Source organism: Ramlibacter rhizophilus, from assembly GCF_004681965.1.
Lineage (GTDB): Bacteria > Pseudomonadota > Gammaproteobacteria > Burkholderiales > Burkholderiaceae_C > Ramlibacter > Ramlibacter rhizophilus.
Genome location: NZ_SMLL01000003.1, coordinates 328,095 through 384,132 on the forward strand (window position 1 = coordinate 328,095; position 56,038 = coordinate 384,132).

Annotated in this window: 53 protein-coding genes (2 of these 53 only partly in view); 28 read left to right on the forward strand and 25 right to left on the reverse strand. The window is 70.0% G+C overall.

Annotated elements, in window-relative coordinates; genetic code table 11:
* The 4 genes from EZ242_RS08060 to EZ242_RS08075 form a co-directional block, all read right to left on the reverse strand.
* Positions 1-260: the 5' portion of a YeeE/YedE family protein gene (locus EZ242_RS08060; RefSeq protein ID WP_135284624.1), read on the reverse strand. Its footprint begins 175 nt before the window's first position; the window shows 260 of its 435 coding nt (coding positions 1-260); its start codon is at positions 258-260; its stop codon lies off the left edge, out of view.
* 3 nt (positions 261-263) lie between these two features.
* Positions 264-605 (reverse strand): ArsR/SmtB family transcription factor, encoded by a 342-nt coding sequence (locus EZ242_RS08065; protein WP_135284625.1) that lies wholly within the window; start codon positions 603-605, stop codon positions 264-266.
* A 363-nt stretch (positions 606-968) separates the two neighbouring features.
* Positions 969-2,636: an FAD-dependent oxidoreductase gene (locus EZ242_RS08070; protein WP_135284626.1), complete on the reverse strand. Its 1,668-nt coding sequence runs from the start codon at positions 2,634-2,636 to the stop codon at positions 969-971.
* A gap of 9 nt (positions 2,637-2,645) precedes the next feature.
* Positions 2,646-3,644 (reverse strand): Bug family tripartite tricarboxylate transporter substrate binding protein, encoded by a 999-nt coding sequence (locus EZ242_RS08075; RefSeq protein ID WP_135284627.1) that lies wholly within the window; start codon positions 3,642-3,644, stop codon positions 2,646-2,648.
* Positions 3,645-3,786: 142 nt separating this feature from the next.
* On the opposite strand from EZ242_RS08075, the gene EZ242_RS08080 reads away from it, so the two are divergent.
* From EZ242_RS08080 to EZ242_RS08100, 5 genes are all read left to right on the forward strand, one after another.
* Complete coding sequence (locus tag EZ242_RS08080; RefSeq protein ID WP_135284628.1) at positions 3,787-4,722, forward strand: LysR family transcriptional regulator; 936 nt, start codon at positions 3,787-3,789, stop codon at positions 4,720-4,722.
* 48 nt (positions 4,723-4,770) lie between these two features.
* Positions 4,771-5,430, forward strand: coding sequence for a response regulator (locus EZ242_RS08085; protein WP_135284629.1), 660 nt, complete (start codon positions 4,771-4,773; stop codon positions 5,428-5,430).
* Positions 5,427-6,734 (forward strand): ATP-binding protein, encoded by a 1,308-nt coding sequence (locus tag EZ242_RS08090; RefSeq protein WP_135284630.1) that lies wholly within the window; start codon positions 5,427-5,429, stop codon positions 6,732-6,734. The genes EZ242_RS08085 and EZ242_RS08090 overlap by 4 nt, the downstream gene beginning before the upstream one ends.
* 77 nt (positions 6,735-6,811) lie before the next feature.
* Positions 6,812-8,227 carry a Do family serine endopeptidase gene (locus tag EZ242_RS08095; protein ID WP_135284631.1) on the forward strand — a complete coding sequence of 472 codons (1,416 nt, stop codon included), beginning with the start codon at positions 6,812-6,814 and terminating at the stop codon, positions 8,225-8,227.
* 239 nt (positions 8,228-8,466) lie between these two features.
* Positions 8,467-9,456, forward strand: coding sequence for a mechanosensitive ion channel family protein (locus EZ242_RS08100; protein WP_135284632.1), 990 nt, complete (start codon positions 8,467-8,469; stop codon positions 9,454-9,456).
* Positions 9,457-9,755: 299 nt separating this feature from the next.
* Here EZ242_RS08100 and EZ242_RS08105 read toward each other — a convergent pair whose 3' ends face one another.
* The 5 genes from EZ242_RS08105 to EZ242_RS08125 form a co-directional block, all read right to left on the reverse strand.
* Complete coding sequence (locus EZ242_RS08105) at positions 9,756-10,940, reverse strand: MFS transporter (RefSeq protein WP_240787023.1); 1,185 nt, start codon at positions 10,938-10,940, stop codon at positions 9,756-9,758.
* 80 nt (positions 10,941-11,020) lie between these two features.
* The gene (locus EZ242_RS08110; RefSeq protein WP_135284633.1) at positions 11,021-11,497 is read right to left on the reverse strand and encodes a hypothetical protein; all 477 of its coding nucleotides are present in this window, start codon (positions 11,495-11,497) and stop codon (positions 11,021-11,023) included.
* 211 nt (positions 11,498-11,708) lie between these two features.
* A complete protein-coding gene (locus EZ242_RS08115) occupies positions 11,709-12,062 on the reverse strand; it encodes a hypothetical protein (RefSeq protein ID WP_135284634.1) in 354 nt (117 codons plus the stop codon).
* Between the two features lie 86 nt (positions 12,063-12,148).
* Positions 12,149-12,367, reverse strand: coding sequence for a KGG domain-containing protein (locus EZ242_RS08120; protein ID WP_135284635.1), 219 nt, complete (start codon positions 12,365-12,367; stop codon positions 12,149-12,151).
* 106 nt (positions 12,368-12,473) lie between these two features.
* Positions 12,474-13,814 (reverse strand): sigma-54-dependent transcriptional regulator, encoded by a 1,341-nt coding sequence (locus tag EZ242_RS08125; RefSeq protein ID WP_135284636.1) that lies wholly within the window; start codon positions 13,812-13,814, stop codon positions 12,474-12,476.
* Between the two features lie 299 nt (positions 13,815-14,113).
* On the opposite strand from EZ242_RS08125, the gene rpoN reads away from it, so the two are divergent.
* The gene (rpoN, locus tag EZ242_RS08130) at positions 14,114-15,526 is read left to right on the forward strand and encodes an RNA polymerase factor sigma-54 (protein ID WP_135284637.1); all 1,413 of its coding nucleotides are present in this window, start codon (positions 14,114-14,116) and stop codon (positions 15,524-15,526) included.
* 98 nt (positions 15,527-15,624) lie between these two features.
* Positions 15,625-17,040: a sensor histidine kinase gene (locus EZ242_RS08135; RefSeq protein WP_135284638.1), complete on the forward strand. Its 1,416-nt coding sequence runs from the start codon at positions 15,625-15,627 to the stop codon at positions 17,038-17,040.
* On the opposite strand, the gene EZ242_RS08140 is transcribed toward EZ242_RS08135, so the two are convergent.
* The 7 genes from EZ242_RS08140 to pcp all read right to left on the reverse strand — a co-directional run bounded on the left by EZ242_RS08140 (position 17,019) and on the right by pcp (position 22,942).
* Entirely contained in the window at positions 17,019-17,612 is a 594-nt protein-coding gene (locus EZ242_RS08140) for a response regulator transcription factor (RefSeq protein ID WP_135284639.1), read from the reverse strand. The genes EZ242_RS08135 and EZ242_RS08140 overlap by 22 nt on opposite strands.
* Positions 17,613-17,705: 93 nt before the next feature.
* On the reverse strand, positions 17,706-19,001 hold the full coding sequence (locus EZ242_RS08145; RefSeq protein WP_135284640.1) for a tryptophan--tRNA ligase: 1,296 nt from the start codon (positions 18,999-19,001) through the stop codon (positions 17,706-17,708).
* Between the two features lie 10 nt (positions 19,002-19,011).
* On the reverse strand, positions 19,012-19,677 hold the full coding sequence (locus EZ242_RS08150; RefSeq protein ID WP_135284641.1) for a site-2 protease family protein: 666 nt from the start codon (positions 19,675-19,677) through the stop codon (positions 19,012-19,014).
* Between the two features lie 166 nt (positions 19,678-19,843).
* Positions 19,844-20,482: an L-threonylcarbamoyladenylate synthase gene (locus EZ242_RS08155; protein ID WP_135284642.1), complete on the reverse strand. Its 639-nt coding sequence runs from the start codon at positions 20,480-20,482 to the stop codon at positions 19,844-19,846.
* Between the two features lie 9 nt (positions 20,483-20,491).
* Positions 20,492-21,406 (reverse strand): DMT family transporter, encoded by a 915-nt coding sequence (locus EZ242_RS08160; RefSeq protein WP_135284643.1) that lies wholly within the window; start codon positions 21,404-21,406, stop codon positions 20,492-20,494.
* The gene (locus EZ242_RS08165; RefSeq protein ID WP_135284644.1) at positions 21,403-22,257 is read right to left on the reverse strand and encodes a 3',5'-nucleoside bisphosphate phosphatase; all 855 of its coding nucleotides are present in this window, start codon (positions 22,255-22,257) and stop codon (positions 21,403-21,405) included. The genes EZ242_RS08160 and EZ242_RS08165 overlap by 4 nt, the downstream gene beginning before the upstream one ends.
* 19 nt (positions 22,258-22,276) lie before the next feature.
* Positions 22,277-22,942: a pyroglutamyl-peptidase I gene (pcp, locus tag EZ242_RS08170; protein WP_135284645.1), complete on the reverse strand. Its 666-nt coding sequence runs from the start codon at positions 22,940-22,942 to the stop codon at positions 22,277-22,279.
* A 211-nt stretch (positions 22,943-23,153) separates the two neighbouring features.
* Between pcp and EZ242_RS08175 the strand changes: the two genes are divergently transcribed.
* Positions 23,154-24,575: a DEAD/DEAH box helicase gene (locus EZ242_RS08175; protein WP_135284646.1), complete on the forward strand. Its 1,422-nt coding sequence runs from the start codon at positions 23,154-23,156 to the stop codon at positions 24,573-24,575.
* A gap of 272 nt (positions 24,576-24,847) precedes the next feature.
* Here the strand turns inward: EZ242_RS08175 and EZ242_RS08180 are convergent, their stop codons facing one another.
* The gene (locus tag EZ242_RS08180; RefSeq protein WP_135284647.1) at positions 24,848-25,681 is read right to left on the reverse strand and encodes a symmetrical bis(5'-nucleosyl)-tetraphosphatase; all 834 of its coding nucleotides are present in this window, start codon (positions 25,679-25,681) and stop codon (positions 24,848-24,850) included.
* Between the two features lie 23 nt (positions 25,682-25,704).
* On the opposite strand from EZ242_RS08180, the gene EZ242_RS08185 reads away from it, so the two are divergent.
* Positions 25,705-26,988, forward strand: coding sequence for a hemolysin family protein (locus tag EZ242_RS08185; protein WP_135284648.1), 1,284 nt, complete (start codon positions 25,705-25,707; stop codon positions 26,986-26,988).
* 37 nt (positions 26,989-27,025) lie between these two features.
* Positions 27,026-27,781: a SapC family protein gene (locus EZ242_RS08190; RefSeq protein WP_135284649.1), complete on the forward strand. Its 756-nt coding sequence runs from the start codon at positions 27,026-27,028 to the stop codon at positions 27,779-27,781.
* Between the two features lie 81 nt (positions 27,782-27,862).
* Here the strand turns inward: EZ242_RS08190 and EZ242_RS08195 are convergent, their stop codons facing one another.
* Positions 27,863-28,246 carry a hypothetical protein gene (locus EZ242_RS08195; RefSeq protein ID WP_135284650.1) on the reverse strand — a complete coding sequence of 128 codons (384 nt, stop codon included), beginning with the start codon at positions 28,244-28,246 and terminating at the stop codon, positions 27,863-27,865.
* A 97-nt stretch (positions 28,247-28,343) separates the two neighbouring features.
* Positions 28,344-29,432, reverse strand: a complete 1,089-nt coding sequence (locus EZ242_RS08200) for a glycoside hydrolase family 5 protein (RefSeq protein WP_167784693.1) — start codon at positions 29,430-29,432, stop codon at positions 28,344-28,346.
* 187 nt (positions 29,433-29,619) lie between these two features.
* Between EZ242_RS08200 and EZ242_RS08205 the strand changes: the two genes are divergently transcribed.
* The 6 genes from EZ242_RS08205 (at position 29,620) to EZ242_RS08230 (ending at position 36,684) form a co-directional block, all read left to right on the forward strand.
* Positions 29,620-31,566 carry an AMP-dependent synthetase/ligase gene (locus tag EZ242_RS08205; RefSeq protein WP_135284652.1) on the forward strand — a complete coding sequence of 649 codons (1,947 nt, stop codon included), beginning with the start codon at positions 29,620-29,622 and terminating at the stop codon, positions 31,564-31,566.
* 56 nt (positions 31,567-31,622) lie between these two features.
* On the forward strand, positions 31,623-32,405 hold the full coding sequence (locus EZ242_RS08210; RefSeq protein WP_135284990.1) for an ABC transporter ATP-binding protein: 783 nt from the start codon (positions 31,623-31,625) through the stop codon (positions 32,403-32,405).
* Positions 32,406-32,418: 13 nt separating this feature from the next.
* A complete protein-coding gene (locus EZ242_RS08215) occupies positions 32,419-33,348 on the forward strand; it encodes a branched-chain amino acid ABC transporter permease (protein WP_135284653.1) in 930 nt (309 codons plus the stop codon).
* 1 nt (position 33,349) lies between these two features.
* Positions 33,350-34,426: a branched-chain amino acid ABC transporter permease gene (locus EZ242_RS08220; protein ID WP_135284654.1), complete on the forward strand. Its 1,077-nt coding sequence runs from the start codon at positions 33,350-33,352 to the stop codon at positions 34,424-34,426.
* Positions 34,427-34,463: 37 nt separating this feature from the next.
* On the forward strand, positions 34,464-35,795 hold the full coding sequence (locus tag EZ242_RS08225) for an ABC transporter substrate-binding protein (protein ID WP_135284655.1): 1,332 nt from the start codon (positions 34,464-34,466) through the stop codon (positions 35,793-35,795).
* A 73-nt stretch (positions 35,796-35,868) separates the two neighbouring features.
* Positions 35,869-36,684, forward strand: coding sequence for an ABC transporter ATP-binding protein (locus tag EZ242_RS08230; RefSeq protein ID WP_135284991.1), 816 nt, complete (start codon positions 35,869-35,871; stop codon positions 36,682-36,684).
* Between the two features lie 690 nt (positions 36,685-37,374).
* On the opposite strand, the gene EZ242_RS08235 is transcribed toward EZ242_RS08230, so the two are convergent.
* Entirely contained in the window at positions 37,375-38,022 is a 648-nt protein-coding gene (locus EZ242_RS08235; protein WP_135284656.1) for a Crp/Fnr family transcriptional regulator, read from the reverse strand.
* Between the two features lie 280 nt (positions 38,023-38,302).
* Between EZ242_RS08235 and EZ242_RS08240 the strand changes: the two genes are divergently transcribed.
* Positions 38,303-39,505 (forward strand): phenylacetate--CoA ligase family protein, encoded by a 1,203-nt coding sequence (locus tag EZ242_RS08240; protein WP_240787038.1) that lies wholly within the window; start codon positions 38,303-38,305, stop codon positions 39,503-39,505.
* A gap of 181 nt (positions 39,506-39,686) precedes the next feature.
* Entirely contained in the window at positions 39,687-39,836 is a 150-nt protein-coding gene (locus EZ242_RS21980; RefSeq protein WP_167784694.1) for a hypothetical protein, read from the forward strand.
* A gap of 61 nt (positions 39,837-39,897) precedes the next feature.
* Here the strand turns inward: EZ242_RS21980 and EZ242_RS08245 are convergent, their stop codons facing one another.
* The 3 genes from EZ242_RS08245 to EZ242_RS08255 all read right to left on the reverse strand — a co-directional run bounded on the left by EZ242_RS08245 (position 39,898) and on the right by EZ242_RS08255 (position 41,862).
* Positions 39,898-40,164, reverse strand: coding sequence for a GlsB/YeaQ/YmgE family stress response membrane protein (locus EZ242_RS08245; protein ID WP_420821240.1), 267 nt, complete (start codon positions 40,162-40,164; stop codon positions 39,898-39,900).
* A 176-nt stretch (positions 40,165-40,340) separates the two neighbouring features.
* A complete protein-coding gene (locus EZ242_RS08250) occupies positions 40,341-41,027 on the reverse strand; it encodes a hypothetical protein (protein WP_135284658.1) in 687 nt (228 codons plus the stop codon).
* 97 nt (positions 41,028-41,124) lie between these two features.
* Positions 41,125-41,862 carry a hypothetical protein gene (locus EZ242_RS08255; RefSeq protein WP_135284659.1) on the reverse strand — a complete coding sequence of 246 codons (738 nt, stop codon included), beginning with the start codon at positions 41,860-41,862 and terminating at the stop codon, positions 41,125-41,127.
* A gap of 222 nt (positions 41,863-42,084) precedes the next feature.
* On the opposite strand from EZ242_RS08255, the gene EZ242_RS08260 reads away from it, so the two are divergent.
* Positions 42,085-42,306 (forward strand): DUF3606 domain-containing protein, encoded by a 222-nt coding sequence (locus tag EZ242_RS08260; protein WP_135284660.1) that lies wholly within the window; start codon positions 42,085-42,087, stop codon positions 42,304-42,306.
* Positions 42,307-42,321: 15 nt separating this feature from the next.
* Here EZ242_RS08260 and xdhB read toward each other — a convergent pair whose 3' ends face one another.
* Both xdhB and xdhA read right to left on the reverse strand, forming a co-directional pair.
* Positions 42,322-44,817, reverse strand: a complete 2,496-nt coding sequence (xdhB, locus tag EZ242_RS08265) for a xanthine dehydrogenase molybdopterin binding subunit (protein WP_135284661.1) — start codon at positions 44,815-44,817, stop codon at positions 42,322-42,324.
* Positions 44,814-46,277, reverse strand: a complete 1,464-nt coding sequence (gene xdhA, locus EZ242_RS08270; protein ID WP_135284662.1) for a xanthine dehydrogenase small subunit — start codon at positions 46,275-46,277, stop codon at positions 44,814-44,816. The genes xdhB and xdhA overlap by 4 nt, the downstream gene beginning before the upstream one ends.
* A 99-nt stretch (positions 46,278-46,376) precedes the next feature.
* On the opposite strand from xdhA, the gene EZ242_RS08275 reads away from it, so the two are divergent.
* The 9 genes from EZ242_RS08275 to EZ242_RS08315 form a co-directional block, all read left to right on the forward strand.
* Positions 46,377-47,312, forward strand: coding sequence for a LysR family transcriptional regulator (locus EZ242_RS08275; RefSeq protein ID WP_135284663.1), 936 nt, complete (start codon positions 46,377-46,379; stop codon positions 47,310-47,312).
* Positions 47,309-48,847: an ABC transporter ATP-binding protein gene (locus EZ242_RS08280; RefSeq protein ID WP_135284664.1), complete on the forward strand. Its 1,539-nt coding sequence runs from the start codon at positions 47,309-47,311 to the stop codon at positions 48,845-48,847. Before EZ242_RS08275 ends, EZ242_RS08280 begins: the two co-directional genes overlap by 4 nt.
* Positions 48,840-49,913 (forward strand): ABC transporter permease, encoded by a 1,074-nt coding sequence (locus EZ242_RS08285; protein ID WP_135284665.1) that lies wholly within the window; start codon positions 48,840-48,842, stop codon positions 49,911-49,913. Before EZ242_RS08280 ends, EZ242_RS08285 begins: the two co-directional genes overlap by 8 nt.
* On the forward strand, positions 49,913-50,833 hold the full coding sequence (locus EZ242_RS08290) for an ABC transporter permease (protein WP_135284666.1): 921 nt from the start codon (positions 49,913-49,915) through the stop codon (positions 50,831-50,833). Before EZ242_RS08285 ends, EZ242_RS08290 begins: the two co-directional genes overlap by 1 nt.
* Before the next feature lie 41 nt (positions 50,834-50,874).
* Entirely contained in the window at positions 50,875-52,050 is a 1,176-nt protein-coding gene (locus EZ242_RS08295; RefSeq protein ID WP_135284667.1) for a BMP family ABC transporter substrate-binding protein, read from the forward strand.
* Positions 52,051-52,191: 141 nt separating this feature from the next.
* Positions 52,192-52,659 (forward strand): type III secretion system chaperone, encoded by a 468-nt coding sequence (locus EZ242_RS08300; protein WP_135284668.1) that lies wholly within the window; start codon positions 52,192-52,194, stop codon positions 52,657-52,659.
* A gap of 21 nt (positions 52,660-52,680) precedes the next feature.
* A complete protein-coding gene (locus EZ242_RS08305) occupies positions 52,681-54,690 on the forward strand; it encodes a hypothetical protein (protein WP_135284669.1) in 2,010 nt (669 codons plus the stop codon).
* 48 nt (positions 54,691-54,738) lie between these two features.
* A complete protein-coding gene (locus tag EZ242_RS08310; protein ID WP_135284670.1) occupies positions 54,739-55,806 on the forward strand; it encodes an adenosine deaminase in 1,068 nt (355 codons plus the stop codon).
* Between the two features lie 105 nt (positions 55,807-55,911).
* On the forward strand, positions 55,912-56,038 hold the 5' end (the start) of the coding sequence (locus tag EZ242_RS08315; RefSeq protein ID WP_135284671.1) for a BMP family ABC transporter substrate-binding protein. Its footprint extends 947 nt past the window's final position; only the first 127 of its 1,074 coding nucleotides appear in the window; the start codon lies at positions 55,912-55,914; the stop codon falls past the right edge of the window.

Below are 56,038 nucleotides of genomic sequence, written 5' to 3' on the forward strand. Positions count from 1 at the left end.
AGCGTGCCGACACCGGCGTCGATCTGCGGCAGCGGCACGGTGGCGGCCAGGGCATAGACCAGCGGCGCACCCAGCAGGCCGGCCAGGAAGGCGATGCGCCAGCCGCGGTCGCCGGGCAGCGGCCGCAGCAGCCCGCCCAGCACGCCGCTGATGCCGGCGATGCGCCCGTTCAGCAGCACGAACATGGCGGCCGACAGGCCGATGAGGACGCCGCCGAATGCGGCCGACCAGGGGGTGAATGCGTTCCAGTCGATGGTCATGGCTTACTCCTTGGGACAGTAGAGGCGATGCAGGAGGGCGACGATCTCCAGCAGTGCGCCGTCGGCGATGGCGTAGAAGATGTTCTTGCCCTCGCGCCGGGTGGCCACCACGCCCTCGGCCCGCAGCACGGCGAGCTGCTGCGACAGGGTGGGCTGGCGGATGCCCAGCGTGGCCTCCAGTTCGCTCACGCACATCTCGCCTTGCGAGAGCTGGCACAGCAGCAGCAGGCGGTCCTGGTTGGCGAGCAGCTTGAGCTTGCTCACCGCCTCGCCAGCACCTGCCGCGAGCGCGGCAGGATCGATGGCCAGGTGGCTTGGGTGGGCGTGGGGTTCATGGCGTGCCATGGGCGATATTATATTTGAGGATAATCTATCCATCAATAGACTGATTGCCGCATGAGCTCCAACTCCGCCCTTCGAGAGAGCCACGCTGATCACCCGCCCGGAGGACGTGAGGAGGGCGGCCGTGGAGCCCGCGAGGGCTCGACGGGCACGGCCTGTCAACGAGCAGCGAATCCACGGACTCCGTCGAGTCCCGCCGTTCGGGCTGAGCTTGTCGAAGCCCATCGCGCGAGGCTCACCACGCGAGCCCTTCGACAGGCTCAGGGCGAACGGATGTGTGTGATCGGGGATGTCGTTCACCGCGGCTGCGGCCGCGGCGAATAAACGCTCAGCCCGAACGGATCCGGCTGGCTGCGCCCGAACGGGTCAGGCCGCCATCTTCAAGGCCGCGCGCGCCGCGCCCCGCAACACCTCCACCAGCCCCGCCGGATCCGCCGGCAGGCTGTCGCCGCGCCAGGCGACGTGCTGGTCGGCGCGCACCAGGACCAGGGCATGGCGGTAGGCGGCGGGCAGGTCCTCGCCGGCCACGTCCAGGACCTTCAGCGGCACGCGCCTGGCCTGCGCCGCGCGTTCGAGCGCTGACACATCGACGCCCGGATCGCGCCGCAGCAGGGTGTAGCCCGGGCCGAGCGCGTCGTACACCGAGCGCCCCTTGGCCAGCCAGAAGTGCGGGGCACGGCAGCCGGGGACGGTGGATTCGGTGAAGTCGCCCATGGTGTAGGCCGGCGGCGCCTCGCCATCGGGCACGAGGATGGGCGAGCCCTCGTAGTAGTAGCCGAAGTTCAGGCCGCCGCAACAGAACTGCTGCACGTTCAGCGCATAGGCCTCCTGGCCGATCTCCGCGCGCAGGGCTTCGCCCTCGGGGCCGGGCGCTTCCAGGTTTAGCGGGACGGCGCGGCGCGCCTTGATCATCTTCTGCGCATGTTCCATCGCGAAGTGCGACACCTGCTGGGTGATCGGCTGGCGCTCGGCCTCGTAGGCATCGAGCATGGCTTCGTCGCCCCAGCCCTGCACCTGCGCGGCCAGGAGCCAGGACAGGTTGACCGCGTCGGCGATGCCGGCATTCATGCCGTAGCCGGCGTACGGAACCCACAGGTGCGCCGCATCGCCGGCGATGAAGACACGCCGGTCGCGGAAGCGGTCGGCCACCAGCCGGCGCCCGACCCAGTCCTCGCGGCTGATCACCTCGTACTCGAAGTCGCCTGCGACGCCCAGGATCTGGCGGATCGCCCAGTCGCGATCGACCGAGTCGAAGTCGCTTTCCTCGGCGTTGAGGTGGTTGTGCACCAGCCAGGTCTCGCGGCCGTCGATGGCGAACATGGTGCCGCAGCGGCGCGGGTTGACCGAGTAGTAGCTCCAGGCCGGCTCACCCGGGATCATGGCGCGCAGCTTCGGCGCGCGGATGTAGGTGGACTGCACCCGCTGGATCACGGGCGTGCCTTCGAGCCTGGCGCCGATCGCCTTGCGCACCGCCGAGCTGCCGCCGTCGCAGCCGGCCAGGAACCGGCAGCGCAGGTCGCGCTCGCTGCCGGTCTCCAGGTCGAGCAGCGTGGCGGTGACGCCATCGGCGTCCTGGGTGAAACCGGTGACCTGCGTGCGATTGAGCACGCGCACGCCCGGCTGCGCCGCGGCGTGGTGCAGCAGGATCGGCTCCAGGTACAGCTGGTTGATGCGGTGCGGCGGCTCCGGCGTCGGCCACCAGGTATCGGGGCCGCCGGTGGCGGTGTAGCGGTCGCGCCGGCAGGGGATGGGGATGCGCGTGAGCTCGGTGCCGCAGACGCTGGTACGGAACGCCACGTCGTTCGGGTACTCGGGCGGCAGGCCGGACTCGCGCAGCCGGGGCCCCACGCCGAGCCGGCGGAACACCTCCATGCTGCGCGCCGAGACGTGGTTGCACTTCACGCTGGGCGGCTCGGCGTAGCGGCGGATCTCGGCCACCGTCACCTGCACGCCGCGCGAGGCCAGGTCCATGGCCAGCGTCAGGCCCACCGGGCCCGCGCCGACCACCAGCACATCGGATTCCAAGGTCTGCATGCTTCTCGGTCAGTTGATCTTGATATCGGCATCGCGGATCACCTTGGCCCATTTGCGGGTCTCGGCGCGGATGTAGCTGTCGAACTCCTTGGCGGTGGTGGGCGCCGGCTCGACCCCCAGCTTGCGCATGCTGGCCTGGATGCCCGGGTCGTTCAGGGCCGCGGTGACCTCGGCATTCAGGCGCGCGACGATGGCCGGCGGCGTGCCGGCCGGCGCGACCAGACCGAACCAGCCGGTGGAGTCGTAGCCGGCCAGGCCGGCCTCGGCCACCGAAGGCACTTCCGGCAGCTGCGCCAGGCGCTTGGGGCTGGTGACCGCGAAGGCGTTCAGCTTGCCGGCCTGGATGTGCTGCAGCGCGGACGGCAGGTCCACCAGGGCCAGCGGCACCTGGTTGCCCAGCACGTCCATGGCCGCGGGGCCCGAGCCCTTGTACGGAATCGCGACGATCCTGGCGTCCGCCATCTGGCTGAACAGCGCGGCGCTCAGGTGCATGGCGGTGCCGTTGCCACCGTGCCCGATGGACAGCTTGCCGGGCTGGCTCTTCGCCAGGGCGATGAGCTCCGGCTGGGTCCTGGCCGGCAGGCTGGGGTGGCCGACGATCACGAAGGGGATGGCCGCCAGCATGGTCACGGGCGCGAAATCGGTGAGCGGATCGAAGGGCATCTGCGCGTACAGGCTGCTGTTCGCGGACAGCGCACCGGCCGCGCCGACGCCCAGGGTGTAGCCGTCGGGCGGAGCCTTGGCCACCAGCGACAGGCCGACGTTGCCGCCGGCGCCGGGGCGGTTGTCCACGATCACCTGCTGGCCGAGCTTTTCGCTCAGGCGCGGCACCAGCATGCGCACGACGGCGTCGGTGCTGCCGCCGGGCGGGAAGGTCACCACCACCCGGATCGGCTTGCTCGGCCAGCCGGCCTCGGGCGCGGGCGCGGGCGCGGGCGCCTGGGCTTGCGCCGTGAGGAAGGCACCGGCGGCCACCAGGGCCGCCATCGCGCGGGTCAGTCGTTTCATGGGCTTGTCTCCTTGCTTTGCTTGTCGATGCGTCTTGTCGGACCTCGCGCCCCGTGGGGCCGACGTCCTGGCGCTACCCATTGGAGTGGGTTCCGCGACTTTCGTAAATCGATAATTTCCGAAGAATTTATGATGTCACTTCATGAATACGCCGGGTTCGAGCTACACGCCCACGCTGCGCCAGCTGCGCGCCTTCCATGCCGTCTACCAGCTCGGGAAGCTGAGCGCGGCGGCCGAGCAGATGTCGGTCACGCAGTCGGCCGTGAGCGTGCTGGTGCGGCAGATGGAGGAGGGCCTGGGCGTGCGCCTGTTCGACCGCACCACGCGCTCGCTGCAGCCCACCGAAGCGGCCCGCGAGGCAGTCGGCGTTACCGCGCGCATCCTGCGCGACGTCGATTCGCTGGGCGCCGGGCTGCGCGAGCTGACCGAGCTGCGGCGCGGCCGGGTGAGCCTGGCCGTGACGCCCACGCTGGGCGCAATCCTGATGCCGGCGGTGATGCGCCGCTTCGCCCAGCTGCATCCGGAGATCCACGTCCAGATCGACGACTGCGCGCCCGACCAGTTCGTCTCGCGGGTGCTGGGCGAGCACGTCGACCTGGGCGTGGGCACGCCCGAACGCGCGGCCGCCGATGTCGATTCACTCACCTTGCTGCGCGACCACCTGGCCCTGGTCTGCCGCCCTGACCACCCGCTGGCCAGCCGCCGCAGCGTACGCTGGGCCGACCTGGCCGGCCATCCGGTGATCACGGTCCGCCCCGGCTATGGGATCCGCCCGCTGATCGACGGCGCGGCAGCCCAGGCCGGCGTGACGCTGGAGGTGGCCAATGAGGTCTCCTTCCTGTCCACCGCACTGTGGATGACGGCCTGCGGGCTCGGGGCCTCGGTCATGCCGTCGGCCTACGCCCGGGATACCGGCGACAAGAGCCTGCTCATCAAGCCGCTGGCGGCGCCACGGGTCTCGCGCGACATCGCCCTGGTGACCCGGCGCGGCCGCTCGCTGTCGCCGGCGGCCGAGCGCTTCATCGCGGTGATGCGCTCGGTGCTGGCCCCGGCGGCACCCCGCCGTGGCGGCCAATGACAGAATGGGACGAACCCGACGCTGCCCCTTGCTGTTGTCCACCACTCCATGCGAATCCTGCTGGTCGAAGACGACGAGATGATCGGCCGCGCCGCCTGCGCGGCGCTGCGCGCCGAGCACTACGCGGTGGACTGGGTGCGCGACGGCGAGGCGGCCGCGCTCGCCCTGCGCGCCGAGGCCTACGACCTGGTCCTGCTCGACCTGGGCCTGCCCCGGCGTGACGGCCTGGACGTGCTGCGCGGCCTGCGTGCCGCTGGCTCGGCCGTGCCGGTGCTGGTGGCCACGGCCCGTGACGCCGTGGCCGACCGCATCGCGGGCCTGGACGCCGGCGCCGACGACTACGTCGTCAAGCCCTACGACACCGACGAGCTGCTCGCGCGCATCCGCGCCCTCATTCGCCGCAGCCTCGGCCAGGCCGAGCCGGTGTACCGCCACAAGGGCGTGAGCCTGAACCCCGCCACGCGCGAGGCCAGCGTCGATGGCCGGCCGGTGGCCCTGTCCTCGCGCGAATGGGCCGTGCTGGAGCCCCTGCTCGCGCGGCCCGGCGTCATCTATTCGCGCGCGCAGCTGGAGAGCAAACTGTACGGCTGGAAGGAGGACATCAGCAGCAACGCGGTGGAGGTGTACGTGCATGGCCTGCGCAAGAAGCTCGGCAGCGACCTGATCCAGACCGTGCGCGGCCTGGGCTACGTGGTGCCCAAGACGTGAGCGGCTCGCACCGGCCGCATTCGCTGCGGCGCCGCCTGCTGGTGCTGGTGCTGGCGGCCATCGCGCTGGCCTCGCTGCTGCAGGCCGCCAGCGCCTGGCGCGCGGCGCTGCGCCAGGCCGACCGGCTCTTCGACGCGCAGCTGCAGTCGGTCGCGCGCATGGTCGAGGCCGGCGCGCTGCTGGAGCCGGGCGGAATGGACGTGCAGATCCAGATCTGGGGCCCGGGCGGCCGGCGGGTGCTGGGTTCTGCGCGCATCGTGCTGCCCAGTGCGCCGGTGCTGGGCTTTTCCGAGCTGGAGGTGGATGGCCGGCCCTACCGCGTCTATTCGCTGCAAACGCCCACGCAGACCATCCAGATCGCGCAGGACCTGCAGGCGCGCCGCGCGCGGGCGCAGGCCATGGCCATCGACGCGGCCTTGCCCGTGGCGGCGCTCGCGCCCTTGCTCATGCTGGCCGTGGGCTGGCTGATCAACGTGTCGCTGCGGCCGGTCGAACGCGTGCGCGCGCGCCTGGCCGGGCGGCCTGCCGAGGACCTGTCGCCCTTGCCGGAGCAGGGCCTGCCCGTGGAGGTGCAGCCCCTGGTGCACGAGATGAACCTGCTCTTCGAGCGCGTCCGCGCCGCCTTCGCGGCGCAGCAGCAGTTCGTGGCCGATGCCGCGCACGAGCTGCGCTCGCCACTCGCGGCCCTGCGCCTGCAGGCGCAGGGGCTGCGGCGGCCGATGCAGGACGCCGAGCGGGAAGCGAGCGTGGCGCAGCTGAACGAGGCGGTGACGCGGGCCATCACCCTGGCCGAGCAGCTCCTCGTGCTGGCGCGCGAGGAGGGCGCGGGCGAGGCGGCGCACGAGCCGCTGGACCTGCTGGCGCTCGCGGGGGCCGCCATTGCCGAGGCGTTGCCGCAGGCGCGCGAACGCCGGATCGACCTGGGTCTCGCGCGCGGGGAGCCGGCGCGCGCCAGGGGCGATGCGCAAGCCCTGCAGGCGATGCTGCGCAACCTGGTCGAGAACGCCCTCAAGTACACGCCCGAAGGGGGCCAGGTGGACGTGTCCGTCTTCACCGAGGCGGACCGCGCCGTGCTGCTGGTGGAGGACAGCGGCCCGGGCATCGAGGCGGCCGAGCGCGAGCGCGTGTTCGACCGCTTCTACCGCTCGCCACGGGCTCGGGAACAAGCGCCGGGCAGCGGCCTGGGCCTCGCGCTGGTGCGCGCGGTGGCGCAGCGGCACGGGGCCCGGGTGGCGCTTGGCGCTTCGCGGCTGGGCGGCCTGTCGGCGCGGGTGGAGTTCGCTTCGGCCGCAACGCAGGCCTGAGGGGAAGGCTTAAGGGAGGACTAAGGCGGCAGTCCCACAGTTGCGGGGTCCGAAAACCTCTAGCAGGAGCCTCCACAGTGTCCCAACCCCGCCGCTTCCGATCCGCCTCCTTCGTTCTGGCCCTCGCGGCCGCCGGCACGGCCGGTGGCGCCGCGGTGCAAGTCCTGAACAACCGGGTCGAGGCCGCCCCGAGCGCGGCGGTCACCGCCGTGGCCGCCGCCGCCCGCACGGTCGGCACGCCCGACTTCTCCGCCATCACCGACAGCTACGGCCCGGCGGTGGTGAACATCACCGTCTCCGGCACCCGCAAGACCTCCGGCCCGGCACCGGGCATGGACCCCTTCGAGCAGTTCCGCCGCGGCATGCCCGGCCAGGGCATGCCGCGCGGCGAGTCGCCCGTGCGCGGCTCGGGCTCGGGCTTCATCCTGAGCGACGACGGCCTGATCCTGACCAACGCGCACGTGGTCGACGGCGCCGACGAGGTGACCGTCAAGCTGACCGACCGGCGGGAGTTCCAGGCCAAGGTGCTGGGTGCGGACGCGCGCACCGACGTCGCGGTGCTCAAGATCGAGGCCAGCAAGCTGCCCATCGTCAAGCTCGGCAAGGCCGACACGCTGCGCGTGGGCGAATGGGTGCTGGCCATCGGCTCGCCCTTCGGCCTGGAGAACACCGTGACCGCCGGCGTGGTCAGCGCCAAGGGCCGCTCGCTTCCCAGCGACAGCGCCGTGCCCTTCATCCAGACCGACGTGGCGGTGAACCCCGGCAACTCGGGCGGCCCGCTCTTCAACGGCGCCGGCGAGGTGGTGGGCATCAACTCGCAGATCTACAGCCGCTCCGGTGGCTACCAGGGCCTGTCCTTCGCCATCCCGATCGACCTGGCGCTGCGCGTGAAGGACCAGATCGTCGCCACCGGCAAGGTGGAGCACGCGAAGCTGGGCGTCTCCATCCAGGAGGTGAACCAGGCGCTGGCCGACTCCTTCAAGCTGGAGCGTCCGCAAGGTGCGCTGGTGGCCAACGTCGAGGCCGGCAGCGCCGCCGACAAGGCGGGCCTGAAGGTGGGTGACGTGGTCACGAAGGTGGATGGCAAGCCCATCCTCGGCTCGGGCGACCTGCCGGCCAGCCTGGGGCAGCGCCTGCCCGGCGACAAGGTGATGCTGGAAGTGGTGCGCGAGGGCAAGCCGGTGCAGCTCACGGCGCAGCTCGGCAAGTCCTCCGAGGACGGCGAGCAGAAGCAGGCCGACGCCGCCCCCGCCCAGCAGGGCCGCCTGGGCCTGGCCCTGGCCCAGACCGGCGAAGGCCTGGTCGTCCAGCAGGTCACCGGCCCGGCCGCCAAGGCCGGCGTGAAGCAGGGCGACGTGCTGCTGTCGGTCAACGGCAAGGCCGCCAAGGACATCGAGCAGGTCCGCGAGGCCGTGAACCAGGCCGGCAAGAGCGTGGCCCTGCTGGTGCAACGCGAAGGCCGCAAGCTCTTCGTGCCCGTGCCGCTGGCGTGAAGGTAACCCCCTCCCCCCCCTGGGGGAGGGCAGGGGTGGGGGCCACGCGCGCCGACCATGCCTCGGGGCCGCGAGCCCCCATCCCAGCCTTCCCCCAGGGGGGAAAGGTGCAGAGACTCCCCCTCTGCGGGGGACAGGGGTGGGGCCACGCGCGCCCACGCCGCCGTTACGACTTGATTGCATGAGCCCGGCCCTGCCGGGCTTTTTGCTAGCGTGTGGAGCTGGCCCGCGCGCCCTCCATGAACTTCGCCCTCTCCGACGCCACCGCCGCCGTGCAGCAGATGCTGAACGGCTTCATCGACCGCCTGCCCTACATCGTCGTGGCGCTGGTGGTCTTTCTCTTTTTCTACGCCGTGGGCCGCGGCGTGCGCGCCGCGCTGCGGGCCTTCGCGCTGCGGCGGCACAAGCGGCAGAACCTGGCGCTGGTGCTGGGGCGCCTCGGCTATGGCGTCATTCTCTTCATCGGCCTGCTGATCTCGCTGGTGATCGCCATCCCGGGCTTCACGCCGGGCCAGTTGATCAGCCTGCTGGGCCTGTCCAGCGTGGCCATCGGCTTCGCCTTCCGGGACATCCTGCAGAACTTCCTGGCCGGCATCCTGCTGCTGCTGAACGAGCCGTTTCGCATCGGCGACCAGATCGTGATCAACGACTTCGAGGGCACGGTGGACGAGATCCAGATGCGCGCCACCTTCCTCAACACCTACGACGGGCGGCGGGTCGTCATCCCCAACTCCAACCTCTTCACCAACAGCGTCATCGTCAACACCGCCAACGAGAAGCGGCGGCTGGAGTACGACGTGGGCATCGGCTACGGCGACGACATCGCGAACGCCAAGGAGGTGATGCTGCGCACCCTGGGTTCGCTGGACGAGGTGCTGCCCGAGCCCCCGCCCGAGGCGCTGGTGGTGGGGCTGGCCGACAGCACGGTGAACATCCGCCTGCGCTGGTGGGTGGAGCCGCCGCGGCAATGGGACAAGCTGCAGTCGCAGGACGCGGTGCTGCAGCGCGTTGCCGGCGCCCTGCACGAGGCCGGCATCGACCTGCCGTTCCCCACCCAGCAGGTGCTGTTCCACGACCAGACCGAGGACAGCGACGGCGACCGCAGGCGCCAGCGCGAGGGCTGGCCGGCGCGGCCGGGGGATTCCCCGCGGCCGGCCCGCATCGCGGATGGATTGGGCGAGCTGGCCCGCTCGTCCGCCCAGCGCGGCGAGCGCCGCCCGGACACGTAGCCCGAAGGAGCCCTGGTCTGTTGCCCCCGGTTACGCGAGGCCTGCGTACGATGCCTCGCAGGCGCGTCGGATCGGCCTTTTGTCATGGTCACCCGGTGACAGCATGCAGCCCGCCGCGCACCCCACCCCGCGAGCCGGCCGGTCCCCAGAAGGCCGGTCTGGGGAGGATCCCTGGCCCTCCGGCTCGCGAGGAAGCCAGGCCACATTCAATGCTCCGGCCATTGCGCGCGAGCCACAGACCTGAACGCACTCACTGCTGCCTTGCGGCAGCCGCCGCCAGGCAGCAGCACTGAGGCTGCTCACTCCCTCGCCTTCAACGCCCGCCCAAACGCCAGCGCCACCCCCGGCAGCGCCACAGCCGCCGCCAGCAGCGGCACCCAGCCCCCCAGGTGATCGTGCGCCCAGGCCGTGGCCAGCACGCCGATCCCCTGGCCCATGAACAGGCAGAAGGCGAACAGCGCCACCGCGCTGCCCCGCGCCTCGGGCGCCATCTGGGTCGCGTGGGTCTGCAGGGTGTTGTGGTACAGGTAGGTGCCGAAGCCGACCAGCAGCGCCACCGGCGCGGCCGTCCAGGCGAGCGGCGAGAGCGCCCAGGCAAGATAGCCCGCGCCCATCATCCAGCCGCCGACGACCACCATGCGCACCTGCCCCAGCCGCCGCACCACGTGCCGGGCGGTGAGCGCATAGGCCAGGCCACCGACGGCATAGAGGGCCACCAGCGCCGAGGCGACCGTGAGCGTGAGGCCGAAGCGCTCGTGCAAGAAGGCCGGCAGGTAGGCCAGCGGGCCGAGCAGGAACACGCCTTCGGCAAAACCGCCCGCGAGCACCCAGCGTGACCAGGGCTGCGACAGCACGCCGCGCAGGGGCCCGATGAAACCTGGCGACTTCGTGGCCGGGGGCGCGGCGAAGCTGGCGCGCAGCCGCACGTAAAGCAGCACGGAGACCGCGAGGTAGCCGACGGCCGCTGCGCCGAAGGCGCCGCGCCATCCGAGCGCGCCGTCGGCGAACAGGCCGCCGGCGAGCTGGCCGGCCATCATGCCGGAGAGCGTTCCCATGAGGAGCGTGGCCAGCGTGGCCTGGCGCTCCTCGATGGGCACCGTGTCGCCGATCAGCGCCATGGACAGCGGAATGACGCCCGCGGCGCCGATGCCCCAGGCCACCCGCAGGCCGACCAGCACGTCGAAGCGCGGCGCGAAGGCACACGCGGCGGCCGCCACGGTGCAGGCCGCCAGGGCCAGGCAGATCACGCGCGCCTTGCCATGCCGGTCGGCCAGCGGGCCGAACACCAGCTGCATGAGGCCGTAGGCCAGCGAGAACCAGATGACCACCGCGCCGGCCTCGCCGGGCGTGATCGCGAAGTCGGCGGCCAGCCGGGGCAGCAGGCCGTCGCACAGGCGGATGGCAGCGCCGCTGAAGAAGGCGGCCAGGGCCAGCAGGCGGACGGTGGCGGGGGTGGCGGTGGCGGGGAGGGCAGCGGACGTCACAAGGCTCCTGGCGGCCGGCGATTATCGGTGCGGTCCGGCGAAGGCCGCAGGGCCTCGGCTTCGCTCCCCTCACGCAGGATCTATACCGGCCCGTGCCGCACGAATCCCGGCACCTCGCCGGTCGCCCGCTCCAGCCGCGCCGTCACGCCTTCGATCGCCTCCAGGTACTCGCGCCACAGGCTCATGAACTGCTGGTCGTGGTCCGACTCCAGCCAGGCTTCCGGGTCGTGGAAGCGAAGGCGCCGCTGGTGCATGAGGAAGCCCTCGATACGCTGGTCCACCTGCATCACCGTGGCAAGTGCCGGAGCCAGGTGGGGGAACCAGCGGGCCTGCACCTCCTGCGCCTGTTGCAAGGCCGCGTCGGCCTCGTCGCGGCGCGGGGCCAGTTCCAGGCGGCTGCGCTGCGCGGCGACCCAGACCGAATGCCGTGCCAGTGCCTCGGCCAGCACCAGGGCCTGCTCGCGGCGGCGCATGAGGCGCGTGAAGGCCGCGCTGACCGCGGCGACGGCCACCAGGCCGAGCACCAGCCAGAGCGCGTAGTAGGCAAGGGGCGACACGTGGCTCGCTCTCCCTCAGGCCACCGGGGGCGGCTGCCTCTGGACCGCAGCGGACGCGGGCGCGCCTTTGCGGCGCCGCGCGCGTGCGGCAGTCGTGGCGATGGCGAGATGGCGTGACGTCACCCAGGTTCCTGTCCAAGCGTTCCCGAGTGTTGCGATTCGTGACGGCGCCGCCTGTGGGACGCCGCCCGGCGGCCCTGTCGGAAGGCGGCTACAGGGAACGGCGCGGCCCGGCCCGGTGCAGTCGCTTGGCAGCCACCGCCGGTTCGGCGGCCAGGCGCTGGCTGGTGCGGCGCCAGCGCCGGCCGAGCCGCTGGAAGCTCTCGTGCCAGGAGGGTGCGACTTCCACGCTGGCCGTCGCCAGTGCGGCGAGCTCGCGCTCGATGCGGCGGGCCAGCAGCAGCTTCTCCGCGGGGGCGGATTCGCGCCCGTAGGCGGTCATCAGCGCCAGCGTGGTCTGCCAGGCGGTCATGCACGCGGCGGGCAGGGCGTCGCCCTGCGCACGCACGGCGCGCAGGTCGGGTGTGGGGATCAGACCCGGGGGCCGGGTGGCGTCGCCTTGCATGGCCGCGGATGCTACGCGGACCGGCGCGCGGCGACTGTCGGCCCGGGTCGCCGCCCGCGGCTGACTCGTCCTACACCGCCAGCGGCTCAGCGTGGGCCCGCGCCCGCGCTGCGCTGGTGGCGCTTGCGACCGGCGGCGCGCGCTTCCTCGCTGGTGAACTCGTGGGCGTGCCCGCTCTGGTGGGCCGCGCGCCCGCCCAGGCTGGCGATCTCGCGCTGGCGCTGCGGGTCCATGGCGGCGAATCCGCGCGGGCTGCGCTTGGGCCGCTCGGCGGCGGAGGAGGGGGTCGAATCCGGCAGGCTCATGGTGGGTCCTCGGGTGAACTAACAACGCTGCCCGCGAAGGAAGTTCCTGGGCAGGCCAGGCACTGCGGCAAGGCGCGTGCCCGATCCCATCCGTGCGGGGCGGCGTTCAGGCCGCGCCGTAGTCCTTGAGCCGGTTGTGGAGGGTCTTCAGGCTCACGCCCAGGGCGGCGGCCGTGCGTTCCTTGTGGTGCCCGAAGTGCGCCAGCGTGGCAAGGATGACCTGGCGCTCCACCTCGGCCAGCGAACTGCCCACCGCGACCGACAGCCCCGCGCCGGCGGCCGCCGCAGGCGTGATGCCGCGCGCGGGCGGCAGCCACTGCTCGTCGATCTCCGCCCCCGGCGACATGACCCAGGCGCGCTGCAGCACATTGCGCAGCTCGCGCACGTTGCCGGGCCAGGGCTGCTGCGCGAGCACGGCCAGGGCCGAGGCGCCGAGCCGCTTGCCGGCGCCTTCGCGCTCGGCCATCTGCGCGAGCAGGTGGCGCGAGAGCAGCGGCAGGTCGGCCATGCGCTGCCGAAGCGGCGGCATCTCGATGGGGAAGACGTTCAGGCGGTACAGCAGGTCCTCGCGCAGCGCGCCGGCGCGCACCGCCTCGTCCAGCTTGCGGTTGGAGGCGGCGATCACGCGCACGTCGGTCTGCCGGGCCTCGGTGGAGCCCACCCGCATGAAGCTGCCGCTTTCCAGCACCCGCAGCAGCTTGACCTGCAGGGCCTGCGGCATCTCCGTGATCTCGTCCAGGAACAGCGTGCCACCGTCCGCGCGCTCGAAGAAGCCCTGGTGCTGGCGGTCGGCGCCGGTGAAGCTGCCCTTTTCGTGGCCGAAGATCTCGCTCTCCATCAGCTGCGGCGAAATGGCGCCGCAGTTGACCGCCAGGAAGGGCTTGTCCCGCCGTCGGCTGCGGTCATGCACGGTGCGCGCGGCCAGCTCCTTGCCGGTGCCGCTCTCGCCGGTGATGAAGACCGTGACCGAGGTGCCGGCCACGCGCGCGATCTGCTCGTACACGCGCCGCATGGGCTCGCTCGCGCCGACCAGCAGGCCGAAGCGCTCGCTCGCCGTCGCCGGCTGCGCCACCGGCTGCAGCAGCCCCTCGCGCCCGAAGGCATAGCGGGCCAGCAGCAACTGCAGCTGCTGCGGGCTGATCGGCTTGGCCAGGCAATCGCAGGCGCCGCGCCGCAGCGCCTGCATGGCGGTCTCGATGCTGGGCTGGCCCGTCATGAGCACCACGTCGGACGGCCCGATCAGCTCCTGCTCGTCCAGCAGCGCGAAGCCGCTGCCGTCGGGCAGGTGCAGGTCCAGCAGCACCAGGTCGGGCTGCTGCAGCGCGAGCTGGCGCCGGGCATCGCTGAGCGAAGGCGCGGTCGCCGCCGAGCAGCCCTGGTCGGCGGCGATGCTGGCCATCATGCGGGCCGAATCCGCGTCCTTCTCGACGATCAGCGTGTGTGCCATCTACCGGCTCCCTCGTGTGGGGGCCGATTGTTGTCGCTTGCGGTCGGGCAGCCGGTAACAGGGCCGGGGCTCTGGTAATCGGGCATTGCTCAGCCTGCGTTCCTGGCGCAGGTGCGGGTCACCGCGGCGCTGAGAGGAACCGCAACTTTTTGCCCCTCGCACCCGCTGTCCCCATGAATTCGGTGGCAGGTCCGGGGGGCTCCCCGGTTACCAAGAGCCTCTTGTGTATGCGTTGTCGCAGGGCCGTCGCCGCAGCTGCCGGCTTGCGCCACAGTCGGCCTCCAACGAGGAGGTGACACTTGTTCTCGCATGCCCTGGAACTTCGAAGCAGCGCCGTGCTGCAGCCCGCGCTGTCGCCGCGCCTGCAGCGCGCGGTGAAGTTGCTGCAGCTGTCTTCCACCGACTTCTCGCAGCTGCTGCGTGGCGCGCTGGATACCAACCCGTTCCTGGAGTTGGAGGAGACATCCCCGGAACTGCAGGGGGCTGCGGACGCGCTGGCGGACGAGGCCGACGCGCCTTCGGGCTTCGCCGACTGGGCCGACGCGCCCGGAACCCGCGCCGCGGGCGCGGGCCGCGGCCGCCTCGAACTGGACGAGGCGAACTACGACGTCCTCCAGGCGCCCACCACGCTCGCCGAGCACCTGTGGGGGCAGCTCCGGCTCCTGCCCCTGCCGCCGCGCGACCTGGCGCTGGCGCTCGCGGTGGCAAGCTGCCTGGACGACGACGGCTTGCTGCGCTGCCCGCTGGAGGAAGTGGCTGCCGGCCTGGCACTGGGCGAGCCGGCGCGGCCCGAGGAACTGCAGATCGCGCTGCGCCACGTGCAGGCGCTGGACCCGCCGGGCGTGGGCGGGCGGGACCTGTGCGAATGCCTGCGGCTGCAGCTGGCTTCGGTGGAGCCGCGGAGCGTGCGCGAGCTGGCGGACGCCGTCCTGTCGCAGCACCTGGGCGCGCTCGCCGCCGGCGACCTGAATGTCATTGGCCGCCGCCTCGGCCAGCCGCGCGAACGCATCGAAGCCGCCTGCGCCGCGATCCGGCGGCTCGACCCGCACCCCGGCTGGCGCTTCGGGCAGGCGCCGGTGCCCTATGTCACGCCGGACGTGATCGTGCGCCGCCAGCGGGGCCAGTGGACCGCCGAGCTGAACCCGGTCATCGTCCCGCGGGTGCGGCTCAACCGGCGGTACGCGGAGCTGTTCCAGCAGCGGCGCGAGAGCGCGCATCCGGAGCTGTCGGCGCAGCTGCAGGAGGCGCGCTGGACCCTGCGCAACCTCGAGCAGCGCTTCTCGACCATCCTGGACGTCGCCCGCGCGATCCTCAAGCGCCAGCACCGCTTCCTGGCCTACGGACCGATGGCCATGCGCCCGCTGGCCTTGCGGGAGATCGCCGGTGAGCTGGGGGTGCACGAGTCCACCGTCTCGCGCGTGACGAACAACAAGTTCATGGCCACCCCCAGCGGCGTGTTCGAGCTCAAGTACTTCTTCTCGCGCGGGATGGCCACCGCCAGCGGCGGCGAATGCTCGCCCACCGCCATCCGCGGATTGCTGCGCGAGCTGATCGCGGCCGAGGCGGCCGGGGAGCCGCTGTCCGACGTGGAGCTGGCCCGGCAGCTTGCGCTGCAGGGCTTGCCGGTGGCCCGCCGCACGGTCACCAAGTACCGGCAGCAGCTGAAGATCGCGCCGGCCGCGCGGCGGGCTCGGCCGGCCTGCGGCGCCTGACAGGTCCAGCGCCCGTTTCGGCGCAGGCGATGCGCGGCGCGGCCTCGGCGCCTGGAGGCTCGGCCATTGGCTAGACTGGCGGTCCGCTCGAGCCCTGCATGACCTTCGCCGCCCAAACGCCACCCCGTCCGCCCGTCGATTCGGACTGGATCGAGGCCGAGCTGGTGCGCAGCTTCATGCGCGCGGTGACCGCCACGCAGGCGGTGACCGCGCTGCTCATGGGCGTCACGGCCGCCATGCTGTGGGGCGCGGTGAGCGACGCCTGGCTGCTGGTCTGGCTGGTGGCGGCGGTGCTCGTGTCGCTGCTGCGCGCCGTGGTGCTGCATCGTTTCAACGAGCGCCTGGCCGGCGGCGAGCCGGCGGTGCAGCTCGCCTACTTCCGGCGCACCGCCTGGGTCTGGCCCCTCAGCGCGGTCCTGTGGGGCGGCCTCACCTGGCTGTTCTTCGACACCGCCCCGCTGACCACGCAGTTCATCGCCTGGCTCATCCTGGGCGGCGTGGCCATGTTCGCCGTCAACAGCCTGGCGCCGCGCCTGGAGGTGGTGCGGCAGTTCATCAACGTGCTCGTGCTCGTGATGCTGGGCGTGACCGTGTGGCGCGTCGTCGTGGACCTGCAGCTGCAGGGACCCTACTACCACTACTGGCTCATGGCGCTGATCGTCATCTTCTGGCAGGTGCTGCAGCAGACGGCGCGACGCCTGCACGGCACGCACCGCCGCCACTTCGAGCTGCAGTTCCGCAACAACCAGCTGATCGCCTCGCTCACGCGCCAGACGCAGGCGGCGCTGGAGGCCGTGGAGATCAAGAACCGCTTCCTCGCCAGCGCCACGCACGACATCCGCCAGCCGGTGCATGCCCTGGGCCTGTATGCGGACTGGCTGGCGAGCGAGCCCGAACTGGTGAACGAGCTCGCGCCCAAGATCGTCGATGCGACCAAGGCGATCAATGCGCTCTTCGACCGCCTCTTCGACATGGCGCGGCTCGACGCGGGCGCCGTGCACCTTCAGATCGGCGAGGTGCCGCTGGACCAGCTGATGGCGGACCTGGAACTGCAGTACCGTCCCATCGCCCAGGCCAAGGGACTGTCATTGCGGATCCGGCCGGCGCGGGGCGTGGTGGTGTCGGACCGGCTGCTGCTGCAGCGCATCCTGGGCAACCTGGTGTCCAACGCCATCAAGTACACCGAGCGCGGCGGCGTGCTGGTGGGGGTGCGGCATGAGAAGGGCGTGCCGCGGGTGGAGGTGTGGGATACCGGCGTGGGCATCGCGCCGGCCAACCAGCGCGACATCTTCCGGGAGTTCTACAAGATCCCCATCCACGCGGGCACCGAGGACGGGTTCGGCCTGGGCCTGTACATCGTCTCGCGCCTCACGGCCATCCTGGGGCATTCGGTGAGCCTGTCCTCGCGGCCGGGGCGCGGCTCGGTGTTCCGCCTGCTGCTCACGCCCGCCGACAGCGCCCAGGCGGCGGCGCGGGCGGAGTCCTTCGCCGATCAGCTCGCCAGGAGGCCGTGAACGCGGGCGTAGTGGATGGTCTGCGTGCGGCTCTTGACGCCCAGGCGGCGGAACAGGCGCCACAGGTGCACCTTGACCGTGTGCTCGCTGATGCCCAGTTCGTCGGCGATCTCGCGGTTGGAGAGGCCCCGGTCCAGCATGACGATGAGCTGCTTCTGACGCTTGGAGAGCTTGTTGTCGGTGGGGGCGAGTTCCTCGAACTGGCCGTCCGCCGCCATCAGGGCGCGCAGGGCGTTGCCGATCTCGCCGGCGCCGGCGGACTTCTCGATGTAGATGTCGGCCCCGGCATCGACGCACAGCTCCTCGGCGTCGGCCGCCGGCGTGGCCGAGATGACGGCCAGGGGCGTGCCAGGGAAAAGGTTCTTGATCTCGTGGACCCCCGAGGTGCCGGTGGTGTCGGGCAGCTTCAGGTCCAGGCAGATGAGGTCCGGGGCGCCATGCGTGCGGACGGCCGCGTCGAGGCCGCCGATGCGGTCCAGCTCGACGACGTTCGCACCGGGACGCAGGCGGCGCAGCAGCATCACGACCGCTTCGCGCATGAGGGGGTGGTCGTCGATGACGAAAAGGTTCATGGGAGGCGTAGCGGAAGTCTTCGGAGGCTGCATGGTCGTTATCTTGCTTATTAACCGGCGCGGTTGTTTATAGCAGAGCCTCCTTCGGAGGACCTAGCCGTTGTGAGCGATTTGTGACAGCGCCTGAGTGATTTCGTTCTCGGACACGCCCTCGGACCTGCGGATGTGTTGCTCCGAGCCCGCGCTGCTGCCGCCGCGCAGGCGGGCCACGACCTGCCCGGCTTCGCGCGGCGACTCGAAGCCGGTGCTTTGCAGCAGCACGCGTCCCTGCGGGTCCACCAGCTTGAAGTAATGCAGGCCGTCGGACTCGCGGTACTGCTTGAAGCTGGGCAGGGCCGCGTGCTTGCCGGCTTTGCCCTCGGCTGCGGCTTGCCCGCGGTCGGCCAGGTGGCGCAGGCCGACCGCCTGCCGCAGCCGCGCCATGAAGGGCGTGGCGATGGAGCGCGCCTTGTCGGCGCCGCGGCGCAGGATGCGTTCGAGCTCATCGGGGTTGGCGGTCAGGTCGCGGTAGCGTTCCCGCATTGGAGCGATCTCGCGGTCGATGCGTTCAAACAAAAGCTGCTTGGCATCGCCCCAGGCAATACCTTCCGCATAGGCGCGCCGCAGCGCCTCGGTTTCCTCGGCACCGGCAAAGGCCTGGTAGATCTGGAAAAGGGCCGAGCCCTCCACCTCCTTGGGCTCGCCTGGTGCGCGCGAGTCGGTGACGATGCCGGCGATCTGCCGGCGCAACTGCTCGGCCGGGCCGAAGAGCGCGATGGTGTTGTCGTAGCTCTTGCTCATCTTGCGCCCGTCCAGCCCCGGCAGCGTGGCGACGGATTCGTCCACCGCCGCCTCGGGCAGCGTGAAGTGCGCGCCGTACAGGTGGTTGAAGCTTTGTGCCATGTCGCGCGCCATCTCGATGTGCTGGACCTGGTCGCGCCCGACCGGGATCTTGTGCGCGTTGAACATGACGATGTCCGCGGCCATCAGCACCGGGTACATGAACAGGCCCGCGGTCACGTCGGCGTCGGCATCGCGTCCGTCGGCGGCGTTGCGGTCCATCGCGGCCTTGTAGGCATGGGCGCGATTGAGCAGTCCCTTGCCGGTCACGCAGGTGAGCAGCCAGGTGAGCTCGGGAATCTCGGGGATGTCGGACTGCCGATAGAAGAAAACCCGCTCGGGGTCCAGGCCGGCGGCAAGCCAGCAGGCGGCGATCTCCATGGTCGAGCGCTGGATGCGCGCCGGCTCGTCGCACTTGATGAGGGCGTGGTAGTCGGCCAGGAAATAGAAGTTTTCGGTGCCGGGGCGACGGCTCGCCTGCACGGAGGGCCGGATGGCGCCGACGTAGTTGCCCAGGTGGGGCGTGCCGGTGGTCGTGATGCCGGTGAGATAGCGGACGGGAGCGTTCATTCTCGAAGGTTCAGAACAGGGCGGTGAGCGGGGACACGAGCACGGAGAGCGAGGCATAGCCGAAGGCCAGCAGCGGCCGCAGCCACCAGGTGCCGAGCACGCCCAGCAGCACCAGGCCGAGCACGATGAGGAAGCCGTAGGGCTCCAGCCGCGCGACCCACTGACCCTGGCGCCAGGGCAGCAGGCCCACCAGGATGCGGCCGCCATCCAGCGGCGGCAGCGGGAACAGGTTGAAGGCCCACAGCAGCAGGTTCACCAGGACGCCGCCGCGGCACATCTCCAGGAAGAAGCGCTCCTGCACACCAAAGCCGGTGAGCAGGGCGAAGGCCACCGCCCACAGGATGGCCTGGATGAAGTTGGACGCCGGCCCGGCCAGCGCGACGAGCACCATGTCCCGCTTGGGGTGGCGAAGGCGCCCGAAGTCCACCGGCACCGGCTTGGCGTAGCCGAAGAGGAAGGCGCCCGAGGTGGCGAAATACAGGAACAGCGGCATCAGGATGGTGCCGATGGGGTCCACGTGCGGGAAGGGGTTGAGCGTCACGCGCCCTTGCGCGTAGGCCGTGTTGTCGCCGAACCACCGGGCCACGTAGCCGTGCGCCGCCTCGTGCACGGTGATGGCGAAGAGCACGGGAAGGGCGTAGATCAGGACCTTCTGGATCAGGGTGTTGATGTCCACCCGCGGGATTGTCGCGCATCGACTCCCTTCTTCTCCGGGAGGGGCACATTGACTCCCTCCCCCTCTGGGGGAGGGTGGGGGTGGGGGGCCGCGCGCCGACCACGCTACTGGTTCGCGAAGCCCCCATCCCAGCCTTCCCCCAAAAGGGGAAGGAGTGAACAGCCCCTCACGCGAGCCCGACCAGCGACAGCTCGCCCCGGCCTTCGCGCACCACCACCGGGTCGTCACCGGTCCACATGGGCGAGAGGTCCACCACCGTGGTGGGCTGCGAAGGACAGGCGCCGGCGTCGATGACGCCCTCGATCTGCCGCTCGTAGCGGGCGCGGATCTCGGCGGCGTCGTTCAGCGGCGCGTCCTCGCCGATCGGGATGAGCGTGGTGGCCAGCAGCGGCGCGCCGTGCAGGCCGATCAGCGCCTGCAGCACGCCATGCTCGGGCACGCGCAGGCCGATGGTCTTGCGCTGCGGGTGGCTGAGGCGCCGCGGCACCTCGCGCGTGGCCTCCAGGATGAAGGTGAAGGGCCCCGGCGTGGCCGCCTTGAGCAGGCGGTACTGCCGGTTGTCCACCCGCGCGTAGGTCGCCAGCGCGCTCAGGTCGGCGCACAGCAGCGTGAGGTGGTGCTTGTCGCCCACGCCGCGCAGCTGGCGCAGCCGGTCCGCGCAGGCCTTGTCGTCCAGGTGGCAGGCCAGGGCGTAGCTGGAGTCCGTGGGCACCGCCAGGATGCCGCCGCCAGCCAGCAGGGCCGCGGCCTGCTTGAGCAGGCGCGGCTGGGGGTTGTCCGGATGGACCTCGAAATACTGGGCCATGCCCGAGTATCAGCGCTCGGCGCGGACCGGTGGGACCGCGCGGGCACGGTGCTCGCGTACCGTGAGCCAGGCAGCCGCCACGCCGCAGGCGGCGATCAGCGCCATGCCCAGCACGGACCAGCCGTCGGGCATATGGCCGAACACCAGCCAGCCGGCCAGCATCGCAAAGCCGATCTGCACGTACACATAGGGCATGAGCGTGCTGGCCGGGGCGCGCTGGAACGCGAGGATGAGGACGAAGTGGCCGATGGAGGCGATCACGCCCATGCCAACCAGCATGGCCCAGAGCCAGCCGGAGGCCAGGGAGGTCCAGACGAACGGCAGGGCCAGCGTGGCGAGCAGGGCGCCGATCCAGCTCGTGTACAGGTGCATGGTGAGCGGGTCTTCCGTGCGCGCGAGGCGGCTGGTCAGGAGCTGGAAGCCCACGTTGCAGGCCACCTGGCACAGCGGCAGCAGCATGGCCCAGGTGAACTGCGCACCGCCGGGGCGCATGATGACCAGCGTGCCTGCGAAGCCTCCCGCCACCAGCAGCCAGCGCAGCGGCGAGACGCGCTCGCCCAGCACCGTGGCGCCCAGCAGCGTGACCACCAGCGGCGCGATCATGATGATGGCCGTGAACTCGCCCACGGGAATGTGGCGCAGGCTCACGAACACGAAGATGCTGCCGGCCAGCAGCAGCGCGCCGCGCAGGCACTGGAAGCCGGGGCTGCGGGTGCGGAAGACCGCCAGCCCGCGGCGCGGCAGCACGGCCACGCTGGCCGAGACGGCCTGGGCCACGTAGCGCACCCACACGCCCAGCATCACCGGCACGCCGGCCAGCACGGCGACCTTGCTGCCGGTGTCGTTGGTCGCGAAGAAAAGGCAGGAGAGCATCAGCAGGCCGATGCCCGCGAGCACGCCGCGCGAGGCCGCCGCGCCGCTCACCGGATGCGGTCGGCCAGCAGGGTCCACACGGGCGTGAGGTCTTCGGGCAGGGGCGGCAGGCGGCCGAGGTCCATGTGGCTTTCGTCGGGGCTGTGGAAGTCGCTGCCGCGCGAGGCGGCCAGGCCGAACTCGCGCGCGGTGTCCGCATAGCGCGCGGCCTCGGCGGCGGTGTGGCTGCCGGTCACCACCTCGACGGCGGTGCCGCCGTGCGCCTTGAATTCGCTGAAGAGCGCCCACTCCTCGTTGGGCGTGAAGCCGTAGCGCGCCGGGTGCGCGATCACGGCCTGGCCCCCGGCGCCGGTGATCCACTGCACGGCGTTGCGCAGGCTCGCCCAGCGATGCGGCACGAAGCCCGGCTTGCCTTCGGTGAGGAAGCGGCGGAACACCTCGCCGGTGTCCCGGCACACCCCGGTCTCGACCAGGAAGCGCGCGAAGTGCGTGCGCGAGATGAGTTCGGGATTGCCCACGTAGCGCAGCGCGCCTTCATAGGCGTCGGGGATGCCGGCGGCCGCGAGCTGCGCGGACATCTCGCGGGCACGCTCGCCGCGGCCGCCGCGCGTATCCACCAGGCCCTGGCGGATGGCCGGGTCCTCGGCGTCGAAGCCCAGGCCGACGATGTGCACGGTCTTGCCGGCGAAGGTGACGGAGATCTCGCAGCCGGTCAGGTAGCGCATGCCCTGGGCCTGCGCCGCGGCCTGCGCCCGTGCCTGCCCGCCCACCTCGTCATGGTCCGTGAGGGCCCACAGCTGCACGCCGTTGGCCGCCGCGCGGACCGCCAGTTGCTCGGGGGTGAGGGTGCCGTCCGAGACGACGGAGTGGCAATGCAGGTCGGCGTTGAGGGCGGCAGTCACCGGGGGATTCTAGGGGGGCTCAATCGAGGGCACCGGCCGCGAGGCGGATGTCCGCTTCGGTGGCGAGGGCGCAGGCGATCGCGATGCGCAGGCCCTCGATCGTCGCTTCCAGCGGCAGGCAGGGGCTGCCCTGCGCGGGCAGCCAGGGAATGTGCACCAGTCCGCCGCGTACCCCCGCGAAGCCCGGCTCGGCCAGCCGGTGCATCAGGCCGTAGAACACATGGTTGCACACGAAGGTGCCGGCGGTCTGGGACACCTCGGCCGGAAGGCCCGCCCGCTGCAGCGCCTGCAGCATGGCCTTGATCGGCAGGCTGCTGAAATAGGCCGCGGGCGCGCCGGCGACCACCGGGCGGTCCACCGGCTGGGCACCCGCGTTGTCGGGGATGCGCGCGTCGTCCACGTTGATGGCCACGCGCTCCAGCGAGATCGCGGCGCGGCCGCCGGCCTGGCCGCAGCACAGCACCAGCGCGGGCTGGTGCAGGCGGATGAGGTCATCCAGCCGAGCCAGCGATGCGCCGAAGACCGTGGGAAGCACGGCCGCAACCACGCGGTGTCCTGCGATCAGCTGCCCATCGAGCGCCTGCGCCGCCAGCGCGCTGGGGTTGGCCGCCTCGCCGCCGAAGGGCTCGAAGCCGGTGAACAGGACCACGGGCGGGCGGGGCGAGGGCGGGTGGGCGCGGGTCATGGGCACGGCACTGTAGCGGCAAGGCCCAACGCGCGCATGCTTTCCGCCGGAGGCAGGCGCCTCACCTGCCGCCCCAGCCCGAGGGCCTTCATGCCCCTGTCACGAGCCGGTCCGGCCACGGTGCGACAATTCCGGGTTCATGAATTCCGACCCTGTGTCCCTGGCGGCCCCTGCCGGCCCCGCTCCGGCTGAGGCCGGCCCCGCTCCAACCATGACCGCATCGTTTTCCAAGCTCTCGCTGGCCGAGCCGCTGGCGCGCGCCGTGGCCGAGATGGGCTACGAGAGCATGACGCCCATCCAGGCCCAGGCCATTCCCGTGGTCCTGACCGGCCGCGACGTGATGGGCGCGGCGCAGACCGGCACCGGCAAGACCGCGGCCTTCTCCCTGCCGCTGCTGCAGCGTCTGCTCAAGCACGAAAGCAGTTCCACCTCGCCGGCGCGACACCCCGTGCGCGCGCTGGTGCTGCTGCCTACCCGAGAACTCGCGGACCAGGTGGCCCAGCAGATCAAGCTCTACGCCAAGTACACCCAGCTGCGCAGCGCGGTGGTGTTCGGCGGCATGGACATGAAGCCGCAGACGCTGGAGCTCAAGCGCGGCGTCGAGGTGCTGGTGGCCACGCCGGGACGCCTGCTGGACCACATCGAGGCCAAGAACGCGGTCCTCAACCAGGTGGAGTACGTGGTGCTGGACGAGGCGGACCGCATGCTGGACATCGGCTTCCTGCCGGACCTGCAGCGCATCCTGTCCTACCTGCCCCAGCAGCGCACCACGCTGCTGTTCTCGGCCACCTTCTCGCCCGAGATCAAGCGGCTGGCCAACAGCTACCTCAAGGACCCGATCACCATCGAGGTGGCGCGCCCCAACGAGACGGCCTCTACCGTCGAGCAGCATTTCTACAGCGTGCCCGACGACGACAAGCGCCGCGCCCTGCGCCAGATCGTGCGCCAGCGCGGCATCACCCAGGCCTTCGTCTTCGTCAACAGCAAGCTCGGCTGCGCGCGCCTGGCCCGCAGCCTGGAACGCGACGGCCTCAAGACGACGGCCCTGCACGGCGACAAGAGCCAGGACGAGCGCCTGAAGGCCCTGGCCGCCTTCAAGGCCGGCGAGGTGGACCTGCTGGTGGCCACCGACGTGGCCGCGCGCGGGCTGGACATCAAGGACGTGCCGGCGGTCTTCAACTTCGACATCCCCTTCAACCCCGAGGACTATGTCCACCGCATCGGCCGCACCGGCCGCGCGGGCGCCTCGGGCCTGGCGGTGAGCTTCGTCTCGGGCAGCGACGGCCGGCTGGTCGCCGACCTGGAGAAGCTGCTGAAGAAGAAGGTGGAACTCGAGGCCGTCGAGTACGAGGACGACCGCCCGCGCGGGCGCATCAACGACGGCCGCCGCACCTGGCGCGAGCAGGGCGAGACCGGCGATCCGCGCGACGTGCTGGACCCCCCGCGCGAGCGCCGCGCGCCGCGTCCGGCCCCGGCCCCGCGCGATCCCTTCTTCGAGCGGCCCTACGAGCCCCCGGCCCAGGCCGAGCCGCCGGCCTGGGAAGCCAATGCCAAGGCCGCCCCGGGCGCGCGGGTCTCGGCCAACATCAAGTCCAGGCGCAAGGTGGCGGCGCTGTTCAAGGCGGCGGGCTAGTAGGGCCTGTTCACACTATTTTCGCGAGATGCGTTGCGGAGCAAAAAGGTCATGCGCAAGGCGCGAGTCCGCCGCCGGGGTCGGCCCCCGGCAAGGGCTCGCAACGCGGCGCATGGCCTTTTTGACCGCAACCCGGAGGGAACGTGGCTGAAACAGCGCCACTCGTCGTTGCAGGCCTAGCCCAGGCGGCCAGCCTGGGCGTCGCCCTGCGCCTAGATTGGCGCTGTTTCAGCCGCGTTCGCACTCGTGAAAATAGTGTGAACAGGCCCTAGTCACTCGTGCGGCTGCGCCTGCTCGCAGTCCACCTGGATCAATTCGTGCCGGGCAGGGTCCTGTGGGTCGATGCGCAGGGCGCTGAGGCACCCTCCCCACACGCAGCCGCTGTCCAGGGCCAGCAGCTTGGGCCGCAGCACCACGCCCAGCGTCGACCAGTGGCCCACCGCCATCACCTGCGCCTGCGTGCGCCGCCCCGGCACCATGAACCAGGGCAGGGTGCCTTCGGGGGCGTTGTCCGGCGTTCCGCTGGCCTTCAGGTGCATCACGCCGTCCGGCGTGCAGAAGCGAAGCCGCGTGAGCGCATTGACGACGATGCGCAGCCGATCGAAGCCCGTGAGCGCATCGTCCCAGCGGTCGGGCAGGTTGCCGAACATCTGCGCCAGGAACTCGTCGTAGTCCCCGGACTGCAGGGTGCGCTCCACCTCGCCGGCCAGGGCCATCACCTGCGCGGCGTCCCACTGCGGCAGCACGCCGGCGTGCACCATCAGCAGCCCGTGTTCGCGGATCGCGAGCGGCCGGTGGCGCAGCCAGTCGAGCAGCGCCGCGCGGTCGGGCGCGGCGAGCACCGCGTCCATGGTGTCGCGCGGGTGCGGGCTGCGGTGGCCCTGGGCCACGGCCAGCAGGCTGAGGTCGTGGTTGCCGAGCAGGCACTGCGCGCTCTGGCCGTAGTGCATCAGCCGCCGCAGCACCTGCGCCGAGGCCGGCCCGCGATTGACCAGGTCTCCCAGCAGATAGATCGTGTCCCGGCTCGGGGAGTACGCGATCTTGTGCAGCAGGCGGCCCAGTGCGTCGTCGCAGCCTTGCACGTCACCGATCAAGTAGAGTGCCATGGTCTGCATTCTCCCGCGCCCTGATGGAAGTCGTGTTCATCGCCTTTTTGACGCTGCTCAATGGCGCCTTCGCCATGTGCGAGATGGCGCTGGCCTCGGCCCGGCGGGGGCGCCTGGCCGCCATGGCCGAGGACGGGGACCGGGGCGCGCAGACGGCGCTGTCCATGATGGACGAGCCCACGCAGTTCCTGTCCACCGTGCAGGTGGGCATCACCTCCATCGGCCTGCTCAATGGCATCGTGGGCGAGGCGGCTTTCAGCGGGGGCCTGAGCGCCTGGATGGTGACGGTCGGCCTGAGCGACGCCGTCGCCAGCGTCCTGGCCACCGTGGTGGTGGTGGCGGTCATCACCTACGTGACCATCGTGTTCGGGGAGCTGGTGCCCAAGCGCATCGCGCAGATGTACCCCGAGTCCATCGCCCGCTGGATGGCCCGGCCCATGGGCGGCCTCGCGCGCGCGGCCTCCCCCTTCGTGCGCCTGCTCTCGGCCACCACGCGCGGCGTGCTCAAGCTGCTGGGCGTCGCGCTGGACCGCCCCGCCATCACCGAGGAGGAACTCGCGCACAGCCTGGCCGAGGGCGTGGACGCCGGGCTCATCGAGCAGCACGAGCGCCAGATGGTGCAGAACGTCTTCCACCTGGACGAGCGGCCGCTCACCTCCATGATGATCCCGCGCTCGGACATCGAGTGGCTGGACGCCAGCCTCACGGTGGCCGAATGCCTGGCCCGCGCCGGCCGCGAGGACGGGCACTCCTGGTACCCCGTGTGCCGCGGCTCGCTGGACAACGTGCTCGGCCTGGTGAGCGTCTCGCGGCTGCTGTCCCTGGGCGCCGACCAGCACGCGGGCGCGGTGGAGGCGCACGTGGTCCCCGCCGCCTTCCTGCCCGAGACGCTCAGCGGACTGGAACTGCTGGAGCAGTTTCGCGCACAGGCGGCGCGCATCGTGCTGGTGGTGGACGAGTACGGCGTGGTCCAGGGCCTCATGACCCCGCGCGACCTGCTGGAGGCGATCACCGGCGAGCTGCAGCCCGAGCAGCAGACCGAAGCCTGGGCCACCCGGCGCGAGGACGGCTCCTGGCTGCTGGACGGCACCATGCCGGTCTCCGAGCTCAAGGCGCGCCTTGCGATCCGCGAGCTGCCCGAGGAGGATCGCGGGCGCTACAACACGCTGGCCGGCCTGCTCATGGCGGAATCGGGCCACCTGCCCGGTGTGGGCGAGCGCATCGAGTGCGCCGGCTGGAGCTTCGAAGTGGTCGACCTGGACGGCAAGCGCATCGACAAGGTGCTGGCGGTGTTCACCCCCGCCTGATTCATTGGCGGATTCGAACCACGGGAAAGGAGGGCGCATGGCCGCGCCGACGTTCTATGTGAAACCTGCGCTGATCGACCGGGAGCGGCACCGCGCGCTGCGCGTGCGCCGCGACGCCGGCTTCGGATTCGCCGCCGGCGCCCACGCCATGCCCCTCGCGGCCGCGGAGTTCAAGGAGGCGTGCAAGGAGTACGCCATCGTCTTCGCGCGCGGCGCGCAGGGCGTGGAGCCCCAGGTGTTGCTCGGGCTGCGGGACGGCGAGAACCTTTTCGTCGATGCCGCGGGACACTGGGACGCGCGCTACTTGCCCGCCTTCGTGCGGCGCCATCCCTTCGTGCTGGCGGAGCTGCCGAACCGGTCCCTGGGCGTCTGCGTGGACGAGGCCTTTGCCGCACCGGGCGGCACCGAAGGCGACAGCCTGTTCGACGCCGAAGGCCGCGAGACGCCGTTCCTGCGGCAGTCCATCGATTTCCTGGAGCGCTTCCAGCACGAATGGGAGCGCACCCGCGCCTTCTGCCAACGCCTCGACCAGGCCGGCGTGCTGCAGGCCATGAACGCGCGCGCCGAACCGGCCGGCGGCGGCACGTTCGACCTGCAGGGCCTGTGGGTGGTGGACGAGCAGCGCCTGCGCGCGCTGGATGACCCCACCGTACTGGCGTTCTTCCGCGCCGGCGAGCTGGAGCTCATCGGCATGCACCTGCTGTCGCTGTCGAACCTGCAGGGGCTGCTCGTGCGGCTGGACGAATGCAAGCGTGCAGGAGCAACGACTCCCTCCCCCTCTGGGGGCGGGTAGGGTGGGGGCCCGCGCGCCGACTACGCTGCTTCCCGCGGGCCCCCATCCCAGCCTTCCCCCAGAGGGGAAGGGGCGAACCCCTCAGGTCCGCGCTGTCGCCCGCTGCAGGGCCGGCGCGCTGCGTGGCTGGGGGTCTCTCAGGGGCGAGGCCGGCAGCTCGATCACCTCCACCACGCGATCGCGCCGCAGCGTGTCGATCAGCGCGTCCAGTTCCTCGGGCGCCAGCCGGGACTGCTCCAGCATCCAGCCGCGGTCCACCGGGCGCACGCTCATGGTGGACATGAGCCGCCACACCCGGGCGTTGCATTGCGACGGCGGCAGGGTCGGCCAGGCGCGCAGGCGGTAGGCCACGGACTCGCGGGGCAGGGCGGCCGGCTCGCGCGCCGGCTCCTTGCGCACTGCCAGACCGGCCGAATGGCAGGCCTTGCGGGCCCACAGTTGCAGCGTGTCGAAGGCGGAGTTCATGCCCCCACTGTCGCGGGTTCGCGCGCCGTGGGGCTAATGCAGTGGATGGTCGTGCTTAAGGATTTTTCTTATCAAGTTCCGGCTGCCGCAGCAGGGCTCAATCCAGCAGCGCCCCGCGGATCGGCTCCACCCAGCTGTTCGTCTCCGGGTTCCACACCCCCGAGAAATCGGAGGCGAGCTCCCACCAGGTCCAGCCGATGCCGCGCTTTTCGGCCTCGTCGCGCATGTGGCGCGCCCAATTGACGCGCGAGCGCATGTCGCCCTTGCTGTAGGCCCCGAACTCGCCCAGGTGCAGCGGCACGCCGTGCTTGCGGTTCCAGTCCCGCGCGGCCTCCAGGGTCTCGGTCATCTCGCGGCGCTGGCGCGCGTCGCAGCAGGGAATGCCGGCGGGAAGGGGCGGCTTGCGCCACTCCACGCCCTGGTGCGTGAAGTTGAAGGGCTCGTAGGTGTGGATGGCCACGATCAGGTTCGGGTCCTTCGGCAGCTTCAGGCGCGGCAGCTCCTTCACGTTGTTCCAGGAGCCCGGGCCGATGATCACGGCGCGATCCGGATTGGTCTGGCGCACGACGGCCAGGGCCTTGGCCGCCAGCTCGTTCCAGGGCTCGCCATCGAGCTTGCCGTTGGGTTCGTTCAGCAGCTCGAAGACCAGGCGGTTGGGCCGGTCCTTGTAGCGCGCGGCGATCTGCCGCCACATGTTGAGGAAGCGGGTCTCCACCACGGCCGGATCGACCTTGAACTCGTGCCGGTGCAGGTCGTTGCCCGACAGCTGCATGTAGTGGTGCATGTTGAGGATGACGTAGGCGTTGCGGCGCAGGAGGCCGTCCACCACCTCGTCCACCCGGCGGGCGAAGGCCTCGTCGATGGTGGCGTCGGCCGTGGGCGCCGCATGGTTGCTCCAGCGCACCGGCACGCGCACGGTGCGGAAGTGCCGCGCGGCGAGGTCCACGTAGCGCGGCTCCGCCTTGACGCCCCAGTCGCCCTCCCGGGGGGCCTCCAGCATGTTGCCCATGTTGATGCCGCGGCCCAGCGAATGGGCCAGCTCGCAGGTCTGCGGGCTCACGGCCTTGCAGCTTTGCCGGGCCGGCCCGGGATCGTCGGCGCGTGACAGGCTCACCGCCCAGCCGCCGCCGATCAGCGGCAGCGACAGGAGCAGTGCGATGAAGGCCCAGCGCAGCTTGGGTTGCATGGAAATCTCCCTGACCTGATGACCTGCGCATTCTTGGTCAGCCGGCGCACGCGTGGGGGCGGCGGGCGCGTAACGGAATGCAGGGCAGAGCTGTTCCGGCCGCTTGCGGCGAGGGTTTCCACTAGCCAAAACTGTACACGTCCGAACAGTCGGCCTGAGGCAGCCGCACCAAGAATGCGCCCTCAGCATGAACCGCGACGCCGACTCCACTTTCCCGCAGCGCCTCTTGCACCATGCGACACACCAGCCGCAGCGGGCGGCCATCCGCGAGAAGGAATACGGCATCTGGCAGACCCTGGGCTGGCAGGACCTGGCCACGCTCGTGGAGCACCTCGCCTGTGGCCTGCACCGGGCGGGCTTCGCGGCCGGCGAGCACCTCGTGCTGGTGGGCGCGAACCGCCCGCGCCTGTACGCCATGATGCTGGCCGCGCAGGCGCTTGGCGGCATCGCCGTGCCCCTGTACCAGGACGCGGCGGCGGCCGAATGCGTGTTCCCGATCACCAACGCCAACATCCGCTTCGCCTTCGCCGAGGACCAGGAGCAGGTGGACAAGCTGCTGGAGATCCGGCCGCAGTGCCCGCAGCTCGCGCACATCTACTACGACGACCCGCGCGGCCTGCGCAACTACCGGGCGCCGGGGCTCGTGTCGGTGGACCAGCTCGTGGCCGACGGCGCCGAGGCCGCGTCGCGAGAGCCGGGCTTCTTCAGGGCCAAGGTGGAGGCCGGTCGGCCCGACGATGTGGCCGCCATGTTCTTCACCTCGGGCACCACCGGCCAGCCCAAGGGCGTGGTCCACACCCACCGCACGCTGCTGGACCGCGCCTTTGCCGGCGCCGAGTTCGACCGCCTCACCGAGCGCGAGGAAGTGCTGGCCTACATGCCGCCGGCCTGGGTCGGCCAGAACATCTTCAGCTATGCGCAGTGGCTCGCCTGCGGCTACGTGGTGAACTGCCCCGAGTCCGCGGCCACGGTGAACATCGACCTCAAGGAGATCGGGCCGACCTACTACTTCGCGCCGCCGCGCATCTTCGAGGGCATGCTCACCAGCGTCATGATCCGCATGGAAGACGCCGGCGCAATCAAGCGCGGCATGTTCCACGCCTTCATGAAGCTCGCGCGCCGCGTCGGCCCCCGGCTGCGCGACGGCCAGCCGGTGGGCCTGCTGGACCGCATCGGCTACGCGCTCGGTGACGTGCTGGTCTACGGCCCGCTGCGCAACAACCTGGGCTTTTCGCGCGTGCGCGTGGCCTACACCGCCGGCGAGGCGATCGGGCCGGATCTTTTCAGCTTCTACCGCGCCATCGGAATCAACCTCAAGCAGCTGTACGGCTCCACCGAGACGGCGGTGTTCGTGTGCATGCAGCCGGACCACCAGGTCAAGGCCGACACCGTGGGCGTGCCCTGCCGGGGCGTGGAGATCCGGGTGGAGGATGGCGGGGAAATCCTGGTGCGCTCGCCGGGGCTGCTGCGCGAGTACTACCGCAACGAGGCCGCCACGCGCGAGGTCAAGACCGAGGACGGCTGGTACCGCACAGGCGACGCCGGCTTCCTGGACGCGCAGGGGCACCTGAAGATCATCGATCGCGCCAAGGACGTCGGGCGCCTGGCCGGTGGCGCCATGTTCGCGCCCAAGTACATCGAGAACAAGCTCAAGTTCTTCCCGCACATCAAGGAAGCCGTGGCGGTGGGCGACGGCCGCGACAGGGTCTGCGCCATGATCAACATCGACTTCGAGGCCGTGGGCAACTGGGCCGAGCGGCGCAACCTGCCCTATGCCGGCTACACGGACCTGGCGGGCAAGCCGCAGGTGCTGGAGCTGGTGCGCGAATGCGTGGAGCAGGTCAACGCCGACCTGGCCGCCGACGAGCGCCTGTGCGACTCGCAGATCCACCGCTTCCTCGTGCTGCACAAGGAGCTGGACGCCGACGACGGCGAGCTCACGCGCACCAACAAGGTCCGCCGCGGCCACGTGGCCGAGAAGTACAAGGTGCTGGTGGATGCGCTCTACGCGGGCCTGCCCGAGCAGTTCATCGAGACCCAGGTGAAGTTCGAGGACGGGCGCACGGGCACCGTGAGCGCCACCCTGAAGATCGTGGATGCGCGCACCTTCGCGCCGGTGAAGGCGGCGGCATGAAGATCGAGGCGGAGACCCGTTCCATGACCGGCCCCAACCCTCCCGTCCCCGGCGGCATGCGCAGGCCCTTCGGCGAAGTGGTGCTGGAGGTGGAGAACATCTCGCTGTCCTTCGGCGGCGTCAAGGCGCTGTCGGACATTTCGTTCGACGTGCGCGAGCACGAGGTCCGCGCCATCATCGGCCCCAACGGCGCCGGCAAGAGCAGCATGCTCAATTGCATCAATGGCGTGTACCAGCCGCAGCAGGGCGCCATCCGCTTCCGGGGCCGCGAGTTCCGGCACATGAACTCGCGCCAGGTGGCCGAGATGGGCGTGGGCCGCACCTTCCAGAACCTGGCCCTGTTCAAGGGCATGAGCGTGCTGGACAACATCATGACCGGCCGCAACCTCAAGATCCGCAGCAACCTGCTGCTGCAGGCCCTGCGCATCGGGCCGGCCGAGCGCGAGGAGATCCGCCAGCGCGAGTTCGTCGAACACATCATCGACTTCCTGGAGATCCAGCCCTGGCGCAAGACGCCGGTGGGCCAGCTGCCCTACGGCCTGCAAAAGCGAGTGGACCTGGGCCGGGCCCTGGCCATGGAGCCGCAGGTGCTGCTGCTGGACGAGCCCATGGCCGGCATGAACGTGGAGGAGAAGCAGGACATGTGCCGCTTCATCCTGGACGTGAACGACGAGTTCGGCACCACCGTGGTCCTCATCGAGCACGACATGGGCGTGGTCATGGACATCAGCGACCGCGTGGTGGTGCTGGACTACGGTCGCAAGATCGGCGACGGCACGCCGCAAGAGGTGCGCGCGAACGAAGACGTGGTCCGGGCCTACCTGGGCACGTCGCACTGAGGGTCGGCAAGAGATGGGCTTCTTCCTTGAAACGCTGCTCGGTGGCCTCATGGCCGGCATGCTGTACGCGCTGGTCGCGCTGGGCTTCGTGCTGATCTTCAAGGCCTCCGGCGTCTTCAACTTCGCGCAGGGTGCCATGGTGCTCTTCGCGGCGCTGGCCATGGCGCGCTTCGCCGAATGGGTGCCGGCCTGGACGGGCCTGGACAACAAGATCGTCGCCAACGTGCTGGCCTTCCTGCTGGCCGGCGCGGTGATGTTCGTCGTGGCCTGGCTGGTCGAATTGCTGGTGCTGCGGCGGCTGGTGAACCAGGAGGCGGCGACGCTGCTCATGGCCACGCTGGGGATCACCTACTTCCTGGAAGGCGTGGGCCAGACGATCTTCGGCAGCAGCATCTACAAGATCGACATCGGCATGCCCAAGGACCCGGTGATCGTCTTCGACCAGGTGTTCCAGGGCGGCATCCTGATCAACAAGGAGGACGTCATCGCCGCCTGCATCGCGGCGGGGCTGGTGGCGCTGCTCACGCTGTTCTTCCAGAAGACTGGCACCGGCCGCGCGCTGCGCGCCGTGGCCGACGACCACCAGGCCGCGCAGTCCATCGGCATTCCGCTGGACCGCATCTGGGTCATCGTCTGGTGCGTGGCTGGCGTGGTGGCGCTGGTGGCCGGGATGATCTGGGGCAGCAAGCTGGGCGTGCAGTTCTCGCTGGCCACCGTGGCCCTGCGCGCGCTGCCGGTCGTCATCCTGGGCGGCCTCACCTCGGTGCCCGGCGCCATCATCGGCGGGCTCATCATCGGCGTGGGCGAGAAGCTCTCGGAGGTGTACATCGGGCCGCTGGTGGGGGGTGGCATCGAGATCTGGTTCGCCTACGTGCTGGCCCTGGGCTTCCTGCTGATTCGTCCGCAAGGCCTTTTTGGCGAAAAGATCATCGACAGGGTCTGACATGCTCTATCGCGAAAACGGCCAGTTCAAAACCAGCTACCGGTCCGACCAGCAGATCTTCCCGATTCGCCAGGACCGCGTCGTCATCGCGCTCTTCGCCCTCGTGGCCTTCGTGCTGGTGCCGGCGCTGGCGAGCGACTACACCCTACGAGCGCTGCTGATCCCCTTCCTCATCATGGCCCTGGCCGCCCTGGGCGTGAACATCCTGGTGGGCTACTGCGGGCAGATCTCGTTGGGTTCGGGCGCCTTCATGGCGGTGGGGGCGTACGGCGCGTTCAACTTCTTCGCCCGCATCGACGGCATGCCGCTGCTGGGTGCCCTGGTTCTCGGTGGCCTGTGCGCCACCGCCTTCGGCCTGCTCTTCGGCCTGCCCAGCCTGCGGGTCAAGGGCCTGTACCTGGCGGTGGCCACGCTCGCCGCGCAGTTCTTCGCCGACTGGATGTTCCTGCGCGTGAAGTGGTTCACCATGGACACGCCTTCGGGCTCGGTCTCGGTCTCCAACCTGCAGGTGTTCGGCCTGCCCATCGAGAGCGACATCTCCAAGTACCTGTTCTGCCTGAGCGTGCTGGTGGTGATCGGCATCCTGGCCAAGAACCTGGTGCGCAGTGCCATCGGGCGCGAGTGGATGGCCATCCGCGACATGGACGTGGCCGCCGCCGTGATCGGCATCCGGCCCATGTACGCCAAGCTCAGCGCCTTCGCGGTGAGCAGCTTCATCATCGGCGTGGCCGGCGTGCTCTGGGCCTTCGTGTACCTGGGCGCCTGGGAGCCGGCCGCGTTCTCGGTGGACATGTCCTTTCGCCTGCTGTTCATGGTGATCATCGGCGGCCTGGGCTCCATCATGGGCAGCTTCATCGGCGCGGGCTTCATCGTGCTGCTGCCGATCTTCCTCAACCAGTTCCTGCCGGTCCTTGCCGGGCTGGTGGGCCTGGAGATCTCCACGGTCGGCATCGCGCATGCCGAGCTGATGATCTTCGGCGCGCTGATCGTGTGGTTCCTCATCGTGGAGCCACACGGGCTCGCCAAGCTCTGGTCCACGGGCAAGCAGAAGCTGCGCCTGTGGCCGTTCCCGCATTGACTCCCGTTTCGAACCAGCAACCCACAAGGAGACAAGGATGAAAGTCAAAGCCCTGGCAATCGCCGTGACCCTGGCCGCCACCGGCGCGGCGTCGCTCTTTTCCAGCGCCGCGCTCGCGCAGGCCAAGGAGCAGTTCATTCCCGTGCTCTCGTACCGCACGGGTCCCTACGCGCCCAACGGCACGCCCTGGGCCAACGGCTACATCGACTACATGAAGCTGGTCAACGCCCGGGGCGGCATCAACGGCGTCAAGCTCGCCTGGGAGGAGTGCGAAACCGGCTACGACACGGCGCGCAGCGTCGAGTGCTACGAGCGCCTGAAGGGCAAGGGCGCGTCCTTCGTGCAGCCGCTGTCCACGGGCGCCACCTTCGCCATCACCGAGAAGGCGCCGGTGGACAAGATCCCCGTGGTCACCATCGGCTACGGCCGCAGCGAGAGTGCCGACGGAACCGTCTTCAAGTGGAACTTCCCCATCGCCGGCACCTACTGGGTGGCCAGCGACGCCATCCTCCAGGCCATCGCCAAGAAGGAAGGCGGCGGCATGGACAAGCTCAAGGGCAAGAAGATCGCCCTCGTCTACCACGACAGCCCCTTCGGCAAGGAGCCCATCCCGCTCATGCAGGAGCGCGCGAGGATGCACGGCTACGACCTGCAACTGCTGCCGGTGGCGCACCCCGGGGTGGAGCAGAAGTCCACCTGGCTGCAGATTCGCCAGGCCCGGCCGGACTACGTCGTGCTCTGGGGCTGGGGCATCATGAACACCACCGCCATCAAGGAGGCGCAGGCCACCGGCTATCCGCGCGAGAAGATGTACGGCGTGTGGTGGGCCGGTGCCGAGCCGGACGTGAAGGACGTGGCCGACGGCGCCAAGGGCTACAACGCCGTCACCATGCAGCACGGGGCCGAGCCGCAGTCGAAGGTGGTCAAGGACATCCTGGCCATGGTGCATGAGAAGGGGCAGGGCACCGGCCCGAAGGATGAAGTGGGGCAGGTGCTGTACATGCGCGGCGCCATGAGCGCCATGCTGGGCATCGAGGGCATCCGCGCCGCGCAGGAGCGCTTCGGCAAGGGCAAGGTCATGACGGGCGAGCAGGTGCGCTGGGGCCTGGAGAACCTCAACCTCACGCAGCCCAAGCTCGACGCACTGGGCTTCGCCGGCGTCATGCGCCCCATCAGCACCTCCTGCGCCGACCACATGGGCGCGGCCTGGGCCCGCATCCACACCTGGGACGGCAAGCAGTGGAAGTTCACCTCCGACTGGCTGCAGGCCGACGATCAGGTGATCAAGCCGCTGGTGAAGAGCACCGCCGCCAAGTACGCCGCCGAGAAGAAGCTGGAGCCGCGCACGCCGGCGGACTGCCAGTCCTGACCGGCAAGGTCACGCATTCGCGCGGGCACGACTCGCGCGAATGCGAACCCTCCCATCGTTGCTTCTCTTTTCCATGACGGCCACTGCTGCACCCATCGTCCTCGACGTCAACGGCATCGAGGTGATCTACAACCACGTCATCCTGGTGCTCAAGGGCGTGTCGCTGCAGGTGCCCGAAGGCGGCATCGTCGCGCTCCTGGGCGGCAACGGCGCGGGCAAGACCACCACGCTGCGCGCGGTCTCAAACCTGCTGCGCGGCGAGCGCGGCGAGGTCACCAAGGGCAGCATCGAGCTGCGTGGCGAGCGCATCGAGAACCTGTCTCCAGCGCAGCTCGTGCAGCGCGGGGTGGTGCAGGTCATGGAAGGACGCCACTGCTTCGCCCACCTCACCATCGAGGAGAACCTGCTCACGGGCGCCTACACGCGCTCGTCCAAGGGCGAGATCGCGGCCAGCCTGGAGAAGGTCTACACCTACTTCCCGCGCCTGAAGACGCGGCGGACCTCGCAGGCCGCCTACACCTCCGGCGGCGAGCAGCAGATGTGCGCCATCGGCCGCGCGCTCATGGCGCAGCCCAGCCTCGTGCTGCTGGACGAACCCTCCATGGGCCTGGCACCGCAGATCGTCGAGGAAGTCTTCGAGATCGTGAAGGACCTCAACGCACGCGAGAACGTCACCTTCCTGCTGGCCGAGCAGAACACCAGCATGGCGCTGCGCTATGCCAACTATGGCTACATCATGGAGAACGGGCGCGTCGTCATGGACGGGCCGGCGCGGGAGCTGGCGGACAACGAGGACGTGAAGGAGTTCTACCTGGGGATGGGGGGGACGGAGAGGAAGAGTTTCCGGGAGGTGAAGAGTTACCGGAGGAGGAAGAGGTGGTTGGCTTGATCTGCGCTATCTCTGCTTCGTTTTCGAGCCGGTGCTCTCGTTCGTGGCTTGCCGGGTCTCGCCCCGGCGGGCGACCTACTTTCTTTTGCTTCGCCAAAAGAAAGTAGGCAAAGAAAAGGCGACCCCGGTGGCCGTGTCCCTCTTCACCGCTGCGCGGTGAAGAGGGCAACCTGCGGTGCTCGGACGGCGGGGGAAGCGGGCCAAACTCGCCCTGCGGGCTCAGACAAGGCCCGCTTCTTTTTCCCCGCCGTCCTGCGCTCCTCGGCACGTCCACAGGGGAGCTGTCTCGGGCCATCGCTGCGCTCGGCCCCCGGCTTCAACTTCCAAGGACACGGCCGCAGGCCGTGTCGGTCCCTCTCCCCTCCCGTGTGGATGCGCCTGCGCCGGAGTGTTTCGGCCGGAAAAAGGGCCGCGTGCTGTCTGAGCCCGCAGGGCGAGTTTCACGCGGACCCCGGCCGAAGCGCTTCGGCGCAGGTTGCCCCGCGGCGAAGCCGCGGGGTCGCAGCCACCCGGGTCGCCTTTCTTTGCCTACTTTCTTTGGCGAAGCAAAGAAAGTAGGTCGGCCGCCGGGCCGAGACCCGGCACGCCACGCACGACACGCATCACCGCCAACGCAAACCAAGCAAAGCAGAGGAGCGGAGAGGAGAGGAGAGGAGAGGAGAGGAGAGGAGAGGAGAGGAGCCCAGCGCCCTACCCCTCCTCCCCATGCGCCATCGCCTGCAAGGCCGGCAGGTCCAGCACCTCGATCATCCCGTAGCCGATGCGGATCACCCCCTTGTCCTGCATCTCGTGCAGCGCCCGGTTGGCGATCTGCCGTGAAACGCCCGACAGGCGCCCGATCTCCTCCTGCGAGATCGCCAGCTGCGGCGTGGTGCCGGGGTACAGGTCGCGGTTGAAGAGACTGGCTAGGCAGTAGGCGACCTGGGCCTTGGTGTCGTTCAGGCGCAGGCTTTGCACCAGCGCGATGAAGTGGCCCAGGCGGGCGTTGAGCTGGTTGATGAGCCAGCCGTTGAAGGGGTTGCTCTGCTCCATCAGCCACTGGAACGTTGCGCGCGGCATGAGCGCGACCACGCTGTCGCGGATGGCCACCACGTCGTAGGGCCGCGGCTCGCCCTTGAGCACCGCGCCTTCGCCGACCCAGGCACCCGCGGGCACGCCGGCGAAGCTGGCGCACTTGCCGGCGGGCGTCACCGTCTCGACCTTGAGCATGCCTTCGACCACGCCGATCCAGTGCACCGACGGCGTGCCGCGCGCGCAGACGGTGGCGCCGGAGGCGAATTCGCGCACGAGCACGTCGCGGTGGACCCGGTCGGCCTGCGCCGGGGTGAGTGCAGGCATCCACGGCGACGTGTCCAGAAAGGCATGAAGGCGTTCGTAGCTCACTGCGGGACAGCGTGTTCGCGAAGATGGGGAGATGCGATTCTGCGCGAAGGCCGCTGCGGGTTTACCCCGTGCCGAGGCCGGCGTAAATGGTGCCGCCCGGACAGTGCCGCGGCCGCGGCCGGCCTAGATTCCCAGCCTGTCGATGCACCACCGCCCGAGAGCCGCCGTGACCCCGAACGACCTCTACTACGACCCCCTGGAATGCCGGGACCCCGCACTGCGCGAAGCGGCCCTGATGGATGCCCTGGCCCGCCAGGTCGCACGCGCGCAGTCCGACAGTCCCGCGCAGGCCGAACGGCTGGCCGGTGTCGATGCGCAGGCGGTGCGGTCTCGCCAGGCCCTGGCGAGCCTGCCGGTGCTGCGCAAGTCCGAGCTGCTGCAGGCCCAGCAGGCCGGGCGCGAGGCCGGTGGGGCGGACCCCTTCGCCGGCTTTTCCGCCTGCGGCTGGCGCGGCCTGCCGTACCCCCGTCCGGCCCGGCGGGTGTTCCAGTCGCCCGGGCCGCTGTACGAGCCGCAGGGCGAGAGCTGGCGCATGGGGCGGGCGCTGTTCGCCGCCGGCTTCCGCGAGGGTGACCTGATCCACAACAGCTTCAGCTACCACCTCACGCCGGCGGGCTTCATGCTGGACGAGGGCGCCGCCGCGCTGGGCTGCAGCGTCTTCCCGGGCGGCGTGGGCAACACCGAACTGCAGCTGGCGGCGCTGTACGAGTTGCGGGCGCAGGGCTACGGCGGCACGCCCAGCTTCCTCAAGATCCTGCTGGAGGCCGCCGACGCCAAGGGCCGCGAGCCGCCGCCGCTGCGCCGCGCCCTCTTCAGCGGCGAGGCCTACCCGCCCTCGCTGCGCGCCTGGTTCCGCGAACGCGGCATCGCCGGGCTGCAGTGCTATGCCACGGCCGACCTGGGCCTCATCGCCTACGAGACCACGGCCTGCGAAGGCCTGGTGCTGGACGAGCACGTCATCGTCGAGATCGTGCAGCCCGGCACGGGTGACCCGCTGCCCGACGGCGAGGTGGGCGAGGTCGTTGTCACCACGCTGGATGCCGACTATCCGCTGATCCGCTTCGGCACCGGCGACCTGAGCGCGGTGCTGCCCGGCACGTGTCCCACGGGGCGCACCAACACCCGCATCAAGGGCTGGATGGGCCGGGCAGACCAGACCACCAAGGTGCGCGGCATGTTCGTCACGCCCGGGCAGATCGCCGAGCTGGGCAAGCGCCACTCCGACGTACAGCGGCTGCGCCTGAGTGTCGAAGGCGCGCTGGGTGAGGACCGCATGGTCCTGCAGGCCGAGGCGGCGCAGCCTTCGCCCGCGCTGGCCGAGGCGCTGGCCCGCAGCCTGCGCGATGTGACCAAGCTGCGCGGCGAAGTCAGGCTGCTCGCGCCGGGAAGCCTGCCCGCCGACGGCAAGGTGATCGAGGACCTGCGCAAGTACGACTGAAGCCGGGCGGCACGCGAAGTCCGAAGGCCACACCGGCGCTGCGCGTGAGGCCCGACGCCACCGGGCTGCTATCACTTTGTCGAACATCGAAACTGTCTGACACGCCGTGTTTCAAAAGCCCGACAAGCGCATGAGCTTCGCGCGCACTTCCGCGGCGAACCGTCGAGCCAACGATGGGGGCATGAAAATCCTCAACCTGCTCCACGTCACGTTCGCGTGCGCCTTCTACCGGTGGGCCCTGCGCGAGATCGATCCGCTGCATCCGGACGTGCCGCGCCTGCTGCTGCGACGCCAGGAGCTGGAGGAGCGGGCCCATCGCCTGTGGGCCTGAGGCCTGTGGCGCGCCTGGGCGCCGGCCGTCACCGCCGCATTGAGCACCTGGGCGCCGGCGATTAGCGCCGGCGCGTGCGGCTGCCACGCAGCACGCCCACCAGCAGCAGCAGCACGATGGCCCCCAGCACCGAGGCCACCCAGCCGGCCGCCTCGTAGGGGCCGTACAGCCCGAAGGACGCCCCGATCACGCGCGCCAGCGCCGCACCGGCAATGCCCAGCAGCGTGGTGAAAATCAGCCCCATGCGATCGTCGCCCGGCTTGATGGCCCGGGCGATCAGGCCCACCAGGAAGCCGACGATGATGGTGCCGATGATGTTCGTGATCATGATGAGCCTTCCTTCGTTCTGATCGGACGTGGCTCATGCTAGAGGGGCCGGTGCCGGGCATCCTGTAGGCCGAGCCAGCGTGGCGGGGTAGTACGGGCCGGACGGCCTGCGGGCACTGTGGGGTGTGCTCCTGGGCGCGCCGGTGACGCGCCAGTCGGAGCAGTGGCTTCACCGTCTCACTGCCCCTCCCGCTCCAGGAAGCGCATCAGGTTCTTGTAGGCGCTTTCCCGGTCGCGGGTTCTGTCGCGCAGGCCGGCGTGGACCTCCTGCTCCGACAAGGTGTCCGGGTAGAGCTCGCGAATGCAGCGCCTGCGGTTGGCGCGGCGGTAGGCCGCCTTGGCCCTGCGCAGTTCGTTCTGCACCCGGGTGTGGGACCTCCAGGCGACGGCCAGGCCGGGGATGAGGGCCAGCATGCCCGCGACGACCGGGTCCACGAAGAAAGCGCCGGCAGCGAAGGCGATGGCGGCCACGAGGATGGCAGGGCCCCACAGGAAGCGCTTGGCGGCGTTCTTCGCGTTCTGGAGGTGCATCGAGACCTGCTGGAATTCCAGGCGGCCATGGCTGGCGCGCACGTCCTGCAGGTGCCGCTGCGCGCTGAGCATCTCCCGCCGCAGGCCGCTGTCGGGGACGGCGAAATAGAGGTCGCGGAGGGTGGTGCGCACATGGTCTGCGTCGCGGGCGCGGCTGATTTCCGGATCGACGGGGTCGGGTGGGTCGCCGCGTTCGGCGGCGGCGTCCCGGGCCCGCTTGGAGGCCTCGCGGGCCCAGTCCGCGTGGTGCTTGATCCTGGCCTGGGTCTCCAGTTCGAGCACCCGGGCCAGGTGCGGCTTCAAGACTTCTTCCAGCTCCGAATGCGGCGGCATGCCGCCCACGGTCCTGTGCGCTGACTCTTGCATCGAATCGCCTCCCTGTGATTGCCAATGAATGTCTTCTTCGACCGACACCGCCTGGACCGGCGTGTCAGCACTCACTGCGCTCCTCGCGCTGCCGCTCCATCTCCAGGAAGCGCTTGAGGTTCTCGTACGCGCTCTGCCCGTCGCACAGGCGGTCCCGCAGCCCGGTGTTCGCCTCCTCCCAGGAAAAGGTGAGCGGGTACAGGTCGCGCAGTCGCTTGTCGCGGTGGAGGTAGTGATAGGTGGCCTGGGCCCGCGCCAGCTCGGCCAGGAGGCGTCGTCCCACCATCCAGGCAAGGCCCAGCCCGAGGCCCAAGGCGCCAAGGGCCACGGGCAGGGGCGGGGCGAACTGCGAGCCGAGGACGTAGGCCAGGCCGCCGACGCTCACGCCCGGAACCCAGCCGGGATACCTCGCGGCGCGGGTGGCGCGTTGAAGCTCGCGCGCGGCCTGCTGCAGTTCGTCGCGGCCGTGGCTGGCACGCACTTCGTCGAGCCTGCGGTGCTCGTCCAGCAACTGCCTGCGCAGCCCGCGCTCGGGGATGTCGAAGTACAGGTCGCGGATGGCTGAGCGGGCCCGGTCTGCTTCGCGGGCATAGAGGGCTTCGAAGTCGATCGGACCGGCGCGTTCGGCCCGAATCCCGTGCGGGGAGTCAGCGTCCAACACGGCCGCGCGCAGTCGGTCCGCTTCGTCCTGGATGCCGGCCTCCACCTCCAGCGCGCGCACCGTGGCGACATGCGGCCGCAGCAGGTCTTCCAGTTCCTTGTGCAGGCGGCGCACCCGCAGGCCGCGCGAATCGTCTCGCATCGACTTACCTCCCTTCAGCGCGCGCATGGTTACTTAGGAATTCAGTTGAGTGTATTGGTGTTAATGTTGTGGTTGACTGGAGTCGGCTGTTGTCGGCCTCTTAAGAGGCGTCGAGTGCGCCCATGACCAGAGTTCCTGCCGCAGCCCACCCAGGCGTCCTACACGGCGGAGCGCCGGCGTTCCTTAGGATTCGCCAGCCATTGAACAGCCAGGGAGGGCTGCATGATCGAAGTGAAGCAGGACAAGCCCGCCGTCCGCGATGCGGACCGCATCGACATTTCCCACGACTACGCCGTGTGCGCCTGGGCGCGCCAGTTCAACGTGAGCCAGCAGGCGGTGCGTGAGGCGGTGGCGGCGGTGGGGGACCGGGCCGGGCGGGTGCGGGTGCACCTGCAGGAGCGGGTGCGCTCGCAGGGCGCGAGCGAGCGACCGCGCAGCGACTGAGCGGCAGCCGCAGGCTCAGACGCCGCCCAGCGCCCGCAGCACGTTCTCCGGCGTGGCCGGCGCGACCAGGCGCGAGGCGTTCTGCGGCGCGCCGGCGCTCGCGACCGCGTCGCGGATCGCCTCCCACACGCTGATGCCCAGCATGAAGGGAGGCTCGCCGACGGCCTTGCTGCCGCCGACGTTGTCCTCGCGGTTCGGCTCGGGCCAGAGGGCCACCGTGAAGTGCTCCGGGATGTCGCCGGTGGCGGGGATCTTGTAGGTGCTGGGGGCGTGCGTGGCGAGCTTGCCGTCCGCGGTCCACACGAGCTGCTCGGTGGTGAGCCAGCCCATGCCCTGCACGAAGCCGCCTTCGATCTGCCCGATGTCGATGGCCGGGTTGATGGACGTGCCCACGTCGTGGAGGATGTCCACGGCCAGCACGCGGCTCTCGCCGGTGAGGGTGTCGATGGCCACTTCGCTGCAGGCGGCGCCGTAGCTGAAGTAGTAGAAGGGCCGGCCGGTCAGCGTGACCTTGTCGTAGTGGATCTTGGGCGTGCGGTAGAAGCCGTCGCTCCACAGCTGGATGCGGTTGGCGTAGGCCAGGCGCACCACCTCGTCGAAGCTGCGCGTGCAGGTGGGCGAGATGACCTCGCCTGCGCGCAGGCGCACCGCGCCCGCGCCGCAGCCGTCCAGGCCGGCCACGAACGCGGCCAGGTTGTCACGGATGTTGCGGGCCGCGAACTGCGCGGCGCGGCCGTTCAGGTCGGTGCCGCTGGAGGCCGCGGTGGCCGAGGCGTTGGGCACCTTGCCGGTCTCGGTGGCGGTGCAGCGCACGCGCTCGAAGGGCACACCCAGTTCGTCGGCCACCACCTGCATGATCTTGGTGTGCAGGCCCTGGCCCATCTCGGTGCCGCCGTGATTGAGCTGCACGCTGCCGTCGGTGAAGACATGCACCAGCGCGCCGGCCTGGTTGAAGAAGGTGGCGGTGAAGCTGATGCCGAACTTGACCGGCGTCAGGGCGATGCCGCGCTTGATGACCGGGCTTTGCGCGTTCCAGCGGGCGATGCGGGCGCGGCGTTCTTCGTAGCGCGAGGTCTTCGCCAGCTCGGAGATGAGGGGCTCGAGGATGTTGTCCTCGACCTTCATTTGGTAATGGGTGGTGTTGCGGCGAGGGGCTTCGACAGGCTCAGCCCGAACGGTGGGTGTTGGAACGGCCTGTAGAGAAGCGACATCCGTTCGCCCTGAGCCTGTCGAAGGGCTCTGCACCACCTCCTCGCTGTACAGATTGCGCAGCCGCACCTGCAGCGGATCCAGCCGCAGGTGCCGTGCGATGTCGCCCAGGATCGCCTCGATCGCGATCACCCCCTGCGGGCCGCCGAAGCCGCGAAAGGCGGTATGGCTCTGCACATTCGTCTTGCAGCGGTACGACGCGATCTCCACGTCCGAGAGGAAGTAGGCGTTGTCGGTGTGGAAGATGGCGCGGTCGGCCACCGGCCCGGACAGGTCCGCGGAGAAGCCGCAGTTGGCCAGCATGTCCAGCTTGAGCGCGGTGATGCGGCCGCTGTCGTCGAAGCCCACCTGCCAGTCGTAGGCGAAGGGGTGGCGCTTGCCGGTGATCATGAAGTCGTCGTCGCGGTCCAGCCGCAGCTTGACCGGCCGCCCCAGCTTGCGCGCGGCCAGCGCCGCCCACACGGCCATGTGGCCCGCCTGCGTTTCCTTGCCGCCGAAGCCGCCGCCCATGCGCCGGCATTCCACCGTGACGGCGTTGTTCTCCAGGCCCAGCGCATGCGCCACCCAGTGCTGCACTTCGCCCGGATGCTGCGTGCTGGAGTGGATGTGCCACTGGCCCTGCTCGCGCGGAATGGCGTAGGCCACCTGGCCTTCCAGGTAGAAGTGCTCCTGGCCGCCCACTTCCAGCTGGCCCTGCAGGCGATGGGCCGAAGCCGTGAGCGCCGCCTCCGGCTCGCCGCGACGCACCACCACCGGCGGCAGCACGTAGCTTTGCGCCGCGTGGGCCGCGCGCACGTCCAGCACCGCCGGCAGGGCTTCGATGTCGAGCTTGACGAGCCGCGCCGCGCGCCGCGCCGATTGCACGCTGTCCGCCACCACCAGGCCGATCACCTGGCCGACGTGCTGCACGCTGTCCCGCGCGAAGATGGGTTCGTCGTGCACGAAAGTGGCGAGCACCGGGTCGCCGGGGATGTCGGCGGCCAGCACCACGCCGCGCACGCCGGGCAGGGCCAGCGCGGGCTGCGCATCGACGCCGCGCAGGCTGCCATGGGCCACGGGCGAGAGGATGGGCGCCGCGTGCAGCGTGCCCCGCAGTTCGGGGATGTCGTCGATGTAGGTCGCCCGCCCGGCCACTTGCGCGCGGGCGCTCTCGTGGATGCGCGAGCTGCCCACGGCGGGCATGGCCTGCGCGGGCGCGTGCGGCGACTGCGTGGCGGGGGCCAGGTTGCGCTCGCCCGCGTCGGCCGCGCCGCCGGGGCCGCCGCCGGATGCGGCGTCGAAGTCCTTGTCGCGGGCGTTCATGCCGTCACCTCGTCGTCCAGGCGGAAGTTCTCCAGGTTGAGGGATGTGGCGCCCTGGCTTTCCAGCCAGAAGCGCGTCATGAGGTTGCCCAGCACCTGCCGGCGGTAGGCGGCGCTGGCGCGCATGTCGCTGATGGGGCTGAACTCGGCGCGCAGGCGCTCGGCGGCGGCTTCGGCCGCTTCGGCGGTCCAGGGTCGGCCGGCGAGCAGGGCCTCGGCCTGGCGGGCCCGCGCGGGAGTGGCTGCGACGCCGCCGGCACCGATGCGCACGCTGCGCACCGCATTGCCTTCGCGTTGCATGGCGATCACCAGGCAGATCGCGGAGATGTCGTCGTCGTAGCGCTTGGAGATCTTGTACGCGCGCAGGAACTCGCCCTGGGAGGGCCCGGGCACGAGCACGCGGGCCACGACCTCGTCCGGCGCGAGCACGGTCTTGCGGTAGCCGGTGTAGAAGTCCTCCAGCGCCAGCGTGCGTTCGCCGCGCGCGCTGGCCAGCACGAGCTGCGCGCCCAGGGCGATGAGCAGCGGCATGGAGTCGCCGATGGGCGAGCCGTTGGCGATGTTGCCGCCCAGCGTGCCGGCGTTGCGCACCGGCAGGCCCGCGAAGCGTTCGGCGAAGGTCTGGAGCGCCGGTCGCTGGCCGACCAGCGCCGCGAAGGCGTCGGTGAGCGAGACGGCGGCGCCGATGGACAGGCCCTGCGTCTCGCCCCAGGGCTCGATGCGCCGCAGCTCGCTCACGCGCGTCACGTCGAGCACCTGCTCGTAGCGCTTGTGCATCTTGGTGATCCACAGGCCCACGTCGGTGGTGCCGGCGACGATCTGCGCCTGCGGGTGCGCGGCGCGCACGGCGAGGAGGTCCGCGAGCGTGGTCGGGGCCATGTAGCCACCGGAAGCGGCGCGCGGCGCGATGCCCTGCAGCTGCGCGAGCAGCGCGGCTTCGTCCACGCGCACGGGCGGCAGCTCGGCCATGCGCTGCGCGGCATCCAGGATGGGCCGGTAGCCCGTGCAGCGGCACAGGTTGCCTGAAAGCTCCACCTGCGCCAGCGCGCGGTCGATGCGCTCGCCTCGGCACACATGGTTCTGGTACATGCCGAACAGGCTCATCACGAAGCCGGGCGTGCAGAAGCCGCATTGCGAGCCGTGGCACTGCACCATGGCCTCCTGGGCCGGATGCAGCGGGCCTTCCGCGGGGGCGAGGTCCTCCACCGTGTAGACCGCCGTGCCGTCCACCGAATGCGCGAGGCGGATGCAGCTGTTGACCGCCCGCCAGCGCAAGCCGCCCTGGTCCGGCTCGGCCAGCACCACGGTGCAGGCGCCGCAGTCGCCCTCGTTGCAGCCTTCCTTGGTGCCGGTGCAGCCCAGGTCCTCGCGCAGCAGCTCGAGCAGCGTGCGGTCGGGTGGTACATTGCCGAGCGATACGAGCTCGCCCCGGCGGATGAATCGGATCGTCTTGTTGTCCATGTCGCTTCAGTATGACGGCGTTCGCGTGAGCTTCGAGGTTAGGAGCGCCAAGCGGCCGGCGCATAAGCGCCGCCGTATGACATCCATGCGGGCCCCGGTATGAGAGACGCGAACCTGTTCGACAAGATCGACCTCCACCTGATCCGCGTCCTGCACACCGTGCTCACCGAACGCAGCGTCTCGCGCGCGGCCATCCGCCTGGGCATGTACCAGCCGGCGGTGTCGGCGGCGCTCAAGCGCCTGCGGGAAGTGGCGGGCGATCCCTTGCTGGTGCGCTCGGGCACCGGCATGGTGCCCACGGACGCGGGGCTTCGCATGATCGAGCCCAGTGCCAGCATTCTTCGTGCCGCCGAGGTCCTGTTCTCCGACGCGCGCGGCTTCGACCCCGCCACCACCGACGCCACGCTGCGCATCGCCGCCAGCGACTACATGGACCCGCGCTTCCTGCCCGCGCTGGTCGCGCGCCTGAAGGCGCAGGCACCGGGCGCGGCGCTGGAGATCCATCCGCTGTCGCCGCTGGCCGACTGCCACGAACAGCTCGCGCAGGGCCGGGTGGACGTTGTGGTGGGCAACTGGCTGGAGCCGCCCGACTCGCTGCACCGCGGCGAGCTGCTGGACGACGAGGTGGTGTGCCTGGCCAGCCGCGAGCACCCGGCGGTGCGCCGGCCCTGGACGGCGCAGGGCTGGCTGGAGGCCGAGCACGTGGCGCCCATGCCCACCCACCCCGGCGCGCGCGGCGTGATCGACGAGCACCTGGAGCGCCTGGGCCTGGCCCGGCGCATCACCGTGCGCTGCCCGCACTTCGGCCTCATCCCCGAGATGGTGGCCCGCAGCTTGCTCGTGCTGACCACCGGCCGGCAGTACTGCGAACGCTTCACGGCCCATTTGCCCGTCACAATCCTGCCCTGTCCCGTCGAGTTCCCGCGGCTTCGCTACTACCAGCTGTGGCACGAGCGCAGCCATGGCTCGGCCTCGGCCCGATGGCTGCGCGAGCGGATCCGGCAGACCGTCACGGCCCTGAAGAACGAAGCATGAACAGCCCTTCCCGCCTGCAGCTGACCGACATCACCAAGCGCTACCCGGCCGTGGTGGCCAACGACCACGTGTCCCTGCGCGTCGAGCCGGGCCAGACCCATGCGGTGCTGGGCGAGAACGGCGCGGGCAAGTCCACGCTCATGAAGATCATCTATGGCAGCGTGAAGCCCGATGGCGGCCACGTGCTGTGGAACGGCCAGCCGGTGCAGGTGCGCAACCCGCAGGAGGCGCGGGCGCTGGGCATCGCCATGGTGTTCCAGCACTTCAGCCTCTTCGACACGCTCACCGTCGCGGAGAACGTGTGGCTGGGCCTGGACAAGCACCTGTCCCTGGCCGAGGTCACGCGCCGCATCGAGGCCAAGGCGTCCGAGTACGGCCTGGAGATCGACCCCGCCCGGCCGGTGCACACGCTTTCGGTGGGGCAGATGCAGCGGGTGGAGATCATCCGCGCGCTGCTGACGGACCCCAAGCTCCTGATCCTGGACGAGCCCACCTCGGTGCTCACGCCCCAGGCCGTGGAGCGGCTCTTCGTGGTGCTGAAGAAGCTGGCCTCCGAGGGCTGCAGCATCCTCTACATCAGCCACAAGCTGCACGAGATCCGCGAGCTGTGCACCGCCTGCACCGTGCTGCGCGGCGGCAAGGTGACCGGCGAGTGCGACCCGCGCGAGGAGAGCAACGCGTCCCTCAGCCGCATGATGATCGGCGCCGAGCCGCCCGTGCTGGAACACCGCGCCCACACCCCCGGCGAGGTGGTGCTGCGCGTGCAGGGCCTGGAGCTCGCGCGCGAGACCCCCTTCGGCACCGACCTGCACGGCATCGACCTGGACGTGCGGGCCGGCGAGGTGGTGGGCATCGCGGGCGTTTCGGGCAACGGGCAGCGGGAGCTGCTCTATGCGCTCTCGGGCGAGGACACGCGAGCGCGGGCGGAGATGGTGCAGGTGGCCGGGCAGGCCGCCGGCCGGCTCGGCCCCTCGCGCCGGCGCGCCCTGGGCCTGCACTTCGTGCCCGAGGAGCGCCTGGGCCGCGGCGCCGTGCCCACGCTGGGCCTGGCGCACAACCTGATGCTCACGCGCCGCGAGGCCGTGGGCCCAAGCGGCTGGATCCGCATGAAGGCACTGGAGCGGCAGGCGGCGGGCCTCATCGAGCGCTTCAACGTGCGCGCGGGCGGACCGCATGCGGCGGCGCGCTCGCTCTCGGGCGGCAACCTGCAGAAATTCATCGTCGGACGCGAGATCGACGCTCGGCCCCGGCTGCTGGTCATCTCGCAGCCGACCTGGGGCGTGGACGTGGGCGCGGCCGCGCAGATCCGCGGCGAGATCCTGGCGCTGCGCGACGCGGGGTGCGCGGTGCTGATGGTGAGCGAGGAACTGGAGGAACTGTTCGAGGTGAGCGATCGACTGCATGTGATCGCCAAGGGCCGGCTCTCGCCGGCCGTGGCGCGGGACCGGGCCAGCGTGGAGCTGATCGGCGAGTGGATGAGCGGGCTGTGGGACGCCGACCCGGAGCGCGCCGCGCGGGAGGCCGAGCGTGTTTAGGATCGAGCCGCGACCGCAGGCCTCCAGCTTCTGGAGCATCGCCTCGCCCGTGCTGGCGCTGGCCATCACGGTGCTGATCGGGGTGGCGCTCTTCGTCGCGCTGGGCAAGGACCCGGTGCGCGGCCTGCAGGTCTTCTTCTGGGAGCCGCTGCGCACCCGCTACGCCATCGGCGAGCTGATGGTCAAGGCCACGCCGCTGCTGCTGATCGCGCTCGGGCTGGCGGTGTGCTTCCGCTCCAACGTGTGGAACATCGGCGCCGAAGGGCAGTTCGTGCTGGGCGCGATCTGCGGCGGCGGCGTGGCGCTGATGGCCAGTGCCGATACCGGCCGCTGGATCGTGCTGCCCATCCTGCTCGCCGGCATGGCCGGCGGCATGGCCTGGGCCTCCATCACCGCCTTCCTGCGCGACCGCTTCAACGCCAACGAGATCCTGGTGAGCCTGATGCTGGTGTACGTGGCCGTGCAGCTGCTCAACTACCTGGTCTTCGGCCCCTGGAAGGACCCGGCCGGCTACAACTTCCCGCAGACCAAGACCTTCGACGCGGTCACGCAGATCCCGCGCCTCATGAGCGGCTCGCGCGCCAGCGTGGGCCTGCTGATCGCGCTGGCGGCCGTGGCGGTGCTGTGGGTCTTCCTGTTCCGCACGCGGGCCGGCTTCGCGCAGCAGGTGGGGGGGCTCGCACCCGCTGCGGCGCGCTACGCGGGATTTTCCTCGCGCCGGGCGCTGTGGCTGGCACTGCTGGTTTCGGGCGGCGCGGCGGGTCTCGCCGGCGCGCTGGAAGTGGCCGGCCCCATCGGCCAGCTCACGCCCTACGTGCCGGCCGGCTACGGCTTCGCGGCCATCATCGTGGCCTTCGTCGGCCGCCTGCATCCCGTGGGCATGGTGTTCTCGGCCCTGCTCATGAGCCTGTTCTACATCGGCGGCGAGCTGGCGCAGTCGCGCCTGGGCCTGCCCAAGTCCATCACCGGCGTGTTCCAGGGCCTGCTGCTGTTCTCGCTCCTGGCCTGCGACACGCTGCTGGTGTGGCGGGTGCGCTGGCTGCCCGCGCGCAAGGAGGTGGCGTGATGGAGTCCTATGCGCTGCTCCTGGCGGCCACGCTCAATGCGGGCACGGTGCTGGCCATCGCCTCGCTGGGCCTCCTCATCAACGAGAAGGCCGGCATCGTCAACCTGGGCGCCGAGGGCATGATGCTCTGCGCCGCCATCGCCGGTTTCGCGGCGGTGGTGCACACCGGCAGCGACGTGGCGGGCTTCCTGGCCGGCGCGGCCGCGGGGGCGTTGCTTGCGGCGATCTTCGGCTGGCTGGTGATCTGGCTCAACACCAACCAGTACGCCACCGGCCTGGCGCTGAGCCTTTTCGGCGCCGGCTTCTCGGCCTTCGCCGGCATTTCCTACGTGCAGGAGAAGCTGCCCGAGCGGCCGCGCTTCGCCATCCCCGGGCTGGCGGACATTCCCTTCGTGGGGCCGGCGCTGTTCCGCCAGCATCCCATGGTCTATCTCACCATCGCCTTCACGCTGGCGCTGATCTGGTTCCTGTACCGCTCGCGCGCGGGCCTGGTGCTGCGCTCGGTGGGCGAAGCGCCCGAGTCGGCGCATGCGCTGGGCTATGGCGTGCGACGCATCCGCCTCATGGCGGTGGTGGCGGGCGGGGCGCTGTGCGGCCTGGCGGGGGCCTACCTGTCGGTGATCTACACCCCGCTGTGGGTGGAGGGCATGGTGGCCGGCAAGGGCTGGATCGCGCTGGCGCTCACCACCTTCGCCACCTGGCGGCCGGCCCGGGTGCTGCTGGGGGCCTATCTCTTCGGCGGCGTGACCATGCTGCAGTTCCACCTGCAGGGGCGCGGCGTGGAGGTGCCCAGCGAGCTGCTCACCATGCTGCCCTACCTGGCCACCATCCTGGTGCTGGCGCTGATGTCGCGCAATCCCACCTGGATCCGAGTCAACATGCCCGCATCGCTGGGCAAGCCCTTCCATCCCGGCTCATAATTTCGCGCTTTCGCGCCCTTGCATTTACTCAGAGGAACCCGATGACCGACCTGTCCAAACGCTCCCTGCTCCAGACGACCGCCCTGTCGGTCCTGGCCGCCACGGCCCTGGTGGCCTGTGGCAAGAAGGAAGAAGCCGCCCCGGCGGCCGCCGCTCCGGCCGCTGCGCCGGCCACCGCCGCGGCCCCCGCGCCCAAGACCGAGCCGCTCAAGATCGCCTTCGCCTACGTCGGCCCGGTGGGTGACGGCGGCTGGACCTTCGCCCACGACAACGGCCGCAAGGCGGTGGAGAAGGAATTCGGCGACAAGGTGGTCACCAGCTTCGTGGAGAAGGTGCCCGAGTCGGCCGACGCCGAGCGCGTGCTGCGCGACATGGCCAGCCAGGGCAACCAGCTGATCTTCGGCACCACCTTCGGCTACATGGAGCCCATGCTCAAGGTGGCGCAGGACTTCAAGGACGTGAAGTTCGAGCACGCCACCGGCTACAAGACCGCCGAGAACCTGCGCACCTACGACAGCCGCACCTACGAAGGCGCCTACATGGCCGGCGTGATCGCCGGCAAGATGACCAAGACCAACACGCTGGGCGTGGTGGGCTCCATCCCGATTCCCGAGGTCATCCGCAACATCAACAGCTTCACCCTGGGCGCCCAGTCGGTGAACCCCAACATCAAGACCCGCGTGGTCTGGGTGGGCGAGTGGTTCAACCCGCCCAAGGAAACCGAGGCCGCCACCTCCCTCATCAACGGCGGCGCCGACGTGCTGATGCAGAACACCGACTCCTCCGCCGTGCTGCAGACCGCCGAGAAGATGGGCAAGCGCGCCTTCGGCTGGGACAGCGACATGACCACCTACGGCCCCAAGGCCCACCTGGGCTCGGCCGTGATCAACTGGGGTCCGTACTACATCAAGTCCGTGCGCGATGCGCTCGAGGGCACGTGGAAGGGCAATGAGAGCAGCTGGTGGGGCGTGAAGGAAGGTGCCATCGACATGGTCTCCGTGGCCGCCGACGTGCCGGAAGAAACCCGCAAGCGCGTGGACGAGATCAAGGCCGGCCTGAAGGACGGCAGCTTCGCCATCTGGAAGGGCCCGATCTTCGGCCAGGACGGCAAGGAAATCCTGGCCAAGGACCAGGTGGCCGACGACAAGTTCCTGAGCGGCGTGAACTTCTACGTCAAGGGCGTGGAAGGCAAGGTGCCGGGGGGCGAGAAGAAGTAATCAGCGGATGCTGGTCAAGAAAAGCCGCCTTCGGGCGGCTTTTTTGTTTCACTTGCGGGTGCTCGGCAATTGCCAGTTTAGAACTTCGAGGGTACAAACGGGTGCAGCGAAGCATCTTGACGCTGTGCGTTTGAGGTATGCATGACTGAGCCAACTCAGGAAGTTCAAGAGGTTGACGCGGCTCAGCCACGGCAGATGCTATCCGAGCTCGCGCCCTTGGTAGACGCCGTCGAACTGCGGGAGCAAGAAGGCGCATTTCTTCTGTGCTTCGAGGACGAACTGATCGTGTTGATCGAGAGCGATGCCTATCGCGATTGCCTCGTGCTCACCGCGGAGCTGGGATTTCCTCGCGTCGGATCGGAAGCGGCAGTCCACAAGCAGCTGCTGCAGGTGGCCGCACGTTGGCAGGACATGCTGGGAGTCCACATGGGGCTGGACCCCGAAGATGATTGCGTCTTGCAAATCGCTGAAGTGGCGATGACGAACCTGTCCCTTGAAGTACTGACCGAGCGTGTCGAAACCTTCGTGGCCACTGCGCGGCACTGCCGCCAGGTGCTCGCAGAGCAGGAAGACAGTTCGCGAGGTTTGCAAACCTTCATCCGCGTGTGAACGCAGGCAACTGGAGTCGTCATGAGCAGCAATGTCGGAAGCAATGTCGTGATGGTCACGCCGGACACGCGCGTGGAGCACCTTGAAAGCCTTGCCAAGTCGTCGAGGGGCGGGCCGATCCTGGCTGAGCGCTATGGCGCGAACATCGTGCTCTACACTGCGCCGCGGACGTTCCGCAGCGTCCTGGAGTCGGCACTCCGCACGTTGTTTCGTCGCCAGCCACCGCCGGCTGAGTCTCTGGCTAAAGCTGTCACAGCGAACATCTTCATGAGATCGCTGCCCGCCCACCTCAAGGACGCGGGCCGGCAAAAGCACCTGGCCGAGAAGATTGCGGCAGGCAAGGACGGCTTGACTGCGGCAACGCTTCGATCCAGGCTCGACGCCTTCCAGCACTTGGCGGACGCCACCCCTGTTGGCGAGGCCAACCGCTTCGGCTCCGCCGAGAAATTCGCAGGCCAGAAGGGCGAGCACACGGGCGGAAAGACTGGAAGCCTCAGGGTCAAGGCGGACGGAAAGAATTACCAGATCAAGTTCGACATCCGCGACCAGCCCAGCTGGCTTCGCAGAAAGCTTGAGCGCTCCCTGAACGTGCAGAACGTCTCTGAAGTGCTCGCGTCCGCGGTGATGCGCTCCGAGCTGCAGTCCGATGCAACCCCCAGCGCGGCGGCCACGCAATCAGAACCATCCCTTCCTCCGTCGAACCTGTTCGACCACGCCGACTCGGAGATCGATTTCCACGGTCACACTCCCTCGCCCGAGGCTGACGAAGAGTCCGCCAAGGTGTTCTTCCGCATGATGAAGAACATGCCCATCGTAGGGACTGACGCTGAGCCCGAAAAGGGCACATCGGCAGTGAAGAAGCCCGTCGCCGAACCCGCGACCCTGATGCGCGCACCGAACGTGACGCTGCTGGATGCGGAGGGCTCTCGCATGAACGTGGTGTCCGAGTACCTCACCGGCGGCAAAGGCAACCTGGAAGACTATTTCACCGGTACCTTGGGTGGAACCATCCAGGAGGGGCGACACGTGAAGGTCGTCATGGGTTCGGAACAGCCGGCCGAGGGAACGCCGCCGCTGTCGAAGGACCCGAAACGTGAGGGCGTGATCCACATCCAGGGCCAGGCCGCAACCGACCTGTACGACCACCTTGCCAGCACCCTGTGGCTGGGCGACTACGACTTCAACCCCGCCAAGTTCATCGTGCAGGAAGGCGCGGACGGTGTCTTGCGCCTGGGGTGCATCGACCTCGCCCACTCGTTCCAGAACCTCACGCAGGGTCGTGGTGGAAGCTTGAACGCAGTGCGAGATGCCGTCCGCAACGACACTGGCAGTGCGAGCGACAACAGCTTCGTGCAAGCCGTCAACCAGAAGCGGCTGCGCGGTGACTTCAGGAAGGAGGGCGGCGGCATGTCCAAGATCTGGCGCGACTACGAGAATCTCGCGCCTTCACTGGGGCTTGCTCGTGCGCTCAAGCGCCTGGCGATGCGGCCCGATTCGCATGTAGAGGGCTTGCAAGCCGCCAAGGAACACATCATGAGCTTGGTGGAGTACCTGCAGGGCAACCCCACTCCCGAGAACAAGGCGAAGCTCGAACACTTGCTGGAAACGCTCGCGCAGATCAGCGAACACGAGGGGCACAGCGTCCGCCTCATGTTCCGCAAGCCCGCCGCCGTTGTCGACGAGGTCATCGGTCACCTCACCCATGTGCTGAGCCAGCGCCGCAAGGAAGCCATGTTCGCCGCCGACCTGTGCGAGTTGCAGGCGAGCACCAATGCCTTCTACATGCCCAAGCCGGGAAGCCCGACGGTTTCCGCAGAAGCGCTGGCGCAGCTTGAGGAGCGCTTCGCGCATCAACATGGGCCCGCCATGCTCAAGAAGGAGCTTGTGTGGTTTGCCGAGTCCGCGGGCACGCCGCCCTTCAAGGGAACCTACCAGCAGTTCGTCGCCGATCGCATGCGGCTCGCTTCTGCCCAGGCTTCCGCGCAAGCCCAGCCATTGCCGGCGCCAGTCGTCACAGCGCCCGCCGCATAATTGCCGGGCCGAAAGCCCGGCCACGGTGGCTGGGCGCCCAGCTCGCCCATGACGCCTTCCACCTTCGATCCCGCCACCATTTCCGTCCCCCCCGCCCGTCTCCCCGAGCTCCTGGCCCGCATGCCCAAGGCCGAGCTCCACATCCACATCGAGGGCTCGCTCGAGCCCGAGCTCATGTTCAAGATGGCACGCCGCAACGGCGTGAGCCTGCCCTATGCCAGCGTGGACGAGCTGCGCCGGGCCTACGACTTCTCCAACCTGCAAAGCTTCCTGGACATCTATTACGCCGGGGCCAGCGTGCTGCTGCACGAGCAGGACTTCTACGACGTGGCCTGGGCCTACCTGCAGCGCGCGCAGGCGGACAACGTGCTGCGGGCCGAGCTGTTCTTCGACCCGCAGACCCACACCGCGCGCGGCGTGGCCATGGAGACCGTCATCGGCGGCCTGCACCGCGCCTGCGAGGATGCGCGGACGCAGCTGGGCGTGGACGCGGCGCTCATCCTCTGCTTCCTGCGCCACCTGAGCGAGGACGACGCCTTCGAGACGCTGGAGGCGGCGCTGCCCTATCGCGACCAGTTCATCGGCGTGGGCCTGGACTCCAGCGAGGTCGGCCACCCGCCGGAGAAGTTCGCGCGCGTCTTCGCACGCTGCCGCGAGCTGGGCCTGCACCTCGTGGCGCACGCGGGCGAGGAGGGGCCGCCGGCCTATGTGTGGTCGGCGCTGGACGTGCTGAAGGTCGAGCGCATCGACCACGGCGTGCAGTCGGCCAAGGACCCGGCGCTGATGAAGCGGCTGGCCCAGGACGGCATCGCGCTCACCGTGTGTCCTCTCTCCAACCTCAAGCTCTGCGTCTTTCCCAAGCTCGCCGAGCACAACATCCGCACCCTGCTGGACGCCGGCCTGAAGGTGACCATCAACTCGGACGACCCGGCCTACTTCGGCGGCTACGTCAACACCAATTTCCTGCAGACCTTCGAGGCCACGGGCCTCACGGCCACGCACGCCTGGCAGCTGGCCCGCAACAGCTTCGAGGCCAGCTTCATGGACGCTGCGGGCAAGGCACGCTGCCTGGAGCGGCTGGACGCCTGCTTCGCCGAGTTCGCCGGCGGGCATTGAAGCCCGCGGCCGGCGAGACCGGCCCGCCTCGTACAATCGCCCCCGCGCCGCTGTCGCCCCGAGAGCGGCGCTTTTCTTTGTCCCGGGGCCATGTAGAGGAACACCATGTACAAAAACCTCGCAGCCGGCGCGCTCGCCGCCGCCTGCCTGTTTCCACCTTTTCTCCAGGCGCAGACGCCGCCGCTCAGGATCGGATTCGTCCACGTCGCGCCGGTCACGGAAGCCGGCTGGG

Coding starts and splice junctions, on each gene's coding strand:
- EZ242_RS08240 (WP_240787038.1), top strand. CDS start 38,303: ATGGATGCCCTGGCCCGCCAGGTCGCACGCGCGCAGTCCGACAGTCCC.
- EZ242_RS08215 (WP_135284653.1), top strand. CDS start 32,419: ATGGGCTTCTTCCTTGAAACGCTGCTCGGTGGCCTCATGGCCGGCATG.
- EZ242_RS08125 (WP_135284636.1), bottom strand. CDS start 13,814: ATGGCACACACGCTGATCGTCGAGAAGGACGCGGATTCGGCCCGCATG.
- EZ242_RS08235 (WP_135284656.1), bottom strand. CDS start 38,022: ATGCCTGCACTCACCCCGGCGCAGGCCGACCGGGTCCACCGCGACGTG.
- pcp (WP_135284645.1), bottom strand. CDS start 22,942: ATGACCCGCGCCCACCCGCCCTCGCCCCGCCCGCCCGTGGTCCTGTTC.
- xdhA (WP_135284662.1), bottom strand. CDS start 46,277: ATGGACAACAAGACGATCCGATTCATCCGCCGGGGCGAGCTCGTATCG.
- EZ242_RS08180 (WP_135284647.1), bottom strand. CDS start 25,681: ATGGCACTCTACTTGATCGGTGACGTGCAAGGCTGCGACGACGCACTG.
- EZ242_RS08255 (WP_135284659.1), bottom strand. CDS start 41,862: ATGCGAGACGATTCGCGCGGCCTGCGGGTGCGCCGCCTGCACAAGGAA.
- EZ242_RS08175 (WP_135284646.1), top strand. CDS start 23,154: ATGACCGCATCGTTTTCCAAGCTCTCGCTGGCCGAGCCGCTGGCGCGC.
- EZ242_RS08260 (WP_135284660.1), top strand. CDS start 42,085: ATGATCGAAGTGAAGCAGGACAAGCCCGCCGTCCGCGATGCGGACCGC.
- EZ242_RS08220 (WP_135284654.1), top strand. CDS start 33,350: ATGCTCTATCGCGAAAACGGCCAGTTCAAAACCAGCTACCGGTCCGAC.
- EZ242_RS08230 (WP_135284991.1), top strand. CDS start 35,869: ATGACGGCCACTGCTGCACCCATCGTCCTCGACGTCAACGGCATCGAG.
- EZ242_RS08135 (WP_135284638.1), top strand. CDS start 15,625: ATGACCTTCGCCGCCCAAACGCCACCCCGTCCGCCCGTCGATTCGGAC.
- EZ242_RS08075 (WP_135284627.1), bottom strand. CDS start 3,644: ATGAAACGACTGACCCGCGCGATGGCGGCCCTGGTGGCCGCCGGTGCC.
- xdhB (WP_135284661.1), bottom strand. CDS start 44,817: ATGAACGCCCGCGACAAGGACTTCGACGCCGCATCCGGCGGCGGCCCC.
- EZ242_RS08290 (WP_135284666.1), top strand. CDS start 49,913: ATGGAGTCCTATGCGCTGCTCCTGGCGGCCACGCTCAATGCGGGCACG.
- EZ242_RS08145 (WP_135284640.1), bottom strand. CDS start 19,001: ATGAACGCTCCCGTCCGCTATCTCACCGGCATCACGACCACCGGCACG.
- EZ242_RS08200 (WP_167784693.1), bottom strand. CDS start 29,432: ATGCAACCCAAGCTGCGCTGGGCCTTCATCGCACTGCTCCTGTCGCTG.
- EZ242_RS08155 (WP_135284642.1), bottom strand. CDS start 20,482: ATGGCCCAGTATTTCGAGGTCCATCCGGACAACCCCCAGCCGCGCCTG.
- EZ242_RS08115 (WP_135284634.1), bottom strand. CDS start 12,062: ATGCAAGGCGACGCCACCCGGCCCCCGGGTCTGATCCCCACACCCGAC.
- EZ242_RS08295 (WP_135284667.1), top strand. CDS start 50,875: ATGACCGACCTGTCCAAACGCTCCCTGCTCCAGACGACCGCCCTGTCG.
- EZ242_RS21980 (WP_167784694.1), top strand. CDS start 39,687: ATGAAAATCCTCAACCTGCTCCACGTCACGTTCGCGTGCGCCTTCTAC.
- EZ242_RS08085 (WP_135284629.1), top strand. CDS start 4,771: ATGCGAATCCTGCTGGTCGAAGACGACGAGATGATCGGCCGCGCCGCC.
- EZ242_RS08195 (WP_135284650.1), bottom strand. CDS start 28,246: ATGAACTCCGCCTTCGACACGCTGCAACTGTGGGCCCGCAAGGCCTGC.
- EZ242_RS08305 (WP_135284669.1), top strand. CDS start 52,681: ATGAGCAGCAATGTCGGAAGCAATGTCGTGATGGTCACGCCGGACACG.
- EZ242_RS08100 (WP_135284632.1), top strand. CDS start 8,467: ATGAACTTCGCCCTCTCCGACGCCACCGCCGCCGTGCAGCAGATGCTG.
- EZ242_RS08225 (WP_135284655.1), top strand. CDS start 34,464: ATGAAAGTCAAAGCCCTGGCAATCGCCGTGACCCTGGCCGCCACCGGC.
- EZ242_RS08280 (WP_135284664.1), top strand. CDS start 47,309: ATGAACAGCCCTTCCCGCCTGCAGCTGACCGACATCACCAAGCGCTAC.
- EZ242_RS08120 (WP_135284635.1), bottom strand. CDS start 12,367: ATGAGCCTGCCGGATTCGACCCCCTCCTCCGCCGCCGAGCGGCCCAAG.
- EZ242_RS08210 (WP_135284990.1), top strand. CDS start 31,623: ATGCGCAGGCCCTTCGGCGAAGTGGTGCTGGAGGTGGAGAACATCTCG.
- EZ242_RS08205 (WP_135284652.1), top strand. CDS start 29,620: ATGAACCGCGACGCCGACTCCACTTTCCCGCAGCGCCTCTTGCACCAT.
- EZ242_RS08080 (WP_135284628.1), top strand. CDS start 3,787: ATGAATACGCCGGGTTCGAGCTACACGCCCACGCTGCGCCAGCTGCGC.
- EZ242_RS08300 (WP_135284668.1), top strand. CDS start 52,192: ATGACTGAGCCAACTCAGGAAGTTCAAGAGGTTGACGCGGCTCAGCCA.
- EZ242_RS08140 (WP_135284639.1), bottom strand. CDS start 17,612: ATGAACCTTTTCGTCATCGACGACCACCCCCTCATGCGCGAAGCGGTC.
- EZ242_RS08190 (WP_135284649.1), top strand. CDS start 27,026: ATGGCCGCGCCGACGTTCTATGTGAAACCTGCGCTGATCGACCGGGAG.
- EZ242_RS08070 (WP_135284626.1), bottom strand. CDS start 2,636: ATGCAGACCTTGGAATCCGATGTGCTGGTGGTCGGCGCGGGCCCGGTG.
- EZ242_RS08310 (WP_135284670.1), top strand. CDS start 54,739: ATGACGCCTTCCACCTTCGATCCCGCCACCATTTCCGTCCCCCCCGCC.
- EZ242_RS08275 (WP_135284663.1), top strand. CDS start 46,377: ATGAGAGACGCGAACCTGTTCGACAAGATCGACCTCCACCTGATCCGC.
- EZ242_RS08245 (WP_420821240.1), bottom strand. CDS start 40,164: ATGATCACGAACATCATCGGCACCATCATCGTCGGCTTCCTGGTGGGC.
- EZ242_RS08185 (WP_135284648.1), top strand. CDS start 25,705: ATGGAAGTCGTGTTCATCGCCTTTTTGACGCTGCTCAATGGCGCCTTC.
- EZ242_RS08250 (WP_135284658.1), bottom strand. CDS start 41,027: ATGCCGCCGCATTCGGAGCTGGAAGAAGTCTTGAAGCCGCACCTGGCC.
- EZ242_RS08065 (WP_135284625.1), bottom strand. CDS start 605: ATGGCACGCCATGAACCCCACGCCCACCCAAGCCACCTGGCCATCGAT.